Source organism: Kribbella sp. NPDC048915 (assembly GCF_040649595.1).
In the GTDB taxonomy this organism is placed as follows: domain Bacteria; phylum Actinomycetota; class Actinomycetes; order Propionibacteriales; family Kribbellaceae; genus Kribbella.
This window is the reverse complement of the sequence record NZ_JBEZFT010000022.1, coordinates 1-56,049: the sequence shown is the minus strand read 5'-3', so window position 1 is coordinate 56,049 and position 56,049 is coordinate 1. Positions and strand designations below refer to the sequence as shown.

Genomic DNA, 56,049 nt, shown 5'->3' with positions numbered 1-56,049 from the left:
ACGTTGGCTTGCAGTTGGACAGCAGAGGAGACAGTTGTGCGCGCGTTCGGCGCTTTTCGGCGGGTTGTCGCAGTCATCGGGGCCGTCACCCTGGCCGGTGCGATGGTTGCCTGCGGCAGCGACCAGGAGGATGCGGCCGCCGGCGGCCCGGATCTGGGACTGATCAAGGCGGGCACCCTGCGGATCGGCACCCTGACCGACGCCCCGCCGAACGTGTACGTGAAGGACGGCAAGTTCACCGGCTTCGACAACGACCTGATCACCGCGGTCGCGGCGAAGCTGAACCTGAAGCCCGAGTTCGTCGGCACCGACTTCTCCGCGCTGCTCTCGCAGGTGAACGGCGGCCAGTTCGACCTCGGCAGCTCGTCGATCACGGTCACCGAGGCGCGCAAGAAGACGGTTGCGTTCAGCAACGGCTACGACTTCGGCTACCTCGGGCTGAACACCACCAAGGACTCCGGGATCACGTCGTTCGACCAGCTCTCCGGCAAGCGCGTCGTGGTCGTCCAGGGCACCGTCCAGGACGACTACGCCACCGGCAAGAACCTCGACCCGGTCCGGGTGCCGAACTACAACGCCGCGCTCGGCCAGCTCAAGGCCGGTACGGCGGACGCCTGGGTCTCACCGGCCGAGATCGGCGAGAAGATGGCAAAGGAGCAGGGCGGCGGCACGGTGATCCTGGCCGCGAAGGAGCTCAGTGACGCGCCGATGGCGTTCGCCGTCGCGAAGAGCAACGACAAGCTCCGCGAGGCCGTCAACAAGGCTCTCGACGAGGTGATCGCCGACGGCACCTGGACCAAGCTCGTCGAGCAGTACTACCCGGGCCGCGCCGTACCGGCGAACTTCAAGCCCGGCAGCGGCTCGGTCCAGTTCACGGCTCCCAAGTCCTGATGGGCATCTGGTCCACCCTGAACGACACCTTCCTCGACTGGGAGTCGATGAAGGCGGTCCTGCCGGAGATGCTGAAGGTGGGACTGGTCAACACCCTGATCCTGGCGGCCGCCTCGGTCGTGCTGGGCACCCTGCTCGGCATGGTCGTGGCGGTCCTCGCCCTGTCCACCAAGCGCTGGCTGCGGTGGCCGGCGAAGATCTACACCGACATCTTCCGCGGCCTGCCCGCGATCCTCACCATCCTGCTGATCGGCCAGGGCCTGTCGCCGATCACCCGGCACTGGTGGGGCCCGAACCCGTACCCGCTCGGCATCCTCGCCCTGTCGCTGATCGCCGCCGCCTACATCGGCGAGATCTTCCGCTCCGGCATCCAGAGCGTGGAGAAGGGCCAACTCGAGGCCGCCCGCGCGCTGGGCTTCGGCTACACCAGCGGCATGCGGCTGGTCGTCATCCCGCAGGGCGTCCGACGGGTGCTCCCCGCGCTGGTGAACCAGTTCATCGCGCTGGTGAAGGAATCCAGCCTGGTGTACTTCCTCGGACTGCTCGCCAGCCAGCGCGAGCTGTTCCGGATCGGCCAGGACGCGGCCGCGACCAACGGCAACCTGTCGCCGTTGCTGCTCGCCGGCATCTTCTACCTGGTCATCACGGTTCCGTTGACGCACCTGGTGAACTACTTCGACAAGCGGCTGCGCGAGGGCCGGCCGGCCGAGCCGGAGGACGTCAAGCTGGAGGAGCTCGCCCATGCGAACCATTGAGGGCACCAGCCTGGAGGTGTCCGGCGTCGAGCTGGCGTTCGGCAGCAACAAGGTGCTGCGCGGCGTCGACCTCGCCGTACCCGCGGGACAGACCGCCTGCGTGATCGGGCCGTCCGGCTCCGGCAAGTCGACGTTGCTGCGCGCAATCAACCGGTTACTCGAGCCGGACGCCGGTGACGTGCGGCTCGGCGGCGAGTCGGTACTGCGGGGCAACCCCGACGAACTGCGCCGCCGGATCGGGATGGTGTTCCAGCACTTCAACCTGTTCCCGCACAAGAACGTGATCGACAACATCACGCTGCCGCTGCGCAAGATCAAGAAGCTCGACGCGGATGCCGCGCGCTCCGCCGCGCTGGCGCAACTCGAACTGGTCGGCCTGGCACACAAGGCCGACGCCCGGCCCGGGCACCTGTCCGGCGGGCAGCAGCAGCGGGTGGCGATCGCGCGGGCGCTGGCGATGGAGCCCGAGGTGATGCTGTTCGACGAGGCCACCTCGGCGCTCGACCCGGAGCTCGTCAAGGGAGTGCTGGCGTTGATGGCCGACCTCGCCGGGGCCGGTATGACGATGGTTGTGGTCACCCACGAGATGGGATTCGCCCGCGAGGTCGCGGACCAGGTCGCGTTCATGGACCACGGCGTGGTCGTCGAGTCCGGCGTACCCGGGCAGATCTTCGGCGCGGCCGAGTCGCCGAGGTTGCGCCAATTTCTGTCCCAGGTGCTTTAGCGTGTCCTTCAGCTGACGTGAGGTCCAGCTGAGGTAGTGCACCACCACCCACCGCCCTGGGGGGAACATGAACGTCCGCACGACGCGCACGGGGAACAGGGTCATCGGCTGGTTGATGATGATGCTGGTGAGCGCGGTGATCGGCACGGTGGTTGTCGCCGCGGCGAAGTCACCGGCCGACTCACCCGCGCCCGCTCCGGCCGCAGCCGGACCTGCAGCCCCGGCGGGACCGGCGCCGAGCCCACTGCCGGCGAAGTACGTGGTGCTGACGTTCGACGACGGCCCGGACGCCGCGTACACCCCTCAGGTGCTGGACATCCTGGCGAAGTTCGACGCGAAGGCGACGTTCTTCCAGGTCGGTGAGAGTGTCCGCAAGCACCCCGAGCTGACCAAACGGATCCATCAGGCCGGCCACAGCGTGCAGAACCACACCTGGACCCACGCCGACCTGCGGCACCTCGGCGCAGCCGCGTTCCGGAAGCAGATCACGTCGACGGACGAGGCGATCCGCGCCCAGACCGGTAGTACGCCGGCTTGTGTGCGACCGCCGTACGGCGGGGTCGATGCGGCCGTCCGGCAGCGGGCGAAGGCGATCGGCAAGGAACTGGTGGTGTGGGACGTCGACTCCCGCGACTGGAAGCGGCCGGGGACGACGGCGATCGTGCAGCGGGTGCTGAAGCAGGTACGCAACGGGTCGGTGATCCTGATGCACGACGGCGGCGGCAACCGGACCCAGACCGTGGCCGCGCTGCCGGTGATCCTGAAGGCGCTGAAGGCGCAGGGCTACGGGTTCCGCACCCTGACCTGCTGAGGTCTACGACATCCGGCTGCGACTTATGACAGCCGGCCGACCAGCGGGACCACGTCCGCGATCGACTGCACGACCCGCGTCGGCCGGTACGGGAACCGCTCGACCTCGTGCTCACCGGTCGAACCGGACAGGACCAGTACGCTCCGCAGACCGGCCTCGAGACCGCTGATGATGTCGGTGTCCATCCGGTCGCCGATCATCACCGTGGTCTCGGAGTGCGCTTCGATCCGGTTCAGCGCGCTGCGCATCATCAGCGGATTCGGCTTGCCGACGAAGTACGGCGCGACGCCGGTGGCCCGCGTGATCAGCGCGGCCACCGAGCCGGTCGCGGGCAGCGGGCCCTCCTGCGACGGACCGGTCGGATCCGGATTGGTCGCGATGAACCGCGCGCCGTCCGCGATCAACCGGATCGCCTTCGTGATCGCCTCGAACGAGTACGTCCTGGTCTCGCCGAGCACCACATAGTCCGGGTCGCGGTCGGTCAGCACGTACCCGACCTCGTGCAGCGCCGTGGTCAGACCGGCCTCCCCGATCACGTACGCCGTACCGCCCGGGCGCTGGTCCTCGAGGAACTGGGCGGTGGCGAGCGCGCTGGTCCAGATCGACGTCTCCGGGATGTCGATGCCCGCGGCAAGCAGGCGGGCCCGCAGGTCGCGCGGCGTGAAGATCGAGTTGTTGGTGAGCACCAGGAACTTCTTGCCCGACGCCTGCAGCGCCCCGATGAAGTCGCTCGCTCCAGCGATGGCGCGTTCCTCGTGGACGAGCACGCCGTCCATGTCGGTCAGCCAGGTCTCCACCGCTTTGGCCTCGGTCATGCGGTCATCGTAGAGGCTCCAGCGGCGGCGTTCACCGTCCGGAGGCTTGTTCGGCCAGGTCCCGGAGTTGCTCCACCATCGCGTTCGGGTCGTCGGCCGCGTAGACCGCCGAGCCGGCCACGAACACGTCCGCGCCGGCGTCGGCACAGCGCTCGATCGTATCGGCCGAGACGCCGCCGTCGATCTCGATCCACAGGTCCAGCCCGTGCTTGTCGAGCAGTTGCCGGGTGCGACGGATCTTCGGCAGACACACGTCGAGGAACTTCTGCCCGCCGAACCCGGGCTCGACGGTCATCACCAGGATCATGTCGAGTTCGGGCAGCAGATCCTCGTACGGCTCGATCGGCGTCGCCGGCTTCAGCGCCATCGCGGCCCGCGCACCCTTGGCACGGATCTCCCGGGCGGTACGGATCGGCGCCTTGCACGCCTCGACATGGAACGTCACGCTCGACGCCCCCGCCTCGACGTACCCCGGCGCCCAGCGGTCGGGATCCTCGATCATCAGGTGACAGTCGAGCGGCAGATCCGTCGCCTTCGCGAGCGACTCGACCACCGGGACGCCCAGCGTCAGGTTCGGCACGAAGTGGTTGTCCATCACGTCGACATGCAACCAGTCCGCAGTGGACACCGCCGCCGCCTCATCAGCCAACCGCGCGAAGTCCGCGGACAAGATGCTCGGCGCGATCTGAATCCCCATACCGCCAATCTATCGGCCCGCCTTCCCCCAACCGCCACCCCACCCACCAACTCCAACCAGGCCCCTTGCAGCCCAGCCGACGTCCGTCCGGCCCGCGCTTGTCCAGCCGACCGGGTGGCGTGCACGCTCGATAGGTAGTGCACCGCCGAGACGGTGTACGCACAGCTCAATTCACACTCAGGTGCACTACCTGTTGCCGGAGACGTCCTGTCGAACTGACACACGGGCCGCCGGTGGTGCCGGCAAGTGGTGGGTCAGAGGGTGAGTTCCTGGGTGAGGACGTCGCGGAGGGTCGTGGTGGGGCGGTCGAGGAGGGTGGGCAGGGTCGGGTCCACTACGGCGAACTCACCGCGGCGGGCGGCGGCGAAGATGCCCAGGGTGAGGTCGGCAGCGAACTCCGGCATGCCGTGGGCGATCGCCGTCTGCCTCCACTCCTCGTCGGGCACCGTCACGCGGGTGACCTTCCGCCCGGTGAGGTCCGTGACCAGCGCCGCGACGTCCGCGTAGTCGAACAACTCCTGCCCGGTCAGCGCAGGCGTGACTCCGGCGAGCCGCTCGGGCCCGGTGGGCGTGAGCCCGGCGAGGCGGTTGGGGTCGGTGGGTGTGAGCCCGGCGAGGCGGTTGGGGTCGGTGGGTGTGAGCCCGGCGAGCCGCTCGGGCCCGGTGGGTGTGAGCCCGGCGAGGCGGTTGGGGTCGGTGGGCGTGAGCCCGGCGAGGCGGTTGGGGTCGGTGGGCGTGAGCCCGGCGAGGCGGTTGGGGTCGATCAGGGCGATGGTGGCTGCTTCGGTCAGGTCTTGGTGGGCGGTCCACGAGACTGGGCCGTCCTCGGGGAGGATCAGCTCGCCGGTCTCCAGCGCGGATCGCAGCAGGTACACCGTCGTGCTCGCGTAGAACCCGTTGCGCAGCGATGTGAACGGTACGCCGGACTCCGCCAGGTCCTGCTCCGACGCGGCATGCCCGCGCGTGGCGACGAACAGCGAATCGGGACTCGCCGCCTGGTGACTGGTGTAGACGATCCGCTTCGCACCGGCCGCCTTGGCGACGTCGATCGCGACCCGATGCGGCTCCGGATCAGCCGGACCGGAGACAAGCAGGACTTGTGCGGCACCCTCCAACGCGTGCGCGAGCGCAACCGGATCGCCGAAGTCGCCCCGCCGTACCCGAATCCCACGCGCCGCCAGGTCCGCGGCCTTCTCCGGATCCCGCACGCTGACCCCGAGCTGCTCGGCCGGAGCGCGCTCGGCGAGCCGTTCCACGACCGCACGCCCGAGCCGGCCGGTCGCTCCGGTGACGATGATCATCTCAGTCTCCTTGTTATCAGTGAGTGCATTGAGAAGCTATCACTGTTAACACGATGAGCCAACCGCTATCGTGGGGCGGGTGGAGGACCTGCAGATCGAGGAGACCGCCGGCGACGCGGCGGTGAGCGGACGGGACCGGATGCGCGCGCAGATCGTCGAGGTCGCCGCCGGCCTGCTCGCAACCGGCGGGCGGGACGCGGTGTCGACGCGGGCGGTCGCGGCGGCGGCCGGGACGCAGGCGCCGACCATCTACCGGCTGTTCGGCGACAAGGACGGTCTGCTCGCGGCGGTCCTGGAGTACGGCTTCGCGACGTACCTCGCCGGCAAACCACCCCTCGACCCGACCGCCGACCCGATCGCGGACCTGCGGTCGGGATGGGAACTGCACATCGAGTTCGGCCTCACGAACCCGGCGCTCTTCCTGCTGATGTACGCCGACACGCAACCGGGCAAACGCCCCGCGGCAGCCGAGGCCGGGCTGGACATCCTGCGGACCCGGATCCGCAACATCGCCGCCGCCGGACGATTGCGCGTCGACGTGGACCTGGCCGCAGAGATGGTCCAGGCGGCCGGATCCGGCGCCGTGCTCGCCCTCCTGGCCGTACCCGCGGACCAGCGCGACCCCCGCCTGCCGGATGCGATGTTCGAAGCAGTCATCACCACGATCACCATGGATGCGAACAGCACAGACACGAGCACCACAGGCACGAGCACCACAGGCACGAACACCGCCCGCGCGACGCGCACCGCGGGCGTGATCGCAGCCGCGAACGCGCTACAGGCCCACCTGCCGCAGCTCGACGAACTCACCGATGGCGAGCGTCACCTCCTCGACGAGTGGCTCACCCGCATCACCCACTGAACCGCACCCTCGACGGTCTCAACCACCTCGACACCACCCGGGAGCGGCGGCCGTCGAACGACAATTACCGGGACCCCCAGCCGCCGAGCTGCCGTCAGTTTCGCGGCGGTCGCCGGCCCACCGCTGTCCTTCGTGACCAGCACATCGACGCGGTGCTCGCGCAGCAGAGACTCCTCGTCCGCGAGCGTGAACGGCCCGCGCGCGAGAATCAGCGAACACCAATCAGGCAGCGGTTCAGGCGCATCGACACAGCGGGCCAGCATCCACAGACCGGTGTTCGCGAAGGCATCGAGCCCCTGCCGCCCGATGGTCAGAAACGCGCGCGTTCCGACTCGCGGCAGTAACTCAGCGGCAGCAACTGTCGAGTCGGCCCAATGCCAGTCGTCGCCGCGCACCGGAGTCCACCCCGGCCGCCGCAACACCAGCAGCTCAACCCCGACCTCACGCGCCGCCGCAACCGCATGAGCGGTCATGGTCGACGCGAACGGATGGGTGGCGTCGACCACCGCATCCACCGGATGCTCCTGCAGCCAAGCCGCCAGCCCCGCCGCCCCGCCGAACCCACCGACCCGCACCTCGCCAACGGGCATCCGCGCCGCCGCGGTCCGCCCGGCCAGCGACGACACCACATCCACACCGGCATCACGCAGTACGCTCGCGAGCTCTCGCCCCTCCCCCGTGCCACCGAGCAGCAGCACCTTCATCGGGCACGTGCCGCCGAGTACAGCTGGCTGTCCCGAAAGGCCGTTGCCGACAGCACCTTCCCGACGATGATCACCGCCGTACGGCGAACGCCGGCCGCCTTGACCTGCTCCGCGATGTCAGCCAGCGTGCCGCGCACGACGGCCTCATCCTCCCGGGACGCGCGCGCGACAACAGCGACCGGACAGTCCGCGCCGTAGTTCGGGACGAGCTCCTCGACCACGCGATCGATCTGTTGCACGGCGAGGTGCAGCACGATGGTCGCCCGGGACGCGCCGAGTGTCGCCAGGTCCTCGCCGGTAGGCATCGCGCTCGCGCTGCCGCTGATCCGTGTCAGGACGACGGTCTGGCCAACTTCCGGCACGGTCAGCTCACGGCCCAGGGTGGCGGCCGCCGCGGCGTACGCCGGTACGCCGGGCGTCACGTCGTACGGGATCTCGAGCGCGTCGAGGCGGCGCATCTGTTCGGCCATGGCACTGAAGACGGACGGGTCGCCGGAGTGCAGTCGCGCGACGTCGAGGCCGGCGGTGTGTGCGGTGGCGAGTTCGTCGATGATCTGGTCGAGGGTGAGGTTCGCGGTGTCGACCTTGCGGGCGCCGGGTGGGCAGTGGTCCAGCAGCTCGGTCGGTACCAGCGCGCCGGCGTACAGGCACACCGGTGATGCGGCGATCAGGTCGCGGCCGCGCACCGTGACGAGGTCGGCGGCTCCCGGCCCGGCGCCGATGAAGTGCACCGTCATTTGGTCACGCTCCAGATGGTCACCGGCATCGCGGGGCGCCAGCCGGTCATGCCGCCGACGGCGGAGGCGCGCTGCACGTCGAGGCGGACCAGATCTCCGCCCACCGCCTTGTACCATTGGGCGATCAGCACCTCGGTCTCCAGCGTGACGCCGTTCGCCACCAGACGTCCGCCGGGCTTCAGCGCATTCCAGCAGGCGTCGAACATCCCCTCGGCCGTGGCGCCGCCGCCGATGAAGACGGCGTCAGGCGGTTCGAGTTCGGCGAGGGCCGCGGGCGCCGTACCTTCGACCACCCGTACTGCGGCGCCGAGTGCGCTCGCGTTGCGCTCCAGGCGCTTCGCCCGTACGTCGTCACGCTCGACGGCGATCGCTCGACAGGTGGGGTGATGGCGCGACCACTCGATCGCGATGCTGCCCGCGCCGCCGCCGACGTCCCACAGCAGCTGCCCTGGCACGGGAGCCAGGCGGGACAAAGTGACAGCGCGGACTTCGCGCTTGGTCAATTGGCCGTCGCTCTCGTACACGTCGTCAGGCAGACCGGGCGACGTCGAGACAACCGGCGCGTCGGCTGGGCAGCGTACGGCGATCACGTTGAGCGGGTCGACGTCGCCGCACCAGTCGGCGGCGGTCGCCGTACGGACGCGTTCGGCGGGACCGGTGAGCTGTTCGAGGACGGTGAACTGGCTGGAGCCGTACCCGCGAGCAACCAATAGCTGGGCGACCTCCAACGGGGTCTGCGCACCACGGCTGAGGACCAGCAGGCGCCGCCCGGGCTGGAGATGCGGATGCAGGCGCTCGGCCGGAGTGCTCACCAGGCTGACCACCTGTACCTGGTCCTGAGGCCAACCCAGTCGTGCACACGCCAGCGACGCACTGGAGGGCTGTGGGATCACGTGTACGGCGTCGACGCCGAGCAACCGCACCAACGTCGTACCGATGCCGTGGAACGTCGGGTCACCGCTGGCCAGCACGCACAACCGCTTGCCTTGATGCTCGGCCAGCAGGCGTGGCAGCGCCTCCGACAATGGCGACGGCCAGGGTACGCGCACAGCCTGCTGCTGCGGGATGAGTTCCAGCTGACGCACGCTGCCCATCAGGACCTCGGCGGACTCGACAGCCTGGCGAGCTGCCGCCGACAGGCCGTGCCAGCCGTCCGGGTTGACGCCGACGACGGTGATGCGGTCAGCCGGCATTGCCGAGCACCTTGGTCACGGTGATTTCGATGACCACCCGCTGCGGGTTGACCCGCGGCTCCTTGTACCGCTTGGCGTACCGGCGCTCAGCCTCCCGCACCCGCTCCGGGTCGTCGCTCACCACCGCCCGCCCCTCGATCGTGCTCCAGCGCCGCCCGTCCACCTGCGTCACCGCCACCGCAGCTTCCCCGAGCCGCCGGATCGCCCGCGCCTTGTACGACGTACCGGAGCAGATCACCCGCACCAACCCCGCCGCCACGTCCAGCGTCGCCCCGACCGGCGTCGCATGCACGGTCCCGTCCGCGCGCACCGTACTCAACACGCACAGATGCCGCTCACCCCAAAACTCAACCAGCCGCTCACTGAACACCCAGCGATCGTAGAGCCCCACCAACCCCCCAACCGCCCGCAGGCCACGAATCGGGGGTCCGCCACCCGACCGCGCCCAACCACGAACCCGACAGCCACCGCCAACCCCGCCCAACCACGAACCCGACAGCCACCACCCACCCCGCCCAACCACGAACCCAACAGACACCACCCACCCCGCCCAAGCACGAACCGGGGGCTTGAACAGGAAGTGGTGGGTCCGGGGTGGTTATTTCCTGTCTCCAGCCCCGGGTTGGGGTGCAAGCCCCCGGCTTCTGGTTGTCCACAGCCGCAAATCGTCGGTTCGGGACGGTCGCGAGAACGGCATCTTCCCTGGCATGAACCCGAAACTGAGAGTGCTCGCCGCCGCCCGGCACGGCTGGTTCACCCGCGCGGATGCGGCAACGGCCGGCTACAGCGACAGCGAGCTCCGCCGCCGGCTGCGGTCGGGGCAGTGGTCGCGCCTGTCCAGGGATGCGTACGTCGAGCCGGCCGAGTGGCCTGCGACAGAAGAACCGTGGGAGAAGGCGCGACGACTGCACCTGCTGAAGATCCGGGCTGCGGTGGAGCGGATGGGCGACGGCGCGGTGATCAGCCATCAGTCGGCAGCCGTGCTGCACGGTCTGCCGACCTGGGGTCTCGATCTCACCAAGGTTCAGCTGACCAAGCCCGCCGGGCGCGCCCGCTCGGACCTCTTGGCGAACGTGCATCGATCGCGGTTCGCACCCGGCGAGATCACGGTCGTCGACGGTCTGCGGGTGGTCACGCCGGCGCGCGCGATCGTCGAGGCGGCGTGCACGTCGTCGTACGAGGCGGGCGTCGTGCTGGCCGACGCAGCACTTCACGCGAACCTCGTCACCACCGATGCGCTGATCACGACGGCGGACCGCTATCGCTTCTGGCACGGTTCCCCGGCGGCGCGGGCAGCGGTACGTTTCGCCGACGGGCTGAGCGAGTCGGTCGGCGAGTCACGGTTGCGGGTGCTGATGGCGAACCAGGGCCTGCCGAAGCCGAGGTTGCAGGTCGAGATCCGCGATGAGAACGGCCGCCTGATCGCGCGGGTCGACTTCCTGCTGGGGACCAGGTTGATCGTCGAGTTCGACGGCGCGATCAAGTACGGCGCGCTCAAGTACGGCGCGGCCACGGACGCCGTACTCGCGGAGAAGTGGCGGGAGGACCGTCTGCGCGCCCGCGGATATCACGTCGTCCGGACCGGCTGGGCAGACTTCAAACAGCCGGAGGCCACCGCGCACCGGATCAGGTACGCCCTGTAAACCGCTCGCCACGACCGCCCGCGGCCCGGCCGCGGCCTGCGAGCTTGGTGTGGCGTCTACCGCCAGAAAATCGTGGGTGTGAACAGGTTATTTCGGGTGCACGCCCACCACCTCCTGTCCACACCAACCACAACTGCACCGGGCACGGCCGCAGCGACGGATCACGCGCGGCGGCAACACGTGACCTAGGCGGCGCGGCGAGTCGTGAGCCGGGTGGACCAGCCGCTGCGCGGGCAGGGCGTGAGGCGGCCACCGGTGCGCCAGAAGCGGGGGCAGCCGCCAGGAACTGGTGGGCTTGAACAGGTTATTTCGAGTGCACGCCCACCATTTCCTGTCCACACCAACCACAACTGCGTCGGGCGCGGCCGCGGCCGACGGGCCAGACGCGGCGGCAACCGGTGCGCCAGAAGCGGGGGCAGCCGCCAGGAACTGGTGGGCTTGAACAGGTTATTTCGGGTGCACGCCCACCACTTCCTGTCCACACCAACCACAACTGCGCCCGGCGCGGTCGCGGCCGACGGCGGGTGTGGGACGGGTCAGGGGTCGTAGGTGGTGAAGATGGTGCAGTAGAGGGGTGGGGATTCGAGGCCGGGGTAGTAGAGGCGGCCGGCTTCGTCGGTGAGTTTGAAGTAGGCGGTGGAGGCGCCGACCTGGTGCGGTGCTTGCAGTGTCATCGTGACGGTGACGATGTCGCCTGGTTCGGCGTCGGGGACGGCGGCGCGGGTCGGGGAGCGGAGCCAGCCGGGGGTGCCGGCGGCGCCTTGGCGGGTGAGCCAGCGATTGCGCCACGGGCGTTCGCCGCTGTTGCGGATCATCCAGGTCTTTTCGAACACCTGCTCGCGGCACACCTGGGTTCCGTCCGGCACGGTCTCGCCGACCAGTTCGGCGCGGTCGTCGGGGTGGTGGTCGATCGGTACGGATCCGCCGAGCAGCACCGGTTGTACGTGCCGGCGCATGTCCCGTTGTGACATGTCGCGGCCGGCGCGGACCGCGGCATCGAGCTCCATCAGCTGATTGACGAGCGCCTGGTTCGCGCCGAACGAGGCGTCGTACCACTCGATCAGCTCGCGGCTCGGCTTGGTGTGACCGCGCTCCACCCGGGACAGATGCCCCTTGTCCCAGCCGGACTCGGCCGCGGCCCGGCTCAAGGGCACCCCGGCGGCCTCGCGCAGCTCGCGCATACGCGCTCCGATCACAAACCGAGCCTGCGCTGGTCGCACGGCGCACTCTCCGCTCTCGCCGTTACTTTTCTACTTCTGATGACAACTCATCGTGATTATTCTCCGTTGCCCACTGCGACAACGCAATCACGCTCTGATTGTCTGCAGACGGGAGCGATTCTCCAAGCCAACAGGCCCCGTTCGTCGGAGCTCAGAGCGAAAGGCAATCCATGAGCACGCTGCTGTCCCGAACCTTCACCCGGCTGACCACGGTCGCCGTCCTCACCGGATCAGTCCTGGCCGGCGCCGCCGCCCTGCCCGCCACAGCCACCACAGCCACCACAGCCACCACCGCAACCGCCACCGCAACCACCACCGCAAGCACCACGCCGGCCCAAGCCAGGACCCAAGCCCCAGCCGTGTCGGAGTCGAGCGAGCTCGCACCTCAGTCGCGGGCAGACGACGCGATCGCGTGGTTCGCCGCCCGGAACGGGTCGACCGCATACCAGGGGTACTGCGAGAAGGCAGTCGAGAACGCGTACGGCCGGACCGGCGTCTACGCGTCGGCGATCGCCAACTGGAACGACGCCGTACGGCGCGGCGCCGCACACCGCGGCGATCTGAACCCGCCCAAGGGCGCCCTGGTGTTCTGGAACATCAGCTCCTGGGGCCATGTCGGCCTCGCGACCGGCGACGGCAAGTTCTGGGCGACCAGTGTCAACGGCAAGATCGGCAAGGCGACGCTGCCGTACTTCTCGAACTACCTCGGCTGGGCCCACCCCAACTTCTGACCGGTCGCCGGGGCGCGTTGCCCACTGCGACAACACCATCACTTTCTGGTTGTCTGCGGGGGACAACTCGAGAAGGGAACACCACAATGCGTACCGCCCTCTTGCGCATCACAGCCCGTCTCTCCGCAATCACCCTGCTCGCCGGTGCCGCCGCTCTCGGCACCGGCGCGCTCCCGGCGCACGCCGCGACCGGAACGGTCGACACCGACACCAACGTCGGCGTCACGATCCGGTCCGGCAACGCCACCAGTTTCGGCGCGGTCGGCACGCAACCGGACGGCCCCGTCGAGATCGACTGCCAGCTGTACGGCGAGCCCGTCACCGGCAAGTTCGGCCGCAGCCTGATCTGGGACCACGTCCCCGGCAAGGGCTTCATCAGCGACGCGTACGTCAACACCGGCAGCAACGGACTCGTCGCGCCGCTGTGCTCGACCAACCCGCGCGCCGACAAGGCGATCGCATGGTACGTCGCCCGCAACGGATCCACCGCGTACCAGGGGTACTGCGAGATGGCCGCCGAGAACTCGTACGGGAAGACCGGCATTTGGCCATCGGCGAAGGCCGACTGGAACGACGCGGTCGCCCGTGGTGTCGCGCACCGCGGGGACCTGAACCCGCCGAAGGGCGCCCTGGTGTTCTGGGACCTCGCCGCACCGTACGGCCACGTCGGCGTCGCCCGCGGTGACGGCTACTTCTGGGCAACCAGCGTCAACGGCAAAATCGGCCTCGCGAAACTCCCGTACTTCTCCAACTACCTCGGCTGGGCCTGGCCGAACTTCTGATCCACACCCCTACCTGAGCCGACTGCCGTGTAGGCCAAGAACCGTCTGATCCACTCCCCCAGCACCCGGACGCGTGTCCCGCCCCTCACGCGTCCGGGTGCTCGCTCTCCATCCGGTCCAGCCAATCGGCGACCAGTGCGTGGTACACCGCGAGCCCGGGCCCGGGCAGGAAGTGATCCTCCTGATCCAGTACGGCGAACGTCGCGCGCGGGTAGTCGCCGAGGATCGACCACGCATCGGCGTACCCCGCGATGGTGTCCTGCCGACCGGTGACGACCAGCGTGGGGCGGTCGAAGCGAACCGACGGGTCCTCGCGCAGCCCGTACGTCGACACGTCCCGCTGGATCCGGCCGAGGAACGCGAGGTCCGCCCGGGACTCGGCCGCATCGTAGTACGCGTGCTGCCGGTCGTGCGCTGCCGACTGGACGAGCGCCTCACCGGACGGAAGGGTGCGCCGCGCACGATCGATGACGACACCCGGTGCCCGAAGCAACAACCCGAGGACGCGCGACGGATCGCGCCTGACGATGCCGCGCGCGTGCAGCCCACCGGCCGACGTACCGGCCAGGGCAAATCGTTCACCACCGGCCAACGAGTCGATCAGCGCGGCGATCGCGGCGAGCATCCCGTCCTGGTCGGTGATCGACGCGACCGCGGGTGAGCGCCCGGTCCCGGGCGGATCGACGTACACCCGCCGCCAGCCCGGCCGCTGCGCGAAGAGCGGCTCGTGGGTGTCACGCCCCTCGCCTGCGTCACCGCCCCAGCTCGGCAGGAAGAAGACCGGCCGCCCGGAACCGAAGCTCTCGTAGTACACGCCGCCGACCTTAGTCAGCCCGGAACGGCGCTAGCGACCTTTTCTGTTACCGGCAGAAGGCGGCCGCTCCCCCGAGCCGCGCTCGATCAACGCACATGGCAGCACGATCCGCTGCGGCGGGCGGGTGTCGGCACCGGATGCACGATCCAGCAGCAGCCGTGCCGCGCTGCGGCCCAACTCGGCGATGTCGGAGGCCACGACCGAGACCGGCGTCGGCAGCATGTCGGCCAGGCGGAAGTCGTCGAACCCCACCACCGCCGGCTGCTGGTCGAGCTCGCCGAGCGCCCGCAACACACCTTCGGCGAGGAAGTTGGTCGACGCGAAGATCGCCGTCGGCGGATCCGGCCGCAGCATCACCTCGCGGGTCGCCTTCTCGGCGGCCTCCGCGTTGCCTTCCGGCAGTTGGATCACCAACGATTCGTCCACCTCGACACCCGCGGCGCGATGCGCGCGGCGGAATCCGCGCAGCCGGCGCCCGATCGTGTAGTACGACGGCGCGAGCAGGATCGCGATCCGCTCGTGGCCCTGCTGCAGCAGATGCTCCGCCGCCAGCCGGCCGCCGCCTTCGTTGTCGACCATCACGATGTCCGCGTCGATCCCGGTCGCCGGGCGGTCCACGAACACCACTGGCACGCCGGCACCTTCCAGGAACGCGTGATCACCCTGGTCCGGCACGATCATCAGACCGGCCACCTGGCGGCTCACCAGCTCCTGGATCGCCCGCTTCTCCCCCTCCGGGTCCTCGTCGACGCTGCCGAGCACGACGGCGTACCCGGACTGGCCGGCCACCTCGAGCGACGCTTTCGCGATGGTCGCGTAGAACGGGTTGGTGAGGTCACCGAGCACCAGCGCGAGACTCGTCGACTTCTTGCCCGGCCGCAGTGCCCGGGCGACCTCGTTGCGCTGGAACCCGAGCTCGTCGATCGCCGCCCGAACCCGCTGCGCGGTCTCCGCACGCACGCCGTGCCCGCCGTTGACGACCCGCGACACCGTGCCCAGGCCGACCCCGGCGCGTCGAGCGACGTCGATCATCGTCGGCCGCGACACCTCAGCAGACATCCCAGCAACCCCCGTCCAGTATCCGATCCCCGCCTGCGGCGCCGCCGCGTCGCGGGGTGCGGCCCTCGGCGGCCCACCCCAAGTCTGACGCAGCAGGACTCCAGACCCCCTCCCGGGAGGGCACCGGACAGCTTGGAAACGTTTCGGACACGGGGTTGACTTCCTTTTCGGGACACGGCATCGTCACCCCACAGTAAAACGTTGGAAACGTTACCGTCCAGGAGGCCGGATGAATTCTGTCTCTGCCGGCGGATCGGCCACCACACGGCGCGGTGGCCGTGGTGGCATGAGCCGGAACGCCGGCTCCGACGTCACGGCGGCGTACCTGTTCATCGCACCGGCGGTGATCGGGTTCACGGTCTTCGTGGCGTATCCGCTGATCCGTTCGCTCTATCTCGCGTTGACGAAGTACAACGGGCTGACCGATCCGGTCTTCGTTGGCCTCGGCAACTTTCGCCGATTGTTCAGCACCGACCCGGTCTTCTGGCCGGCGTTGCGGGCGACCGGCTATCTGGTGCTGCTGTACGTCCCGTTGTCGCTGATCCTCGGGCTCGCGCTGGCGATGTTCTGCAACCAGCGCTTCGCCGGGGTGCGCCTGGTCCGGACGCTGGCGTACCTGCCGGTCGTGCTGCCCGCAGTCGCGACGATCACGCTCTGGAAGTTCATCCTCGACCCCCAGGTCGGACTGCTGAACACGATCCTCGACCGGCTCGGCCTGCCGACCAGTCTGTGGCTGCAGAGCTCGACGATGTCGATGCCGTCGGTCGTGCTGGTGATGCTGTGGGGCGTCGGCGGGACGATGATCATCTTCCTCGCCGCGCTGCAGGCGGTGCCGACCGAGCTGTACGAGGCCGCGCGGGTCGACGGTGCCGGCCCGTGGGCGACGTTCTTCCGGATCACGCTGCCGACGATCAGCCCGATCATGCTGCTGCAGGTCATCCTGCAGACCACCGCCGCGCTGCAGACGTTCAACCAGCCGAAGATCCTGACCAACGGCGGACCGGGGTTCAGCACCAAGGTGCTGATGCTGTCCATCTACGAGAACGGCTTCCCCACCCTCGGCCGGATCCCGCAGCTCGGCTACGCGTCCGCGCAGGTGTGGGTGCTGTTCATCGTCATCATCGCCGTGATCGCGCTGGCCGCGAAGTTCACCTCTCTCTGGACCTACAGTGACAACACTCCCGACTGACGTTCCGACGGTGACGGCGCCGGATCAGGCCGCTCGTCCCGCGAAGAAGAAGCCGCACCTGATCGGTACGACGTCCTGGTACGTCGTCGCGCTGTTCATCTGCGCGGTGATGATCGTGCCGCTGCTGTGGATGATCACGATCGGCCTGAAGAGCCGTACCGCGGTCTTCGACATCCCGCCGAAGCTGCTGCCGCACGAGTGGACCTGGAGCAACTTCATCGAGGGGCCGAAGGCGATCCACTTCCCGCGGCTGCTGCTGAACTCGCTGGTGATCACCGGTCTCAGCGTGCTCGGCGGGGTGATGACCGCGATGATGGCCGGCTACGCGCTCGCCCGGTTGCGGTTCCCCGGCCGCAAGCTCTGGTTCTACCTGTTCGTCGGCAGCATGCTGCTGCCCGGCGTGGTCGGGTTGATCCCGTTGTTCCAGCTCTACAAGAGCATCGGCTGGTACGACACCTGGCTGCCGTTGATCGTGCCCGCCTTCCTTGGCGGCAACCCGCTGTTCATCTTCCTGGCCAGGCAGTACTTCCTGGCGATCCCGTACTCGATCGACGAGGCGGCCAAGATCGACGGGGCCGGTCACCTGCGGATCTTCGTCAGCGTGATGCTGCCGTTGACCCGCCCGGCCTGGATCACGATGGCGATCCTCGCGTTCCAGGCGTCCTGGAACGACTACCTGAATCCGCTGGTCTACCTGTACTCGTCCGGCAAGTGGCCGTTGTCGGTCGGGATGGCGGCGTTCATCTCCCCGTTCGCGGGGAAGACGCCGGACTGGAGTTACTACATGGCCACGAACCTGCTGTACATGCTGCCGCCGCTGATCATCTTCTTCGCCGCGCAGCGCTACTTCATCCAGGGTCTCGGCGCTCTCGGCAGCACGAACCAGAAATAACCCGGAAAGAGGTCAGGTGTGAGAAGGACATTGGGTGTGACCGCGCTCGCGTGCGCGGGGTTGCTGGCGGCAACGGCCTGCAGCGGTTCGGACTCCGGTGGCTCGAGTGACGGTCCGGTGACCGTGACCGTGATGACCTGGGAGTCGGCGGAGACGAATGCCGCGATCAAGAAGGCCCTGGAGGGCTTCAAGGACGACAACATCACCGTCCAACTGCTCGACACCCCGAGCGGTCAGTACGGCGACAAGCTCGCGTCGCTGACCCAGGCGAAGCAGCTGCCCGACCTGTTCTGGTGCGGTAACGACACCGAGCAGCAGTACACGTCCCAGGGTCTGCTCGTCGACTGGTCCGAGCGGATCAAGAACGGCGAGGGCGACTTCACGGCGGACAAGTTCGTCCCGTCCGCGATGGACAACTGGAAGACCGCCGACGGCCAGATGGGCGGGCTGCCGTCGCTGATGAACACGTACGGCGTCTGGTACAACGCCGACGCGTTCACCGCCGCCGGACTGCCGCTGCCGAAGGCCGGCTGGACCTGGGACGACATGTACGCCGCGGCCGCGAAGCTGGCGAACAAGAACGGGGCGAAGTACGGTCTCGTCGCCGACCAGCTGACCGGCGGGGACGGCCCGTTCACGATGAGCATGTACTCCGTCTCGGCCGGCGGTGCGCCGTTCACCGACGACGTGAACCACCCGACAAAGGCCGAGGCCGACGACAAGTACAAGGAAGGCGTCGAGAAGCTGGTCGCCGCGATCAAGAACGGCTCGGTCGCACCGCCCGGGTACGACGCCGCCAACGTGCAGTCGCTGTTCGCGGCCGGCAAGGTGCCGATGACGTTCGGCGGTCAGTGGCTGGCGGCCGGGTTCCAGACCGACAAACCGAAGATCAAGTACGGGTTCGCGCCGTTCCCGCAGGTCCAGACACCGACCACGCTGTACGACTCGGTCGGCATCTGCACGCCGCAGTACACCAAAAACGAGGACGCGACGTTCAAGGTGCTCGAGTACATCAACACCAAGGTCTGGGACGCCGTACTCCCGGCCTCGCCGGTCGCGCCACCGGCGTACACGCCCGCCCAGGCGAGCTACTTCGACGCACTCACCAAGGCGCAGCAGAGCACCGTCGTCGACACGGTCAAGGCCGACCTGGCTGCCGAGAAGACGGTCGGCGTCCGCTTCACCACCCAGTGGGCGCAACAGGTCGGCGACCTCACCACCGCCAACTACCAGCCCATCCTGAGCGGCAAGAAGCCGGTCAGCGAGCTGCAGACCTACATCGACAAGATCAACGACCTGATCAAACAAGGCAGCTGACCCAGCTACCCCTTGCCCCCTGAGGTGGGGGGTTGCCCATTCAAAATTTGAATGGGCAACCCCCCCCCACTTCGACAGGCAACCCTCTAACTCGATGGGCAACCCTCCAGCTCAACGGGCAACCCTCGCCTCGATGGGCAACGGGCGCCCTCGGCGGGGTCGGATGCGGCCTCGACGGTAGACCCGGGCCGAGACCGCGTGGGTGGGGCCTGGGTCAGGCGGCTTTCCAGAGGGAGAGGGCGAAGCGGGACTCGGTGTCGGTCCACCAGGCGGCCGGGGTGAAGCCCGCTTCGGCGAGTTCGGACTCGACGCCGGCGCGGCGGAACTTGGCGGAGATCTCGGTGCTGATCTCCTCGCCTGCCGCGAAGGACGCCTCCAGGTGGATCTCCGGGATCAGGACGCGCATCGCGCGGGTGGCGCGCAGGTGCATCTCGATCCACTCGTTCTCGGGATCCCAGATCGCCACGTGATCGAAGGCGTCGACGTCGAAGTCGGCGCCGAGTTGCCGGTTGATGACCCGCAGCACGTTCTTGTTGAACTCGGCGGTGACGCCGGCGGCATCGTCGTACGCCGCGATCAGGGTGGCGGGATCCTTGACCAGGTCGGTGCCGAGCAGCAGCCACTCGCCGGGGTCGAGGACGTCGCGGATCGAGGTGTAGAAGGTGGCGCGTTCGGCCGGGATCAGGTTGCCGATCGTGCCGCCGAGGAACGCGACCATCCGCGGCGGGTCGCCGGGCAGTTTGTCGAGGTGGGCGGTGAAGTCGCCGACCACACCGTGGACGTCGAGCTGTGGATAATCGGCGTTGATCGCGTCGGCCGCCTCCCGCAGCGCGGACTCGGACACGTCGAGCGGGACGAAGGACGTGAGTGTCCCGTGGTCGCGCAGACCGTCGAGCAGCAGCCGCGTCTTTTCCGACGATCCCGATCCGAGCTCGACCAGTGTGTGCGCCCCGGTGATCGCCGCGATCTCACCGGCGCGCGTCTGCAGGATCTCTCGCTCGGCACGGGTCGGGTAGTACTCCGGCAGTCGCGTGATCTCTTCGAACAGCTCGCTCCCCCGCGCGTCGTAGAACCACTTCGGCGGCAGCCATTTCGGTGTCGCCGAGAGCCCTGCCCGTACGTCGTCCCGCAGGGCGCGGGCCGCGTAGTCCGGGGTCAGATGTACGTCGATGAGGGTCACGCTCTGCCTTCCATCCGGGTGATCTGCAGGTTGGTGGCGGTGGCCACGAGGAGCGAGCGGTCGGGGACGGCGGTCCAGCGGTCGGGGCCGAACGGCTCGGAGGCGACGGTCACGGAGTTGTCGGTACGGCGGACGTGCAGCGAGTGAACCCATGCGGTGGCGACGAGTTGCTCGCCGTCGGTCAGCAGGATGTTCAGGCGTGATCCGGGCGCCAGCGCCTCGACTTCCTGTACCACCGCCGCGACCGCGTCGGCCGGCGGCACACCCTCACCGAGCCGATGCGCGACCAAGGCCCAGAGAAAGGCCGAGTCGATCGGCGGCACGCGCAGCAGGTCCGCGACCGGTAGCTGCTCGGCCAGTTTGACGGTCGCGTCCGGCCAGCCGGGGATGCGCCCGTTGTGGCTGAACAGCCAGTGGTCGGACCCGAACGGCGCGACCGCCGACTGGCCGTACGGCAGCCCGACGGTGCCGTTGCGGAGCGCGGCGAGTACGGCGCCGGAGCGGATGGTGCCGGCCAGACCGGGCAGGTTCTCGTCGGTCCAGATCGGGACGTCGCGCCGGTAGCGCACCGGGCCGCCGGACACGGCCGCATCCCCTTCGGGATACCAGCCGAGTCCGAAGCCGTCGGCGTTGACCGACCCGCCGCCGCGCATGTCGGTCGGCGCCCAGCTCTGCTCGTAGAGCGAGTGGGACGGCTCGAGCACCAGCGACGACAACGTGACCGGTGGGCCCAGGTAGGCCAGGTGGCGGCACATCAGGCGGGCAACTCGTCGGGGCGCGGGTCGCGCGCGCAACGGAAGCCGGCGAAGATCTGCCGGCGGATCGGGTAGTCCCAGTTCCGGAAGGTGCCGCGGGCAACGACCTCGTCGGTCCCGAACGAGCCGCCGCGGAGCACCTTGTACTCCGGGCCGAAGAAGACCAGCGAGTACTCGTCGTACGGCCACGCGCGGAACCCGGGGTACCCGCGGAAGTCGCTCGACGTCCACTCCCAGACGTCGCCGATCAACTGCTCCACACCGAGCGGTGAGGCGCCCGCCGGATACGCACCGGCCGGTGCGGGGCGGAGGTGACGCTGGCCGAGGTTCGCGTGCTGCGGACCCGGCGACTCGTCGCCCCACGGGAACCGCCTGGTCCGCCCGCTCGCCGGGTCGAACCGCGCGGCGAACTCCCACTCCTCCTCGGTCGGCAGTCGCTTGCCCGCCCACTTCGCATAGGCCTCGGCCTCGTAGAAGCAGACATGCATGACCGGCTCGTCCAGCGGCAACCGCTCCTGGTGCCCGAACCGCAGCCGCCACCACTCGCCGTCGACCTGCGACCAGAACCGCGGCGCGACCAGCGACGCCTTCTGCACATGCGCCCACCCGGGCTCGGTCCACCACTGCGGATCCTGGTACCCGCCGCCGAGCACGAACCGCAGGTACTCCCCGTTCGTCACCGGGGCGGTGTCGATCACGTACGGCTGCACGTGGACGGCGTGCGCGGGCCGCTCGTTGTCCAGCGCCCACGGCTCGATCGACGTACCCATCTCGAAGACACCGCCGGGGACGAACACCTCCGCCGACGGCAGCGAACGCCCGGGCGGCGGCGGTGGTGCGTCGAGAACAGGCGCGCCGTCGCGCAGCTGGTGGGTGGCCAGCATCGTCTCGTCGTGCTGCTGCTCGTGCTGCGCGATCATGCCGAACGCGAACGCGTTGTCCACCAGCTCGCGCCCGGCGTCGAACTTCACCTGGTCGAGGACGTCGAGGACCTTGTCCCGCACCTCGGTGACATAGCTACGCGTTTCCTCCGGGCCGAGCAGCGGCAGCGTCGGCCGCTCCGCACGCGGGTGCTGGAAGGCGTCGTACAGCTCGTCGATGTCCTGGCGCAGCGGCTCCCGCCCGCCGACGTCGCGGACCAGCCAGAGCTCCTCCTGGTTGCCGATGTGGGCGTAGTCCCAGACCAGCGGCGACATCAGCTTGGAGTGCTGCTTGACCAGGTCGTCGGTGTCGACGGCATCGGTCAGCTGCACCGTCCGCGTCCGCGACCGCTCGAGCTGCTCGGCGACATACGTCCGCAGTTGCTCCGGCGACAGATCGGACAGTTGGTGGTTCATGAAGCTCGCCTTCCGTGGGTGGTGTCGACGATGCGCCGCAGCCGGGTTGCGGTGGCAGCGATGAGTTCGGGGGCCGCGCCGGTCCGGTCCAGGACCTCGATGCCGAGCGCGACGACGTCGCGGGCGGCGCGCAGTACCAAGGTGTCCTGCAGCCCTTCGCGCGCGGCCGGGAACCACCGGCCGGCGGCCGGCTCGGCCGCGGCCAGCACCTGGTCGATCGACGCGGACATGAGGGCGGTCAGCAGCAGGGTCGGGGCGATCCAGCCGGCACCCGGCTGTGCGTCGAGATAGCGGACCTCGAGGTACCCACGCGGCCGGACCGGCGGGAACAGCGTGGACAGGTGGTAGTCGAGGTCGTCGTACGTCGGTCTGTCGCCGGGCAACTGTCCGTCCGCCCAGGCGCCGAACGTGAGGCCGGTCGGCGCGTCCCAGCTGTCCCCGCGCCGGAAGCAGAGCACCGGCGCCTCCATCGCCGTCCGGGCCCAGGCAGCGGCCGGGTCCTCCCCCAGTGCAGGCGGTTCGGTGAAGGGTGCACAGGTGCCGAAGGTGGCCTCGGTCCGGGCCGACGCCCAGCCGGTGTCGGCTCCGGCGCGGCGGCGCGAGTTCGCGAACAGGGCGACCAGCGCGGGACCCAGATCGTGCAGGGCCCGCCAGCGGAGGGCGGTCTGCTCGGCTTCGCCGGCGTCGAGGCAGATCTGCAGGCCTGCGGTGCTGCACATCATCCGTGGGCCGTGCGGTCCGACGCGGCGGAAGGCCTGCTCCATCGCGGCGTACCGCGGGACGGTGAGGATGCGGCGGGGTGTGCGGAAGGGGTCGAGGCCGTAGCGGCCCGGGACCAGGTCCGCGTCCTGCAGCAGAGCCGTCAGCTGTGCGGCGTCGGCGGCGGTGTCCTCGATCAGCCGCGGGACCGAGTCCGCCGCGGGGCCGGAGATCTCCACCTGGCCACCCGGCTCCACGGTGACCAGCGCGCCCCGGCCCAGCGGCAGTTGCGGACTGCCCGGGACCAGGGTGGCGGGCGCATGCGCGCCCAGGGCTTTGCTCAGCCGACCGGCGTCGAGAGGCCGGCGCGGATCCTCCGCGTGATGCACCGTCCACTCGAGCTCGACGCCGAACAACCGGGGTGGACCGTGCTTGAAACAGACCATCGCGACGTAACCCTCCGCATCGGCACGCGAGCCGATCGGAGTCGTCGCCGGGGAACCACCGGACGAGGCCACGTCAGCGAACCTAGCTCCGGGTCCAGAGCTGGACAACCGACCAAGGATTACCCGCCGGTGACGTCTGGAAGGCCTGTCGATTCATGCCAGGCATGTTTCCCGAAGCCACCGACAGTTTTCGGCGCGCGGCCCGCGATCAGCGGAAGCGCGGACACCCACTACAGGCCGTGACCCCCGGCAGTACGTAGAAGTAGCAGCACGAGGTGCGCAGTTTGTCCTCCAGCGACACTCCGAACGCGCTCGCCACGGCATCGGTGTACGGCGCATCCTCCGGCAACCGCAGCGCCGCGCGGACCTCGTCGTCCACCGCACCGAACCGCTGCAGCGACCCCAGCTTCACACCGGGTCGGTACGAGTCCAGAAACGCGCTCACGTGCTCCTTGTGCTGTGCAGCCGCGACATCGACCGGTACGACGTCCTCGGACAGCAGAGCGATCTCAGCCGGGTAGTGCGCGACCGGGTGCCGCTTGAACGCCAGAGCGGCCGCTGACACGCTCGGCGAGACACCTGTGACGGCTGCGGTCACGGCGGCCACCAAGGACGGCACCTGGACGTACCACATGAGCGTGAACATGGCTGCGACCTGCCGCGGCGGATCGATCGCGTAGTCGCGCGCGTAGTCGGCTGCGGCGGCCGCGCGCCACGAGTACGTAGGGTCGCCACCGGCTTGCTGTTCTGCGATCAGGTCCGCGCACGAGACCCAGTCCGGTCCCGGCACCGCGGTCGCGGTCCGTACGGACAGCCAGCTGACCGCATCGGCCAGCACATCCGCCAGACGGCCCACGGTGTAGGTCACCTGGTCAGCCTACGATCCGGCCTGTGATCCGGCCTGTGATCCGGCCTGTGATCCGGCCTGTGATCCGGCCTGTGATCCGGGCTGTGATCCGGGCTGTGATCCAGACGGCCCAGCTCCACCGGTTACTGTCAACGCATGACAGCTCTGGCGCGGTGGCACGTCGGTCCATGGACCACTCGGGGCACTCGTCCCGGTGAAACCCCCGTGCCGGGGCGGCGGCGGACGACCGACGAGCTGAACTTCGACGTGGTCGGGCTGGCGCGCATCCTCGGACGCCGGCTGTCCGGGCAGGACGAGCTGCAGGTCCGCTTGTGGCAGAACGAGCTCCGCCCGACGCACACACGGCTCTGCGGCGTCCACACGCTTGCTGACGCGGACAACGCTGATCAGCTACACCAGACTGCCCAAGAGGCGCTGGCCTGGCTGCGCGAGCAGGCGCCCGCCGGCTACGAGTTCGTCGTCACCGATGCGGTCGAGCTACGCCCATTGCTCGACCTGTCCGCGGATGTGGTGGCGGTGGATGCCGTCGTTCAGCTGGCCGACCTGCCACTCCCTGCTGCCCGCCTGGCCACAGCGCATGTACGCCGCAACGCCGCAGGCGACTGGTATGCGGGAGACGCGGTCTGCAACTGGTCCGGGCCCCACGCCACATCTGACGAGGCAGTGGCCGCCGTACAGGCCGCCCGCTCCGAGCTGGCCGACCAACTGCGTGCAGCGGGCCGGGCCGACCTCGCTGACACAGCAGCCCGGTGGCCGGAAGTACCCGTCGAGCAGGATTTACTGGATCGCGCCGCGTCAGCTGCCAGGTGCTTGCGCAGGAACGCGAGCTCGGCCTCCACCACCTCTTCATGAGCGTCGAGGAACGGCGCGTAGTGGCCCCCGGGCACCTGCAGGACCTCTGCGTTCGGCGTCCGAGCTGCTGCCTTCAGTGTGGGTGCTGCCAGCGCGGACTGGTCGCCCTCGCACACGACGTACAGCAGTGGACACCGGACCGCCGCGGCGTACTTCACAGGTCGGTAGAACGCAGCAGGTAGGACAGAACGCGCCGCGATCGCCCGCTGCCACCGTGGGTACCGGTTGCCCGCGTTCAGCGCTTTGCTGCTCAGCTGCGCACCTTGTCGCGCATACCGAGAACTGAACCACGTGGTTCGCAAACTGTCTACGCCCGTTCCTCCCGCTCCAGCGCCCGGGCCAGCGCCGCGAATCCGGCCTCGATCCCGTCCGCGTCGCCGCTGGTCCGCCACTCGATCAGGAACCCGCGCAGGCTCGCCAGGATCAGCTCCGCCACCTCGGTCTTGCGCTGCTCCGTCCAGTCGTCCGGACAGAGGGACAGCAACGTCGGCAGGTACTGCCGGGAGGCCGATCGCGCCAGGTCCGCGTACCGCGCGGCGTCGTACATCGCCAGCCCGATCGCCTGGTCCAGCACCCACGACTCCGCGCCGACCAACGTCGGCCACACCGACCGCACCCGCTCCGCCAGCGACAGGTCGCTGCGCTCGGTCGCGGCCGCGAGGGCCCGGCTGATCCGGCGTTCGCGCAACTGCAGCACGGCCTGCGTCAGCAGATCCTCGGGTCCGTCGAAGTGGTACAGCAGCACCTTGTGCGTCGTACCGGCCGCCCGTGCCGCACGCCGCAGTGAAAAGTCCACGAGCCCGTTGGCGCCGAGCTCGTCGGTCACCTTGTCGAGCAGTTCGCGTCGGCGCGCCTCACCGCGCGCCGATTTCGCCGACCGCCGGTACCCCGTCCGTTCGTCAGTCACCCGGCCAGTATCAGCGACTTCGGCCGCCCGTGCAGGGACCGCGCCGCGAGCTACGCGAAGGTCGCGACCAGGTAGCCGACGCCGTACGGAGCCGCTTCGTAGAGCAGGTCGCCGGACAGCGACGTACCCTCCAAGGCTCCGGCCAGCACCTGCCAGGGCGCGCGGCCGGCGGCTTGCAGCTCACGCGCCAGGTCGGGATCGAGCGCCTCGAGTACGTCGAGATCCTTGGCCCGCAAGGCTTGCGCGACGGTGGTGTCGAAGATCTCCGCGCGCGGATGCAGATGCACCGGCGAATGCTCGCTACGCCGCGCCGAGCCGTCGCCCAGCACCAGCAGACCGAGCCGCTCGTTGCTCTCGGCAAGCTCTCGCCCGAGCCGTACGCAATCACCGGGCGCAGTGTCGCCGGGCACCGCCCGATAGCCGCGTGGCAGCTGAGCGGACTTGGATCGGTCGAGCAGCCAGCCGCCCATCGCGAGCGACAACGGCAGAACCGCCGGTCCCGTTCCGATCCGCACACCCGGTGCGCCGTACGCGCCGAACGAACCACCCGCGGACGCGTCGTACGCACCCGCAGTCCCCGATCCGACGACCAGGATCGACGACGCCGCCGACAGCGCGTCGATCGCGGTCAGACAGGCAGCGCGGAGATCGTCCAGCTCCGGCGCCGCGCCGGTCGCGACCTCCGGGACCAGCAGCGGCGGGTGCGGACAGACCGCGGCAGCGACGACAGACACCGGCTCAGGCCTCCCGGAGGTAGCGGAAGAAGAGGTAATCGTCGGCGGCGGCCAGCCGCGTCTGCAGGCGCATCCGCCGAGCAGGCACCGGTTCGCCGTCGATGATGCGGCCTGCTCCCGGGCCGGCCAGCACCGGGGCCAGCGTGAGGCACAGCTCGTCCAGCAGGCCGGCCGCGGTCAGCGCGCCGAGCAGCAGCGGACCACCCTCGGTCAGGATCTGCCCCATCCCACGCCCGTGGAACTCGTCCAGCACCGCCGGCAGATCGACAGCCTTGGCCCCTAGGACGAGCAGCTCGGCCACCTCGCCGAGTTGCTCCCGGCGCTCGGGCGGTGAGGCGGCGTGCGTGACCACGATCGGCCGGACAGCGGACCGAAAGACCGGGTCCGACGGGCTCAGCTCGAGCCGGGACGACACGATCGCGAGCGTCGGGTTCTCCGCGAGCCCCGCGTCCGTCCGCCACGCGCGAGAGGCACCGGACAGCCGCAGCGGCGTGTACCCCTCGTCGCGGATCGTCCCGGCACCGACCAGCACGACGTCCGCGAGCCGCCTGATGATGCTGAACACGCGACTGTCGGAGTCGCTCGACAGTGCCTTCGACCGGCCGTCGATCGCCACCGCGCCGTCCAGGCTGGTCACGAAGTTCGCCCTTACGTGCCGGACACCGCGGTCCGCCACCTGGTACAGCTCGACCAGTTCATCGTCGGACAGGTCCTCGAGGCGGCGCATCAGGCCAGGCTCCTTCGGGTGCCGGCGGGCTGCTTGGTGCCCCGCAGTACGGCGACGAGGTCGAGCGCCTGCCGCGCCGCCGGTACGTCGTGCACGCGGAAGACGCGGGCGCCCAGCCAGGCGGAGACTGTGAGCGCCGCCAGGGTTCCGTTGCCGCGCTGCCCCGGCGGCAACTCGAGGGTCTCGCCGATGAAGTCCTTGTTCGAGACCGCGACCAGCACCGGCAGGCCGGTGGCCACGAGCTCGTCCAGCCGGCGGGTCAGTTCGAGCGACTGGAGTGTGTTCTTGCCGAAGTCGTGCGTCGGGTCGATCAGGATGCCGTCCCGTCGTACGCCAGCTGCGACCGCCCGCTCGGCGAGCGCGGTCGTCGTACGGATCACGTCCGCAACCACGTCGTCGTACGCCATCCGGTGCGGATCGGTGCGCGGCGAGAGGCCGCCGACGTGACTGCAGACCAGTCCTGTCCCGGCCTCGGCGGCGGCGTACACGAGGTCCGGATCGGCGCCTGCCCAGGTGTCGTTGATCAGGTCCGCACCGGCCGCCGCAACCTCGCGGGCCACTGCGCTACGGTACGTGTCCACGCTGATCACGAGCTCCGGGTGCCGGGCCCGGATACCGGCCACGAAGTCCACGGTCCGGCGCAGTTCCTCGGCCTCGCTGACCGGCTCGCCGTACCCGGCCTTCACCCCGCCGACATCGACCAGGTCCGCACCCTCGGCGACGGCCTTGTCGATCGCCGCGTACGCCGCGTCGGTCGCGTAGGTCGCACCGCGGTCGAAGAAGGAGTCCGGCGTCCGGTTGACGATCGCCATCAGCGCGAACTCGTCCACGCCGAACGACCGCTTGCCCAGCCGCAGTACGCCGTCGCCCGTCGTCACGGCACCGACTCTACGTGCCGGATCCCCCGGCCATCACAACGCCCGCCGCGGCGCGCGGCCCGCGGGGCCGACCGGGTGGGCCCGATTGCGACGGCCTGGCGATCCGCATCACCTGTCGCAGTCGCCACATATCCTATAGGATCTCGCCTGACCCTCCGCCCTCCGCAGCAGATCGGTTCCTCGATGGCACGATTCACCGAATTCGAGACGTACGACGTCCGTTTCCCCACGTCGCTGGACCTGGACGGCTCCGACGCGATGAACACCGACCCGGACTACTCCGCGGCGTACCTGATCCTGCGGACCGACGCCGACGACGGGCTGGAGGGGCACGGGTTCGCGTTCACGATCGGCCGCGGCAACGACGTCCAGACGGCCGCGATCGAGGCGCTTCGCGAGTACGTGGTCGGGCGGGACCTGGACGCCACGCTCGCTGACCTCGGCGGGTTCTGGAAGGAGCTCGTGCACGACTCGCAACTGCGCTGGCTGGGCCCCGAGAAGGGCGTCATGCACATGGCGATCGGCGCGGTCGTCAACGCGGTGTGGGACCTCGCCGCCAAGCGGGCCGGCGTACCGCTGTGGAAGCTGCTGTCGGACCTGACGCCGGAGCAGATCGTCGACCTGGTCGACTTCCGGTACCTGACCGATGCGCTGACCCCGGACGAGGCGCTGGACATCCTGCGCAAGGCCGAGGCCGGGCGGGCCGAGCGGGAGGCGATCCTGCGCGAGCGCGGGTACCCGGCGTACACCACGACGCCGGGCTGGCTCGGGTACGACGACGCGAAACTGGTCCGACTGTGCCACGAAGCGGTCGCCGAGGGGTTCACGCAGATCAAGCTGAAGGTCGGCGCGAACCTCGACGACGACATCCGCCGGATGCGGCTGGCCCGCGAAGCGGTCGGCCCGGATGTCCGGATCGCGATCGACGCCAACCAGCGCTGGGACGTCGCCGACGCGATCCGCTGGGTCGAGGCGCTGGCGCCGTACGACGTCTGGTGGGTCGAGGAACCGACCAGCCCCGACGACATCCTCGGGCACGCCGCGATCGCGCGGGCGATCGCGCCGATCCGGGTCGCCACCGGTGAGCACGTGCAGAACCGGGTGGTCTTCAAGCAACTGCTGCAGGCCGGGTCGCTGTCGTTCCTGCAGCTGGACTCGGCCCGGGTCGCGGGTGTCAACGAGAACGTCGCGAACCTGCTGCTGGCGGCCAAGTTCGGCGTTCCGGTGTGCCCGCACGCGGGCGGGGTAGGACTGTGTGAGCTGGTCCAGCACCTGTCGATGTTCGACTACGTCGCGGTCAGCGGATCGATGCAAGACCGGGTGATCGAGTTCGTGGACCACCTGCACGAGCACTTCCTCGATCCGGTGACGATCCGGGGCGGGCACTACGTGGCGCCCGTTCGGCCCGGCTTCGGAGCCGAGATGGATCCCGAGACGCTGAGCGGGTTCCGGTTTCCGGGTGGCAAGATCTGGACCGACCTGACGAAGGAGATGAAGTGACTGATTTCACCGGCCTCCGCGCGGTGGTCACCGGAGGCGCCTCGGGCATCGGCCTCGCGGCCGCCCAGCTGCTCGCCGCCCGCGGCGCCCAGGTGGTCGTGTTCGACCTGAAGCCGGACGTCGAGCCGCCGCTGACCGGGATCGCCGCCGACGTCACCGACGACGCCTCGGTCCGGGACGCCGTCGCGGCCGCGGCGCTGCAGCTCGGCGGCATCGACGTCCTCGTGAACAACGCCGGCATCGGAGCGCAGGGTGACGTCGCCGCGAACGACGACGAGGAATGGCATCGCGTGCTGGACGTGAACGTGGTCGGGATCGCCCGCGTGACGCGGGCGGCGCTGCCGTACCTGCGCAAGTCCGGCGCGGCCGCGATCGTCAACACCTGCTCGATCGCCGCGACCGCCGGCCTGCCGAACCGCGCGCTGTACTCGGCGAGCAAGGGCGCCGTCCTCGCGCTGACGATGGCGATGGCCGCGGACCACGTGCGCGAAGGGATCCGGGTGAACTGCGTCAACCCCGGTACGGCGGACACGCCGTGGGTCGGCCGGCTGCTCGACGTCGCCGCGGACCCGGTCGCCGAGCGTGCCGCGCTCGAAGCCCGGCAGCCGATGGGCCGGCTGGTGACGGCCGACGAGGTCGCGAACGCGATCGCCTACCTGGCCAGTCCGCTGTCCGGATCGACCACCGCTACGGCGCTGGCAGTCGACGGCGGCATGCAGAACCTGCGGCTACCGGCGGTCCGCAGATGAAGCTCTTCCCGGACGATCAGCGGATCGGGCTGGGCGGCGCTCCGCTCGGCAACCTGCTCGGCGAGGTGCATGAAGCCGACGCCGTCGCTGCTGTGAACGCAGCCTGGGACGAGGGCTGGCGCTACTTCGACACTGCTCCGCACTACGGCCTCGGGCTGGCCGAGGAGCGGCTCGGGCTCGGGTTGCAGGACAAGCCGCGTGACGAGTACGTGCTGTCGAGCAAGGTCGGCCGGATCATCTACACTGCCGACGCGCCCGCGACCGACGACGAAGGTTTCGCAATCTCCACCACGCGACGCCGGCGCTGGGACTTCTCGCGCGACGGCGTACTGCAGAGCATCGAGGACTCGCTGCGCCGGATCGGCACCGACCGGCTGGACGTCGTGTTCGTGCACGACCCGGACGACCACTACGAGGAAGCGGTCGCGACCGCGTTCCCGACGCTGATCGAACTGCGCGACCAGGGCGTGATCGGCGCGATCGGTTCCGGGATGAACCAGTCGGCGATGCTGACCCGGTTCGTCCGCGAGATCGACATCGACGTGATCATGCTGGCCGGGCGGTACACGCTGATCGACCCCGACGGTCTCGACGACGTACTGCCCGCCTGCCTGCACAACGACGTCCAGGTCGTTGCCGTCGGCATCTTCAACTCCGGGTTGATGTCGCAGCCGCGGCCCGCCGCGGACGCGACGTTCAACTACGAGCCGGCCGCCCAGACGCTGATCGACAAGGCCAACAAGGTCGCGGACGTCTGCGAGGCGCACGGCATCACGCTGCCCGCGGCGGCACTCGCCTTCCCGCTCTTCCACCCTGCCGTCGCCGGGATCGCCGTCGGCTGCCGGACGGCCGACGAGGTCCACACGAACGCCGCGCTGGCCCGCAGCGAGGTTCCGGCCGCGGTGTGGACCGATCTGAAGTCGGCCGGTCTGCTGCGCGAGGACGCCCCTACTCCGTAGGTGCTGTGCGCGAGGCCAGATGCAAGGCGAGCCGCTCGTCCGGATCGGTGAGGTCCACGCCCAGCAGATGCTGGATCTTGGCGATCCGGGCGGCGGCAGTGTTGCGGTGAATCCCTAGTACTGCAGCGGTTTCGGCCACTGACGACTCGGTGTCGAGGTAGACGGCCAGCGTGGTGACCAGGTCACCCGGCTGGTCCTTGATCGGAGCTAGGAGTGCCTGCGCCGCGGGCTGGAACGTGTCGGTGCGCGTCCACGCCAGGAGTAACTGCGCCAAGCCCAGACGGTCCACATGCAGGAAGCGGCCCGTTTCGGCACGTCCACGCGCCAGGCCGGCCGCGTCACCCGCTTCCGCGAGAGTGGTGGCGATTCCACTCGGCCCCGGCTGCACACGCCCCACACCGACGTACGTGTCGACCGTCTTCACCAGGCGGCGCTGCACTCGACGTATGGCGGCCGCCTGCTGCCGTACCTCGGTAGCGGTCGGTTCGCTGACTGCGGTGATCCAGGCCGACCAGCCGTCGCCCTGCTCCACCACGACCGCTCGCAGGCCTTCCGCGTCGAAGGCGTCCACCACATCCGCCCGTCGCCCTGCCGCATCCACTTGGCCTTCGACGCCGATCCGGATGCCGGTGTGCCAGCCGTCGAGTTGCCAGCCGAGGTCAACCGCCCGTCGCCGCGTTGCCTCCGACGGTTCGCCTTGCAGCAGCTCGCCGAGCAGCGACGTCCGTTGCCTCGCGTCTCGCTCCAGCTCGAGTCTCCTGAGCGCAAGCCGCTCCCCCACTGCGGGCGCGACAACCGTGAGCACGTCCGGTACGGCGGCTACCTCGGCCGGCACCACCGCGGGCAACCGTGCGACGAGCCAGCACACCGGTCCGGCGCCGAGGACAGGGATTGCCAGCAGGACCGCGCCGCTCGGCAGATCCACCCGGTACGGCGCCGCCCACGCCACAGGGACACGTGGCAGCTCAGCGACCAACGCGGCCCGTTCGTCCGGCTCCAACGGTTCACCGGCCAGCCGCCCGCCATCGGTACCCGCCAACGTGACCGGGCGGTCCAGTACGTCGGCGGTGATCCGCAGTACGCCGTTGAGGTCCCCGTTGGTACGGCGCAACGCTGAGACGGCCCGCAGTACCAGATCCGACCGCACGACCTCGGGCTCGGACGTCACGCGGCGGAGGTGCTCGTGGGCGGCCAACGGGTCCGGGGCGCCCAGCACGGGTAGCTGCAACCGCTCCGCGAGCAACTGCGCTCCACGCCCGAGCGGCTCGACGCCCGGTAACAGCAGCGCGCCGGCTCCTGCGGCGGAGGCTCTGCTGATGAGCGCGTCAATCCGCCAGTCGGTGTGGTCGTCTGCGAGCAGTACGACGAGCAACTGTCCGTTGAGTTGCTGCGGATGGGCCGCCACGCCCAGCAGCACCTGTGAGCCGGTGAGGTGCGGGTCGAGCTCCGCACCGGCGCTCAGCACGACCACGCCGCGCCAGCCCGGCGACGCGAGCATCGCCTTGAGCGTCGGCGCCGTCATGAGGCTTTCCCGCGATGCAGGCTGTCCACCGTCATGAGGGCATCCTTGTCACGACGCCTCCAGGAGGTGCGGTGGGCAGGCGAGGCCGAACGCTTGCGGTCCGACGTGGCCGATGCGGTCGTCGCGACGCCACCACGCCGGCCCCGGCAGCGCCACGATCGTCACCTCGTCGCCGGTGCGGACGGCGTCCACCGCGATCGGCTGCAGCGTACGGCGATCCAGTACGCAGACCAGGTCCGGTGTGGTGACGACCGGGACGCCGTCGACCAGCGCGAGCAGGTACTCGTTCTCGGTCTCGATCCGGATCACTGCACGGCTGGACGTGTCAGCGACGGTCACGCTGCCGCGGCCGAACGCTGCACCGCCGTCGCCGATCAGACGGCGCGCAACCTCCTCGACCCGGCCCGCACCCAGTAGTCGTCCACCCAGCCGCTCGGCCACGACATCGGGCGTGGCGTCGAAGTCCAGCGCGGCGTGCGCACGGCCGAGGGCGAGTGCCCGGGTCAGACTGCCCTGCACGGCGTCCTCGGCCGCGGCGCGGACCGGCGTCGGCGCCAGCGCGAGGACCGCCCAGCCGCCGGTGTGCGCGACGAAGCTCCGCACCGCCCGTTCCAGACCGGAGGCGTCGACGTTGTCCACCACGATCACCTGGCCGCTCGGCTCACTGAGCGCACAGGGCGTCAACGAACGACCGGCAACCGCCCACGAGAACTGGTCGAGCCGCGGCAGCGCCCGACCCATCAGGTCCGCGTCGACCACCGGGAGATTTAGGTCCAGCGCGGCGATCAGGGGTGTCAGCCCGTTCAGACCGCCGGCCTCGAGCGACATCAGCCCGGTGACCTCGGTCCCCGTCCACCGGCTGACCGCCCGCACCGCCGCCTCGAACTCTCCCCCGCCGGGCAGCTTCTCCATCAGCACGCTGGTCGCCCCGACCACACCGATCGGACTCACCGAGAGATCGGGCAGCTCCACAGCGTCGCGCAGGACGAGTTCCCCCGCACCGAGCTCCCGGTGCAGCATCCGCCCGAACGCGCTCGTGTCGCCGCCACCGCCCGATCCGAGCAGCGTGACGCCGACGACCAGCGCGTCGAGATCCCGATCCCGGATGACCGTACTCATGGATCGATCCTGCCATCGGCGGATCTCCACCACTCACCAAACGCGCCAAACGGCCCGCTCGGGCCGCTCGCTGAGCGTGTCGGGCGTCCGAGACGGGACGTTGGTGAGTGGTGGAGGTCCGGGTGGAACCTCGGCCCGCCGCGGAGGGGTGCACACGGCGGGCCGAGAGTCATGCGCCGGCCGGCTGCGTCAGCGGCTCGACGGCGTGGCGCTCGACCGGGTCGAAGGTGACGTCCAGCCCGAAGCAGGACGGGCCGAACACGGCCAGCGCCTCCGGCGTGCGCATCAGGTCCGGCGTGGAGATCCCGACCACGGTGACGCGCTGCCCGTACCGCAGGCCCTCGGTGGTGATCGGCTCCGCGGTGTCCCCTTCGAGCACGCAGATCAGGTCCGGCACGGTGCAGACCACCTCGCCGTCGACCTCCGCGACCAGGTTCTCGTTCTGGAAGCGCAGTTCGAGCTGTGACGTCCCGTCGTACGACGTGAAGCGGGCCCGGCCGCGGGCGAAGCCCTCGACGGTACGGCGTTCCACGTCGACGACCTTCCCGCGGAACAGCACCCGCAGGTGGCTGTACAGCGTCGGCGCCAGCGCCCCGCGGATCGCCTCGACCGGGTCGGTGTGCGCGGCCCGCGCCTCGCGAACCGCGCGCCCGATCGACAGGCCGAGCGACAGCGTCCGCGGTACGGCGGTCCGCTTCACCTCGGCGCCCGTCATCGAGTACTCGGCGATGTGCGCGACGCCGCCGAGCCGGATCGTGATCCCGCGGGCGAGCCATTCCATCTGCTGGTTGTCGGTGCCGGTGTCGATCACCACGGTCTCGTCGTGTTCTCCGGCGATCGCCATCGGCGACCCGGGGACGCCGTACACCGAGAACGTCTCCATCTGCAGTTCGGGGAACGCGCGGCCCATCCCGTCCGCGTCGACCACCGGTAGTCCGGTGCGGGCCGCGACCAGCAACGGGATCATCGAGTTGATGCCGCCGCACTCGATCGGCATCGTCGCGTCCGCGCGCCGGCCGAGGTGTTTCTCGAGGGCGCGCAGGGCACCGACGGGTTCGCTGCCGCGCGGGATCTTCTCCACGATGACGGTCGGCGCACCCATCTGCGCGGTCGGGATCACGAACGCGTCGTCGTCGAGTTCGTCCGGATCGAGCACGGTGATCGGGCCGTGTTCACGGATCGCCTGCTCGACCAGCAGCCGCCCGATCAGCGGGTCGCCGCCACCGCCCGTCCCGAGGATCGCGGCACCGCGGGCGAGGTCCCGCAGGTGCTCGATGCCGAGTTGCCAGCTCATACCGCAGCCTCCACCGCGCGGATCGGGTCCAGGTCGTAGCCGAAGTACCGCGGGCCGACCAGCCCGATCCCCTCCGGCGAGTGCCACCGTTCGTCGGCCGGCGCGGCGAGCACGCTGACCCGGTGGCCGTACCGCAACGCCTCGGTGGTGATCGGCTCACCGGACTCGGTGTCGAGCACGATGATCAAGTCCGGTGTCGTCGCCACCGCCGTACCGTCGAGCTCCGCGACCAGGTGCTCGTTCTGGAAGCGCAGTACCAGCACCCGGCGGTGCGAGGCGTCCAGTCCGTCGACGGTGGCGTCACCGCGCGCGAAGCCGGTCGTCGTACGGCGCTGCACGTCGACCACCTTGCCCACGTGCAGCAACCGCCCGCCGAGCTCGGCCGCAACCGCCGCCACCGGGTCGGTGTGGGCGCGACGGGCCTGTTCGATCGCGCGGCCGATGTCGACACACTTGCTGAGCGTCCCGGCCACGAGCGACTCACGCGCCTGGGTGCCGGTCATCGGATACAGCGACACGATCGCCGAGCAGCCCATGTCCACGGTCGCCGAGCGGGCGAGCCGTTCGGCCCAGGAGTTGCTGATCGTGTCGAAGACCCCGCGGTTGCCCTTCTCGTCGACGATCGACATCGGCGTCGCCTCGATCCCGGCCAGCGTCGGCAGCACCATCTGCAGTTCGGGGAACGCGCGGCCCATCCCGTCGCCGTCGATCAGCGGCAGCCCGAGTTGGGCGGCCGCGATCACCGGGACGGTCGAGTTCACGCCGCCGGCCTCGATGGAGGCCAGGTGGGTCGGTGTCCGGCCGATGTACTTCGCCAGCGTCTCGACCGCGACCGAGATCTGCTCCGCCGACGGCAGCTTCTCCACCATCACCGTCGGTGCACCCATCATCGCCACCGGCAGCACACAGGCGTCGTCCGGAAGGTCGCCGGGGGCAACGATCTCGATCGGCCCGTGCTCCTTCAGCGCCTGCTCGGCCATCAACCGGCCGATGTGCGGGTCGCCGCCGCCTCCGGTACCCAGCACCGCCGCCCCACGGGCGAGGGCGCCCAGATCCTCCGCACGCAGCTTCATCGCCACCACTCCACTCCGGATCCCAGAGCCATCGCCAGCGCGCGATCCGCCGCGTGGCCCGCGTACCCGCGCGGTGGCCGGGCAATGGTGATGGCCTGCAGATCCGCCCTCATCACGCGTTCCCCAGTCGGAGGTCGCCGACTGCCTTGCAGCGGATCCGGGTCGCGTTGCCGGGCAGGTACGGGATCGGGACCTCGTCGAAGTCGACGATCCGCACGGCGGCCGGGTCCGCGCCGGCCGCGATCGCGCGGTCGACGGCCTCCTGGCGCGCTTCGTCCACCACCGCGTCCCGGCGGCCGGGGTCGATCGCGTACACCCGGTCGACCTCACCGCCGACCTGCGCGATCGCGGCGCCGATCGCGTTCGCGACCGCGAAGTGGTCGGGACGGTGGACGGCGAGACTGCCGGGCAGGTCGTCCGGCAGCAGGATCGAACCACCGCCGACCGCCACCACCGGCAGCGGGTCCGGCGAGGTACGCATCCGCTCCACCGCGTCCGCGATGTCCGCGGCGACCCGGGCGAGTGCGGCCTTCACCAGGGTGGGGTCCAGGTCGGCCACCGCGGAGGTGTCACCGACCTGGGCCTGCCCGGCCGCGACCGCGATGTCCGTCGCAGTCAGGGTCTTGCCGCCGAAAACCAGGGCCTCGTCGGTCAGCCGGTACCCCACCGACCGCGGGCCGACCGTCACCTGATCATTGCCATCGGCCACCAAGCTGCCGCCGCCGATACCGATGCTGAGCACGTCGGGCATCCGGAAATTCGTCCGGACCCCGGCCACGTCGACCTCGGTCGTCGCCTCGCGCGGGAACCCCTGGGTGAGCACGCCGACGTCAGTCGTCGTACCGCCGACGTCGACGACCGCGCAGGTGTCCAGGCCGGACAGCAGCGCTGCGCCGCGCATCGAGTTCGTCGGGCCGGACGCGAACGTGGCGACCGGGTACCGGCGCGCGAAATCGACGTCCATCAGCGTGCCGTCGTTCTGGCTCAGGTACAGCGGCGCGGAGATGCCGTGCCCCGCGACCGCACTGGCCAGCCCGTCGACGATGCCGGCCGCGAGCTCGCGGAGGGCCGCGTTGATGATCGTGGCGTTCTCCCGCTCCAGCAGGCCGATCCGGCCGATCTCGTGCGACAGCGAGATCGCCACGTCGTCGCCGAGCTCGGCGCGCAGGATCTCGGCCGCGCGCAGCTCGAACTCGTTGCTCACCGGCGAGAACACCGACGAGATCGCCACCGACCGGACGCCGTGCACGACCATGTCACCCGCGTGCCGGCGCAGTTCGTCCTCGTCCAGCTCGGCGATGTGCCGGCCGTCGAACTCGTGCCCGCCGTGCGCCAGGTAGCTGCGACCGCTGATCGCCTCGACCAACCGGTCCGGCCAGTCCACCAGCGGCGGCAGCGACGCCGTCGCGGGCAGGCCGAGCCGCAACGCGGCCGTCGGCGCCAGCCGGCGGGCCTCGACCAGGGCGTTGATGAAGTGTGTGGTGCCGATCATCACGGCCTGCACCTGCGCCGGGTCGAAGGATCGCTCCGCCTGCAGCCGGTCCAGGGTGTCGATGATGCCGGCGGTCACGTCCGCGCTCGTCGCCGACTTGTTCGCCGCCAGGACGGTGGTCCCGTCCAGCAGCACGGCGTCGGTGTTGGTGCCGCCGACATCGATCCCGATACGCATTCAGTTCCTCCCGTAGATTCTGGTACCGCTGCCAGGCTGCGTCAGTGAGTCGCCGGTACGGCGGCGGCCGGGGCGGACTCGGTGTCCATCGTGCGGCTGGTCCCGACACCGCGGATCAGGCCGAGCTTGCCCGCGACGACGTACGCGAGGAAGCCGACCAGCAGCGAGTTGATGCTCGGCAGGCCCCAGGCGACGTACTTGCCGATCAGCGCGGCGCCGATCCAGATCACGATCGTGGCCGGTACCCAGGTCGGCGCGGTCGCCGGCAGGACGCCGCCCGCGCGCGACGCGTCCAGCTCGGGGCGCCAGCGTTTCACCACGAAGTACTCCGCGACCATGATCCCGGCGATCGGCGGGAACGCTACGCCGAGCAGCACGAGGAAGTCGGTGAACTTGTCCAGGATGCCGCCGGCCGCGAGCACACTGCCCAGCACGCCGACGACGAGCGTGACCGCGGCCCGGTTCACGCGCCGGCCGAAGACGGTACCGATGAAGTTCACCACGCCGAGGCCGGAGCTGTAGAGGTTCCAGTCGTTGATCTTCAGCGTGCCGAGGATGATCACCAGCGTGCCGACCCAGCCGACCGACGACGTGACGATCGTGATCACGTTGGCGGAACCAACGGCATGCGCGAGCAGCACGCCGACCAGTCCGATCACGTACTCACCGAGCGTGATGCCCAGTACGGTCTGCTTCACCACGTCGCCGACGCCGCGGTTGAAGCGGGTCATGTCCGGCGTGATCACCGCACCGACGATGAATCCACCGGCGACCAGCGTCGTACCCTCCAGCAGACTGAGCTGCGGACCGGGCGGCGCCGCGTTGACCAGCGAACCGAGGCTGTGGTCGGACAGTTCGCTGATGATCGACCAGCCGACCAGGATCAGGAACGCCGGAACCGTCACGTAGGCGACCCAGGCCATCGAGTGGAAGCCACGCAGTACGACGAGCGTCACCGCGAGACCGAACACCAGCGACCAGCCCCAGGTCGGGAGGACGCCGATCAGTTGGCTCAGCCCGGCCGCCGACACCGCCGACTGGATGCCGAACCATCCGATCAGGCTGATCCCGATCGCCAGCCCGATCAGCGAGGAACCCGCCTGACCGAACCCGGTCCAGCGCGCGATCACCGACGTCTGCAGGCCCTCGCGGGCGCCGATGACACCGATCAGGATCGCCACCAGTTCGAGGATCACGGCACCGAGCGTGAGCGCCCAGAACGCGTCCCAGAAACTCATCCCGAACCCGAGCGTCGCACCGAGCAGGAACTGACTCAGCGCGGAGATCTGCCCGAACCGCTGGGTCGCCACCGACCACCAGGAGTACCGCGCGTGCTCGGGGACGCGGGCGAGCGCATAGTCGTCCGTGCCGACAGATGTACCGGCCATGAAAACCTCCAGCCCTGGGATTTCACCGAACGTACGACGGCGCGGGCCGGCACTCGCCGTGGTGTGTGCACAGTGACGCGGCGATGACTGTGCAACTGGCCCATCGCCGCGCGTGTGGTGGTCAGGCTGGTCGCCAACTGACGGCGTGTGTGGTGGTCAGGCTGGCTTCCAGCTGACGGCGTGTGTGGTGGTCAGGCTGGTTGCCAGGTGACCGCGAGGCCGTCGCGTCGGGCGATCTGCTCGACACGGTGGGCCACGCGTTGGCTCTGCTGCTCGAGCACCTGCGGATCGTCGGCGTCGAGCCGCAGTACCAGGGCCTCCGGGGTGGCGCGGATCGTCCAGGTCGCCGGGCCAAGGTCGACGACGAGTGTGTCCGCGTCCTCCGCCAGCACCTGGAGGCCGCCTGGCCTGTGGGACAGGTGGCTGGTCAGCTGTGCGAGATACCGATCCGCACGCGGCGTACCCAGAACTGCTTCAACAGCAGGCACAGTCTTCTCCTTCGGTGGTGTCACGCGGCGCGGGACAGGCGGTCGGGTGCGAGGTCGAGGCTGCGGAGCAGCTGGGCGTTGAGCGCCACGACGATGGTGGAGACCGACATCAGCAGCGCACCGACGGCCGGTGAGACGAGGATGCCCGCGAAGGCCAGCACGCCTGCGGCGAGGGGGACGGTGAAGAGGTTGTAGCCGGTCGCCCAGATGAGGTTCTGCCACATCTTGCGGTAACTCGCACGGGACAGCTCGATCACCGACAGGACGGCCCGCGGGTCGTCGGCGGCAAGGACGACGCCGGCGGACTCGATCGCCACGTCGGTGCCGGCGCCGATCGCGATACCGACCTCGGCGCGGGCCAGCGCGGGCGCGTCGTTCACGCCGTCGCCGACCATCGCGACCTTCAGCCCGCGGCTCTGCAACTCCGCGACCTTGGCGTCCTTGTCCTGCGGCAGGACTTCGGCGAAGACCTCGTCGATGCCCAGTTCCATGGCCACCGCCTCGGCGACCTGATGTGCGTCGCCGGTGATCATCGCGACCTTCACGCCGCGCCGGTGCAACGCGTCGACCGCCTGCCGCGACTCCTCGCGGACCGCGTCCTCGAGCGCGATCGCTCCCAGCACCTCGCCGTCCCGGACCACGTGCAGCACGGCCGCGCCGCGACCCTTCCACGCTTGTACTTCGGCGGCTTGCGGCTCGGACAGGTCGTGCTCCCGCAGGTACGCCGGTCCGCCGACGGCGACCTCGGATCCGTCCACCGTCGCGCGTACACCTCGACCGGTGAGCGAACGGAAGTCCGTTGCCGTTGCGCGCGCAGCCCCGACCGGTACGCGATCGGCGTACGCCCGCACGATCGCCTTCGCCAACGGGTGCTCGCTGTCGGACTCCACCGCGGCCGCGAGGCGCAGCAGCTCGTCGTCGGCGACCGCGCCGGTCGTGTACACATCGGTGACGGCCGGCTCGCCCTTGGTCAACGTACCGGTCTTGTCGAACAGCACCGCGTCGATCGTGCGCATGCGTTCGAGGGCGAGGCGGTTCTTCACCAGTACGCCGGCCTTGGCCGCGCGCTCCGTGGAGATGGCGATCACCAGCGGGATGGCGAGTCCGAGGGCGTGCGGGCAGGCGATCACGAGGACGGTGACCGTTCGAGTCACGGCCTCGTCGAGCTTGCCCAACAGAGCCCAGACGATGAACGTGATCACGCCGGCAACGGTCGCGAAGTAGAACAAGTTCGCCGCGGCCCGATCCGCCAGCGCCTGAGCTCGCGAGGACGACGCCTGCGCTTCCGCGACCAGACGCCGAATCCCGGCGAGGGCGGTGTCGTCTCCTACCGCGGTGATCTCGACCCGTACGGCGTTGTCGGTGGCAACCGTTCCCGCGACGACCGGGTCACCGACCGCGCGCGACACCGGCTGCGATTCACCGGTGATCATCGACTCGTCGACCTCGGCCCGTCCCTCCACCACGGTCCCGTCGGCCGGCACGCGTCCACCCGAGCGAACCAGTACGACGTCACCGGCCTGCAGCTCATGCACCGGTACCTCGACGACGCCGTCCGCGGTCACCTTCTCCGCCGAGTCCGGGAGCAGGGCGGCCAACGCATCCAACGCACCGGAGGCGTTGCCGAGCGCACGCATCTCCAGCCAGTGCCCGAGCAGCATGACCACGATCAGCAGCGCGAGCTCCCACCAGAAGTCCAGATCGAACCCGCCGATCTCCAGCGTCGTCACCCAGGACGCCACGAACGCCACCGAGATCGCCATCGAAATCAGCAACATCATCCCCGGCTGCCGCGCCCGCAACTCACTCCACCCACCGGCAAGGAACGGGCGCCCGCCGTACAGGAAGATCACCGTCCCGAGCACCGGCGCCACCCACGCCGCACCGGGAAAGCCCGGCCGCGAATACCCCAGCAGGTCGGCAAACATCTCACTGAACACCACCACCGGCACCGCCAGAACCAAACTCCCCCAGAACCGCCGCCGAAACTCCCCCGCATGATCCCCATGCCCCGCATGCCCCGAATGCGAGGCGGCACCAGCACCCCTGTGCGCCTCGTGCGCCTTGTGCGCCCTGTCCCTGCCGTGCGCCTCGTGCGCCCCGTCCCTGCCGTGCGCGTCGTGCCCGCCGTGCGCCCCGTCCCTGCCGTGCGCCCCGTCCCTGCCGTGCGCCTCGTGCGCCTCGTGCGCCCCGTCCCTGCCGTGCGCGTCGTGCCCGCCGTGCGCCTCGTGCTCAACCTCAGCGGGCCCGCGCTCACCATGCGCTGCATGCTCGTCGTGCCCAGCGTGCGTCTCGCGCCGGCCACTCCCCTGCCACTCTTGCCCGTCCATACCGCCAACATACCCCTAGGGGGTAAATCCACAACCCTCCCCCCGCCCAACTCGCCTCACCCCGGCGCACCGCTCGCCGAGTCGTGAAGATCGGCGATCCCCCACGACCGATTTCCACGACTCGGGGACCCCACCCCCAGCCATTCGCCACGACTCGGCGCCCGCACGGCGAATCCCCGCGACGCACGACCGTGGTGCATCACGCGGCCCGCCACGACGGGTAAACCCCTCGTGTTGGGGGTTGTCGGTTCGTGTACCACCGGACAACCCCCAACACGAACGGATATCCGGCTCTTGTGACCGACCCGTGGGTGGATCTCAGTGACCGAGCTGGCGCCCGCGCTGGACGACCGCCCACATCCCCGCAGCCGAGGCCCCTTGAGCCGACCGGGACCGCGAACACCCATCCGGGACCGTGCCCCCCGTCCTGGGACCCTGCACACCCACCTGGGACCCTGCACACCCACCTGGGACCCTGCACACCCACCTGGGACCCTGCACACCCACCTGGGACCCTGCACACCCACCCGGGACCGTGCCCACCCACCCGGGACCTCGCACACCCGCCCGGGACCTTGAACAAGCAATAACCACTCCACACCCACCACAACCTGTTCAAGCCCCCGCCTTCAGCCCGCACGCCGGCCGGCGCATCCAACCTCATACGAACGGATAACCCCGCCAGTTAGGGGTTCTCTGCTCTCATACCGATGAAGAACCCCCAACACGCGGGGATATCCGGCTCTTGTGACCGGTCCGTGGGTGGCCCGAGTGACCGAGTCGCCGCCCACGCTGCGCCGCGCTGGACCACGCTGTACCGCGCTGAACCGCGCTGAACCGCGCTGAACCGCGCTGGACGCCGCGCGCGTTCCCACACGGTGGGTTCACCCACGGTGTTGTGGGTTCCTGACCGGTGTGAAGGGTACGGAACCCACAACACGATGGGTAAACCCACCTTGCGGCGGAAACCCGGAAGCCCCTACGCCCACACCGCACCCCCGCACCCCCACGCCGCCACGCCCCCACGCCCCCACGACGCCGCCACACCACCACGCCACACCATCCCCCTCGCCGCGCGCGGAAAATGAGCCATCCCGGGCAGCACGGTCGACCGACCCAGATATCGGTCACAACAGCCGGTTGTCCCCGGACATCCCGGCGCCGCACGGCTCGGCGGCACCGGAATGCCAGAACCCGATGGGTTACAGGGGGTCGATGGGCTGGAGGGTTTCGGGGGTCAGTTCCAGCCAGCGGGTGATGCCGATGTCTCTCAGGAACGGGACGTCGTGGCTGGCGATGACCAGGGCTCCGCTGTACGCGGCGAGGGCGTCCTTGAGTTGGGCGACGCTGGACAGGTCGAGGTTGTTGGTGGGTTCGTCGAGCATCAGCAACTGCGGCGGAGGTTCGGCGAGGAGCAAAGCCGCGAGCGTCGCGCGGAAGCGCTCGCCGCCGGACAACGTGCTGACCAGCTGATCCGCCGCCCGACCGCGGAACAGGAACCTGGCCAGCCGGGCGCGTCGATCGTGGTTGTCCGTACTCGGGGCGAGCAGGGCCAGGTTGTCCACGATCGAGAGGTCGTCGCGGAGCAGGTCGAGTCGCTGCGGCAGGTAGCGGTACGGCACGGCCGGCAGATCGCCCGCCACGATCGACTGCAGCAAGGTGGTCTTGCCGGCGCCGTTTCGTCCGGTCAGCGCGATCCGTTCCGGGCCGCGGATCTCGAGGTCCACGTGTGCCCCGGTGCGCAGGACGTGATCCTCCAGCCGCAGGACGACCCGCCCGGACGGTACGGCGGTTTTCGGCAGGTCGACGCGGATCGTGTCGTCGTCGTGGACCTTCTCCTCCGCTTCGGCGAGCGCCTCCTGCGCGGACTCGAGTCGCTCGGTCTGCATGCCGAGGTGCTTGCCCGCCGAGACCTGCGCGGACCGTTTCAGCCCGCCCGCGACGATCTTCGGGATCCCGCCCTGCTCGAAGGCACGCTGCCCCCGCGCACGCCGCTGATCCACTTTCGTCCGGGCCTCGATCAGGTCCTTCTTCTGCTTGCGTACGTCGGCCTCCGCCGCGCGCAGCATCCGCTCCGCGGCCTCCTGCTCGACGGCGATCGCCTCTTCGTATGCGGTCAGATTCCCGCCGTACCAGGTGACGTCGCCCTTGCGCAGTTCGCCGATCTGGTCCACGCGATCCAGCAGCTCACGGTCGTGGCTGACGATCAGCAACGCACCACGGAACTGGTCGACCGCGTCGTACAACTGCCGTCGTGCGCGCAGGTCGAGGTTATTGGTCGGCTCGTCCAGCAGCAGTACGTCGGGACGCCGCAGCAACTCGGCCGCGAGCCCGAGCAGGATCGTCTCGCCGCCGGACAGTTCGCCGACGCTGCGATCGAGGTCGATCGCACCCAGGCCGAGTTTGCCAAGCATCGCCTCGGCGCGTTCGTCGACATCCCAGTCGTCGCCGACGATCGCGAAGTTCTGCTCCGCGGCGTCACCGGATTCGATCGCGGTGATCGCCCGCCGTACGGCGTCGACGCCGAGTGCCTGGTCGACGCGCAGCGAGGTGTCGAGGGTCAGGTCCTGCGGCAGGTACCCGAGTTCGCCGCTGACGCGGATCGTGCCGCGTTGCGGGGTGAGGCGTCCGGCGATCAGCCGGAGCAGCGTCGACTTGCCGGCGCCGTTGCGGCCGACCAGCCCGGAACGGACCGGTCCCGCAACAAACGTCAGCCCGTCGAACACCACCTCGCCGTCAGGCCAGGCGAAGGAGAGATCGGTACAGGACAGGGAAAAGCTCATAAAGGTTGGACTCCCAACGAGGTCTCGGACGAGACCGCGCACCAAGAACAGGTGGCGATCGATCGACTGCGGAGAAAGACCTCGGAGTTACAACCTGGACCCCTGACGCCGGGAATGGGACGCCGCCCATCGTACGGGCGCCCTCGGGCAGCTTCAACTACTTTTCCGAAAGCTTGCGGCGGGCAACGACTATCAGATCCACCAGCGCGACCACGATGAACGCCGCGAAGGTGATCACCCAGCCCGTCGGCAGGTCGTACACCACCGCGAGCACTGTCGCCGCCACGAACAACAGCACCCCGAACACCGACAACACGATCCGCAGAGTCAACGCGCTCCGCGGCGGTGGAGGCTCGTACGCCATAACTCCCTAGTACCCGCTTCGGCATGGGCCCGCACCCGCGGAGGCACCCCGGTCAGGGTGCTTTGCGAAGCCAGGTTTCGACGCCGGCGATGTGGGCGGTCATCCAGGCGCGGGCGGCGTCGGCGTCCTGGGACTCGATCGCGTCGAGGATCGCGGCGTGTTCGGACAGGGTTCGTTCGACCGCGCCGGCCTGGGTGACGCCGCGCCAGATCCGAGCGCGCTGGGTGGCGCCGGAGATGCCGTCGAGGAGTGAGCAGACGACCTGGTTGCCGGTCGCCTCGGCGATGCCCCGGTGGAAGCGCAGGTCGTTCGCGACCAGTTCCTCGACCGACGCGTCGGAGGTCAGATCGCTGGTCAGCAGTCGCAGTTCGGTGAGCTGTTCGGGGGTGATGCGGGTCGCGGCGAGCGCGGCGACACCTGGTTCGAGCAGCCGCCGTACCTCGAAGAACTGCAGCACCGAGTCGTCCCGGTGCAGGTCGACCATGAAGTTGAGCGCGTCCAGCAGGTGCGCCGAGTCGAGACTGGTCACGTACGTACCGTCGCCGTGCCGGACGTCCAGCACGTTGACGAGCGTGAGTGCCTTGACCGCTTCCCGCAGCGAGTTCCGCGACAACCCCAGCCGGGCGGCGAGGTCCGCCTCCTTCGGCAACCGGTCGCCCGGACCGAGTTCCCCCGAGGTGATCATCCCCTTGATCTTGACGATCGCCTCATCCGTCAACGCCATCTCGTCAGTATGCCCTCACTCAGCGTGCACCGCGCCTCCCCCGGACCATCCAAGTGGGTCATCTCAACAGGACGTGTCCGGTCGGTGCGGGCATCCTTACGCTCAACCGTCGCGCTGACCGGCACCAGCGGGCGGATACGTCCTGTCGAACTGACACATACCCCGACGACGGGACCTGGTCCGGTCTGACGCCGGCCCGGAGGCGCAGCGAGCGCTGAAGGCCAATCATGCCCAGGTGGACTGATTTCGAGCGTGACATTGGACACACTTCCGCAGGGTCCTACCCATAACGAACAGCAAGCAATCCACTGCATACAGTGGCCAGCCACGCTCACGGCCGCGGCCGCATCACCCCCGGAAGACGGCCGGAACCCCACATCTGCAAGGCGTCCCGCAGCGACGCCGACGGCGATCGGCGGCGAGTGGACGCATGCCGACGGCAAGTGAGCTGAAACACCTTCGTGGGCAGTGTTTCAGGGCACGGAACGGCGGGCCCCGAGAGCCCGACCACTCGACACACTGGTCCGATGGTCCCCGGCTGTGGAAGTGGTCCGGGTGCTATTAGCCTTTGCTTGGGGCACCACCCATAACATCAGCATTAACCAACCCGTGGTACCGGACCCGAAATCGGAAGAGGCGAACTGCCAAGTGGCCACCGAGCCATCAGACACCAATCCCCTAGCAGCCTTCGGTGCGAACGAATGGCTGGTCGACGAACAGTACGAGAAGTACCTGCAGGACCCGAAGTCGGTGGATCCGGCGTGGTTGGACTTCTTCAAGACGTACAAGCCAGGTGACGCGGCGCCGGTGACGACCACCCCGGCCGACGCTCCCCGGCCGGACGAGGTGTCCGACAACAAGACTCCCGAGGCGCCGAGCCGCGGTACGGCGCCGGCTGCCCCGGCCTCGAGCGCGCCCGCGGCCACCACCGCCGCGCAGCAGCCGACCCCGGCCCAGGCCGCCGCCCAGCCGGCCGCTCCGGCCCAGCCGAAGACCACGGCCGACACCAAGGCGACCCCGGCCGCTGCGCAGCCGGCCGCGAAGCAGACCCCGGCGCAGTCCGGCGCCCCGACCGGAGGCACGGTGAACCAGCCGCCCAGCGCGCAGCCCAAGCCCGCTCCCGCGACCGCCTCGGACAGCGAGCGGCTGATCCTCCGCGGCGCCCCGGCCCGGACCGCGCAGAACATGGAGACCAGCCTGACGGTCCCCACCGCGACGAGCGTCCGCCAGGTGCCGGTCAAGTTGCTGATCGACAACCGGATCGTCATCAACAACCACCTCAAGCGCGCCCGCGGCGGCAAGGTGTCGTTCACGCACCTGATCGGCTGGGCGCTGGTCCGGGCGCTGAAGACGCTGCCGGACATGAACGCGTCGTACGACGAGACCGACGGCAAGCCGACCCTGGTCAAGCCGGCGCACATCAACCTCGGTCTGGCCATCGACATGAAGAAGCCGGACGGCACCCGGCAGCTGCTGGTGCCGTCGATCAAGGCCGCCGAGACGATGAACTTCGCCGATTTCTGGATGGCCTACGAGGAGATCGTCCGCCGGGCCCGCGACAACAAGCTGGCGCTGCCGGACTTCCAGGGCACCACGATCAGCCTGACCAACCCCGGCACGATCGGCACCCAGCACTCGGTGCCGCGGCTGATGACCGGCCAGGGCTGCATCATCGGCGTCGGCGCGATGGAGTACCCGCCGGAGTACCAGGGCGCAGCCGAGGAGACGATGGCCAAGCTCGCGGTCAGCAAGGTGATGACGCTGACCTCGACGTACGACCACCGGATCATCCAGGGCGCTCAGTCGGGTGAGTTCCTGCGCCGGATCCACCAGCTGCTGCTCGGCGAGGACGGTTTCTACGACGAGATCTTCCAGAGCCTGCGGATCCCGTACGAGCCGATCCGCTGGGCCGCCGACCTCCCGCACAGCCACGAGGAGGACATCAGCAAGCAGGCCCGCGTCCTCGAGCTGATCCACGCGTACCGGGTGCGCGGCCACATCATGGCCGACACCGACCCGCTGGAGTACAAGCAGCGCAGCCACCCGGACCTGGACGTCGCCACCCACGGCCTGACGCTGTGGGACCTCGACCGCGAGTTCGCCACCGGCTCGTTCGGCGGCGGCGACCGGCGGTTCATGAAGCTCCGCGAGATCCTCGGCATCCTCCGCGACTCGTACTGCCGGACCACCGGTATCGAGTACATGCACATCCAGGACCCCGAGCAGCGCAAGTGGATCCAGGAGCGGGTCGAGCGGCCGCACACCAAGCCGCCGCGCGAGGAGCAGCTGCGGATCCTGGCCAAGCTGAACGAGGCCGAGGCGTTCGAGACCTTCCTGCAGACCAAGTACGTCGGTCAGCGCCGGTTCTCGCTCGAGGGCGCGGAGACCACGATCCCGCTGCTCGACGAGCTCTGCGAGGAGGCGGCCGGCGCCGGTTTGGACGAGGTCGCGATCGGGATGGCGCACCGCGGCCGGCTGAACGTGCTGGCGAACATCGTCGGCAAGTCGTACGGCCAGATCTTCCGCGAGTTCGAGGGCAACATCGACCCGCGGACCGTGCAGGGCTCCGGCGACGTCAAGTACCACCTGGGCGCGGAGGGCGAGTTCGTCTCCGAGTTCGGCGACAAGATCAAGGTGTCGGTGGCGGCCAACCCGTCGCACCTGGAGACCGTCGACCCGGTCCTCGAGGGCATCGTCCGGGCCAAGCAGGACATCCTCGACCGCGGCGCCGCGTTCCCGGTGCTGCCGGTGCTCGTCCACGGTGACGCGGCGTTCGCCGGCCAGGGCGTGGTCGCGGAGACGCTGAACCTGTCCCAGCTGCGCGGGTACCGCACCGGCGGCACGATCCACGTGATCGTGAACAACCAGGTCGGCTTCACCACCTCGCCGGCCTCGTCGCGCTCGTCGATGTACTCCACCGACGTCGCGCGGATGGTGCAGGCGCCGATCTTCCACGTGAACGGCGACGACCCCGAGGCCTGCATCCGGGTCGCGGACCTCGCCTTCGAGTACCGCCAGGCGTTCAACAAGGACGTCGTCATCGACCTGGTCTGCTACCGCCGCCGCGGTCACAACGAGGGTGACGACCCGAGCTTCACCCAGCCGCTGATGTACGACCTGATCGAGCAGAAGCGCTCGGTCCGCAAGCTGTACACCGAGGCCCTGATCGGTCGTGGCGACATCACGATCGAAGAGGCCGAGCAGGCCATGCAGGACTTCCAGCAGCGGCTCGAGCGAGTGTTCGCCGAGGTCCGGGACGCGAAGAACGAGCCCGACACGCCGGCGCCGTACGTGACCGTGCCGGTGTACCCGGACAAGCCGGAGGGCCCGGACGCGACCGCGATCAGCCGCGAGGTGCTGAAGAAGGTCGCCGACGCGTACACCACGCTGCCCGAGGGCTTCACGGTGCACCCGAAGGTGCAGCCGCAGCTGCAGCGCCGGGCGCACGCGATCACCGAGGGCCCACTGGACTGGGCGAGCGCCGAGATCACCGCATTCGGTTCCCTGCTGCTCGACGGGCGTCCGGTCCGGCTCGCCGGTCAGGACAGCCGCCGCGGCACGTTCGTGCAGCGGTTCGCCGCGATCATCGACCGGGTCAACGGGCAGGACTACGTCCCGCTGCAGCACCTGGACGAGGGCAACCAGGGCAACTTCTACGTCTACGACTCGCTGCTCAGCGAGTACGCCGCGCTCGGGTTCGAGTACGGGTACTCGGTCGCGCGGCCGGAGGCGCTGACCCTGTGGGAGGCGCAGTTCGGCGACTTCGTGAACGGCGCCCAGTCGGTCATCGACGAGTACATCTCGTCCGGTGAGGCGAAGTGGGGGCAGAAGTCCGGCGTCGTGCTGCTGCTGCCGCACGGCTACGAGGGCCAGGGCCCGGACCACACGTCGGCCCGGATCGAGCGGTTCCTGCAGCTGTGCGCCGAGAACGCGATGACCGTCGCGCAGCCGTCGACGCCGGCGTCGTACTTCCACCTGCTGCGCCGGCACACGCTCGGCGAGGAGCACGTCCCGATGATCGTCTTCACGCCGAAGCAGCTGCTCCGGCGCAAGGAGGCGGTGTCGATGCCGGAGGAGCTGACCCACGGCACCTTCCGGCCGGTGCTCGGCGACGCCGCGGCCGAGGAGAACGCGGCCGCCGTCGAGCGGGTCATCCTCTGCTCGGGCCGGATCGCGTACGACCTGTTCGCGGAGCGCAAGAAGGTCGAGCCGGACAAGATCAGCACCGCGATCCTCCGCGTCGAGCAGCTGTACCCGCTGGCGCACGAGGAGATCGTGGCCGAGCTGGCGAAGTACCCGAACGCCGGCGAGATCCGCTGGGTCCAGGACGAGCCGGCCAACCAGGGTCCGTGGCCGTTCATGGCGCTGAACCTGACCGAGCACCTGGGCGGCAAGCCGTTCTACCGGGTGTCCCGGCCGGCCATGTCCGCCCCGGCGGTCGGGTCGCACGGCGTGCACGTGGCCGAGCAGGCGACGCTGCTGAAGCAGGCGTTCAGCTGACATGTACTTCACCGACCGCGGCATCGAGGAGCTCGAGAAGCGACGAGGCGAGGAAGAAGTCTCCCTCGCCTTCGTCGCCGAGCGCCTGCGCGAGTTCGTCGACCTGAACCCGGAGTTCGAGACGCCGATCGAGCGCTTCGCCACCTGGCTCGCCCGCTTGGACGACGAGGACGACTAGGTCCTAGCCTGAGTGAATGCCCTTCGCCACGCATCCCGTACGCCGGGTCGCCGCGGCGGAGGGCATTCGCTTGTCCGGGCAGTGGCCGCACACGATCCCCGCCGTCCGTCAGTTGCTGACGGACGGGCTCGATCTCGACCCCGGTGTCACGTTCCTGGTCGGCGAGAACGGCACCGGCAAGTCCACGCTGGTCGAGGCGATCGCCGTTGCTTTCGGGATGTCTCCTGAAGGCGGCTCCACCGGCGCCCGACTGACCACCCGCGTCACCGAGTCGTCCCTCGCCGACGAGCTGCTCCTCACCCGCGGCATCGGCGGCAAACGTGCGGGCTTCTTCCTCCGCGCGGAGACGATGCACGGCTTCTACAGCTACCTCGAGCGCAACCCGAAGACCTCCGGCCCGCCCGAGCCCGTCTTCCACGAGATGAGCCACGGCGAGAGCTTCCTGAGCCTGATCAACAACCGCTTCGTCCGCGAGGGCTTCTACTGCCTCGACGAGCCCGAGTCCGCCCTGTCGTTCGCCAGCACGTGTTGTGAACCTCCGGGTATGCACAAGTGCCCGAAACGGGGCTCGGCGGCCCTGATTCAGGGGGTTCTGCATACCTGGAGGTACGCGCGGCCTCAGTCCGTATGCGGTGGGCGGGTCCGGCGGGGCGGATCCGGGGCCAGGGAGCCGTCGGGGGCGATGTGTTCGAAGATCTGGTCGACGAGGTTGAGGACGTGCGGGTCGTCGACGGTGTAGATGTGGCGGCGGCCTTCGCGGCGGGCGGTGATGATGCCGGCCAGGCGGAGTTTGCCGAGGTGCTGGCTCGCGGTGGCGATACTCACGCCGACCCGTTCCGCCAGGGTGCCGACGTCGTACTCGCCCTGGGCGGCCAGCGACACGAGGTGTAACCGGACCGGAGCGGAGAGCATGGCGAAGGTGCCCGCGGCGGATTCGAGCTGCGCCTTCGTCGGTTCAGGGTTGGTCATCGCGCTGACATTGTGACCGCTGGAGGAGTCTTCCGGCAGTCCGGCGTGCCGTGGTGACGACGGTCTCATACTTTCGCAATTGCGAAAGTATCAAAACGCTGGCAGGCTGGAACCATGTTCCGAGCCGTCCGCCCTGTGCTGATGCTGCTCGCGGCGGCGATCCCCGCGGTCGTCCTGCGCGTCACCGGCACCCATCCACCGGCCCTCCCCTCGATCCTGATCTTCGGCCTCGCGGTCGTCGCCGCGTCGTTCGTGCTGGCGTGGGCGGCCGAGGCGGCGGAGGTGGACATCGCGGGCGGTCTGGCGATCGCGGTGCTCGCGGTCATCGCGGTTCTGCCGGAGTACGCGGTGGACCTCTACTTCGCGCACACCGCCGGCTCGAACCCGGAGTACGTCCAGTTCGCCGCCGCCAACATGACCGGCTCGAACCGGCTGCTGCTCGGCCTCGGCTGGTCCAGCGTCGTCCTGATCGGCCTGTACGTCGCCGCGCGCCGCAGCGGGCGCACCGTGAAGACACTCGTGCTCGAGAGCGACTACCGCCGTGAACTGGGGTTCCTCGCGGTCGCCGGTGTGGTCGCGTTCGTGATCCCGGTGACCGGCGAGATCCATCTGCTGCTGGGCATCCTGCTGCTCGCGTTCTTCGCCTTCTACCTGTACCGCGCCGCGACGTCGGAGCACGACGAGGAGCCGGACCTGATCGGGCCGGCCGCGACTATCGGCGCGCTCCCGAAGCACCAGCGCCGGTCGGTCGTGGTGGCGATGTTCCTGCTCTCCGCCGGGGTGATCCTGGCGTCGGCCGAGCCGTTCGCGGACTCGCTCGTGGCGGGCGGTCACGCGCTCGGGGTCGACCAGTTCCTGCTGGTGCAGTGGCTGGCGCCGCTGGCGTCCGAGGCACCGGAGTTCATCGTCGCGCTGCTGTTCGCCTGGCGGGGCAAAGGCGCCGCAGCCCTCGGTCTGCTGATCTCGGCGAAGGTGAACCAGTGGACGCTGCTGATCGGCAGCCTGCCGATCGCGTACGGCATCGGTGGCGGCGGGGCCGCTCTGCATCTGGACGGACGGCAGATCGAGGAGTTCCTGCTGACCGCGACGCAGACGGTGCTCGGCATCGCGATCCTGCTCAACCTGCGCTTCCCGCGCTGGGCGGCCTGGACGCTGCTGGGTCTGTTCGCGGTGCAGTTCGCCGTGCCGGGTCAAACCGGTCGCTACGTGATCAGCGCGATCTACCTGGCGCTCGCGATCGCCGCAGCGATCCACAACCGCCACCAGCTGATCCCGACGATCACGGCCCCGTTCCGCCGTACCGTTCCGGAGCCGGCCACCGACCGCGAACTGGTCGAGGTCTGACCGCCTGCTAGCGTGCCCAGGTGGACGACCTGGGATCCGTCACGTGGCCGCCTGAACCGATCCGGACCGAGCGCCTGGTCCTGCGCGGACCCGAGGCGCGGGACCGGCCGACCGTCATCGAACTGCTCGCCTCGGCGGAGGTTCACACCTACCTCGGCGGGCCGCACGACCGGGCCGAGTTGGAGGAGAAGCTGCCGGAGGTTCCTGGCCAGTCACCGGGAAGTTTCGTGGTCGAGCTCGACGGGTCGATGATCGGCCAGGTACTGCTCCGGCGCGCGCCGGCGGATCGTCGCTCGGCCGCGGCCGGGAAGGTCGATCTCGGATATCTGTTCCTGCCGCACAGCTGGGGACAAGGGTACGCCGCCGAGGCATGCTCGGCCGCGCTCAACTGGTTGGACGAGGTGCTCCCCGGCGAGCCGGTCGTCCTGGCGACCCAGACCGCCAACACCGCGTCGCTGCGCCTGGCGGCCAAGCTCGGCTTCACCGAGGTGGAGCGGTTCGTCGCCTGGGACGCCGAGCAGTGGCTGGGTGAACGACCCGCGCCAACCCGCTGACGACCGTCAGCTGGCCTGCTGGTCCGGGAGGTTGGCGGCCGGGCGGTTGCGGCGTTCCTGCGGACCGGGACGGCCGCGACGCCGGCCGGACAGGAACTTCTCCCCCGCGGCGGTGCCGGTGAACTTGGTGCGGCGGGCCCATTCCCGGCATTCGTCGATGACCGGGCAGGCCGTCAGGCAGACCGCCTGCGCCTTGCGCTGTTCCCAGTGGCTGGCGTTCTCGTCGTACGACGGCGCCTGCCCGATACATGCAGCCTTCGTCATCCAGCGGTCGGCCGGGTCAACGATCACTGTCAATGTAGGCCTCATGGGCTCCTGCTCCTCAGACGATCGGGCGGATCGGTAGGAACAGAGTGACGTGGTCGCGTTGCCCCGGTGCGACGCGAATGTTTCAGCCGTGCAACGTCGGCCTGTTGACCTGTCACAACGGTGCCGCTGGCACTAACCGCGTACCAGGCGGATCTCCCAGAGGTCGAAGTACGGGTCGTGCTTGCCGGTGCCGTCGGGTTCGAAACCGTGCCGGCGGTAGAAGGCGAGGGCCCGCTCGTTGGCCTCGAAGACCCAGAGGAACGCCGGCTGCTTGCCAACGGCAACGTCCAGCAGGCGGCTGCCGAGACCGGTCTGCCAGAACGCCCGCCGGGTGTAGATCGCCTCCAGCTCGAACGGCACCGGCGCGTCCTCGTCCCGCCCCGGCCCGACGCCGATGAACCCGGCGACCCGATCCTGCACCGGCGCGTCCGGATCCGGGTTCAGCGCGATCCACCGCTGCCGCCCCGGCCCGAGCGGGGTCGTCCAGCGCGAGATCCGGCGATCGATGTCCGACGTACGCTCAAGCAGCAGGTCGTCCGGGACGAGACCGGCGTACGCCTCCCGCCAGCAGAGCAGGTGACACCAGGCCGCGGCCACCGCCTCGTCAGCGGTGACCGGGCGAATCTCAGGCGGTTGCACTCAGACAGTAAAGACGATCTTGCCGAACACGTCGCCCGCGTTCATCTTCTCGAACCCGGTCCGCGCTTCGGTCAGCGGCAGCACCGTGTCGATGTGCGGCGAGATCCCGGCGTTCGCCATGAACTGGACCAGCTCGGCCAGCTCGGTCCGGGTCCCCATCGTCGAACCCTGCACCCGCAGCTGCAGGAAGAAGATCCGGTTCAGCTCGGCCGACTTCGGCGCCTGCCCGCTGGTCGCGCCGGAGATCACCAGCGTGCCGCCCTGCTTCAGCGACTTCAGCGAATGCGACCAGGTCGCCTGCCCGACCGTCTCCATCACGGCGTCGACGCGCTGCGGCAGCCGAGCGCCGGATTCGAACACATCGTGCGCGCCGATCTCCAGCGCCTTCGCGCGCTTACCCTCGTCCCGGCTGGTCGCCCACACCCGGATGCCCGCGGCCCGCGCCAGCGTGATCAGTGCGGTCGCGACACCACCGCCGGCGCCCTGTACCAGCACGGTGTCCCCCGGCTTGAGCCCCGACTGCGTGAACAGCATCCGGTACGCCGTCAACCATGCCGTCGGCAGGCACGCCGCCTCCTCGAAGCTCATCCCGGCCGGCTTCGGTACGACGTTGTGCGCCGGTACGGCGACCCGCTGCGCGAGCGTGCCCGGGTACCGCTCGCTCAACAGCGACCGCTTCGGGTCGAGGGTCTCGTCGCCGCGCCATGACGGGTCCGAGATCACCGCGTGCACGACGACCTCGTTGCCGTCCGGGTCGACGCCCGCCGCGTCGCAGCCGAGGATCATCGGCAGGCTTTGCTCGGCCAGCCCGACGCCCTTCAGCGACCACAGGTCGTGGTGGTTGAGCGCGGTGGCCCGGACGTCGATCGTCACCCAGCCCTCGGGCGCGTCGGGTTCGGGCCGCTCCCCCACCTCCAGCGCGGCAACCGGGTTCTCGGCATCGAACTTCGCGGCGTAGGCAGCAAGCATGCAGCCCACACTAGATGATTGATGCACGGGGATTGGTGTCCGGCGTGGATGCGTGACGGCACGGGCGAGGGTGTCCAGAATCGGCGCTGCTTACCCAAGTCTCGA

At 69.6% G+C, this 56,049-nt stretch carries 53 protein-coding genes and 1 pseudogene; 20 read left to right on the top strand and 34 right to left on the bottom strand.

What is annotated here, in order from left to right; all coding sequences use genetic code 11:
• Nucleotides 1-36 precede the first annotated feature (36 nt).
• The 4 genes from AB0B82_RS14545 (at nt 37) to AB0B82_RS14530 (ending at nt 3,181) form a co-directional block, all read left to right on the top strand.
• Nucleotides 37-891, top strand: coding sequence for an ABC transporter substrate-binding protein (locus tag AB0B82_RS14545; RefSeq protein WP_360167033.1), 855 nt, complete (start codon nt 37-39; stop codon nt 889-891).
• Nucleotides 891-1,646, top strand: coding sequence for an amino acid ABC transporter permease (locus tag AB0B82_RS14540; RefSeq protein WP_360167030.1), 756 nt, complete (start codon nt 891-893; stop codon nt 1,644-1,646). Before AB0B82_RS14545 ends, AB0B82_RS14540 begins: the two co-directional genes overlap by 1 nt.
• Nucleotides 1,633-2,370 carry an amino acid ABC transporter ATP-binding protein gene (locus AB0B82_RS14535; protein WP_360167027.1) on the top strand — a complete coding sequence of 246 codons (738 nt, stop codon included), beginning with the start codon at nt 1,633-1,635 and terminating at the stop codon, nt 2,368-2,370. Before AB0B82_RS14540 ends, AB0B82_RS14535 begins: the two co-directional genes overlap by 14 nt.
• A gap of 127 nt (nt 2,371-2,497) precedes the next feature.
• On the top strand, nt 2,498-3,181 hold the full coding sequence (locus AB0B82_RS14530) for a polysaccharide deacetylase family protein (RefSeq protein ID WP_360167024.1): 684 nt from the start codon (nt 2,498-2,500) through the stop codon (nt 3,179-3,181).
• 23 nt (nt 3,182-3,204) lie between these two features.
• Here the strand turns inward: AB0B82_RS14530 and AB0B82_RS14525 are convergent, their stop codons facing one another.
• The 3 genes from AB0B82_RS14525 to AB0B82_RS14515 all read right to left on the bottom strand — a co-directional run bounded on the left by AB0B82_RS14525 (nt 3,205) and on the right by AB0B82_RS14515 (nt 5,994).
• Nucleotides 3,205-3,996 carry an HAD-IIA family hydrolase gene (locus AB0B82_RS14525; RefSeq protein WP_360167021.1) on the bottom strand — a complete coding sequence of 264 codons (792 nt, stop codon included), beginning with the start codon at nt 3,994-3,996 and terminating at the stop codon, nt 3,205-3,207.
• Between the two features lie 31 nt (nt 3,997-4,027).
• On the bottom strand, nt 4,028-4,693 hold the full coding sequence (gene rpe, locus AB0B82_RS14520) for a ribulose-phosphate 3-epimerase (protein ID WP_360167018.1): 666 nt from the start codon (nt 4,691-4,693) through the stop codon (nt 4,028-4,030).
• A 254-nt stretch (nt 4,694-4,947) separates the two neighbouring features.
• Entirely contained in the window at nt 4,948-5,994 is a 1,047-nt protein-coding gene (locus AB0B82_RS14515) for an NAD(P)H-binding protein (protein WP_360167015.1), read from the bottom strand.
• A gap of 79 nt (nt 5,995-6,073) precedes the next feature.
• Here AB0B82_RS14515 and AB0B82_RS14510 point away from each other — a divergent pair, with 79 nt between their 5' ends.
• On the top strand, nt 6,074-6,856 hold the full coding sequence (locus AB0B82_RS14510; RefSeq protein WP_360167012.1) for a TetR/AcrR family transcriptional regulator: 783 nt from the start codon (nt 6,074-6,076) through the stop codon (nt 6,854-6,856).
• On the opposite strand, the gene AB0B82_RS14505 is transcribed toward AB0B82_RS14510, so the two are convergent.
• Genes AB0B82_RS14505 through AB0B82_RS14490 form a run of 4 tightly spaced genes read right to left on the bottom strand, consistent with a single transcriptional unit; the run spans nt 6,817 to nt 9,860 of the window.
• Nucleotides 6,817-7,560 carry a cobalt-precorrin-6A reductase gene (locus tag AB0B82_RS14505; protein ID WP_360167010.1) on the bottom strand — a complete coding sequence of 248 codons (744 nt, stop codon included), beginning with the start codon at nt 7,558-7,560 and terminating at the stop codon, nt 6,817-6,819. The two genes, AB0B82_RS14510 and AB0B82_RS14505, sit on opposite strands and share 40 nt — an antisense overlap.
• Complete coding sequence (gene cobM / locus AB0B82_RS14500) at nt 7,557-8,297, bottom strand: precorrin-4 C(11)-methyltransferase (RefSeq protein ID WP_360167008.1); 741 nt, start codon at nt 8,295-8,297, stop codon at nt 7,557-7,559. Before cobM ends, AB0B82_RS14505 begins: the two co-directional genes overlap by 4 nt.
• Entirely contained in the window at nt 8,294-9,490 is a 1,197-nt protein-coding gene (cbiE, locus tag AB0B82_RS14495) for a precorrin-6y C5,15-methyltransferase (decarboxylating) subunit CbiE (RefSeq protein ID WP_360167006.1), read from the bottom strand. The genes cobM and cbiE overlap by 4 nt, the downstream gene beginning before the upstream one ends.
• On the bottom strand, nt 9,480-9,860 hold the full coding sequence (locus tag AB0B82_RS14490) for a TIGR03618 family F420-dependent PPOX class oxidoreductase (protein ID WP_360167004.1): 381 nt from the start codon (nt 9,858-9,860) through the stop codon (nt 9,480-9,482). Before AB0B82_RS14490 ends, cbiE begins: the two co-directional genes overlap by 11 nt.
• Before the next feature lie 337 nt (nt 9,861-10,197).
• Between AB0B82_RS14490 and AB0B82_RS14485 the strand changes: the two genes are divergently transcribed.
• Complete coding sequence (locus AB0B82_RS14485) at nt 10,198-11,133, top strand: type IV toxin-antitoxin system AbiEi family antitoxin domain-containing protein (RefSeq protein ID WP_360167001.1); 936 nt, start codon at nt 10,198-10,200, stop codon at nt 11,131-11,133.
• A 536-nt stretch (nt 11,134-11,669) separates the two neighbouring features.
• Here the strand turns inward: AB0B82_RS14485 and AB0B82_RS14480 are convergent.
• Nucleotides 11,670-12,329, bottom strand: a complete 660-nt coding sequence (locus tag AB0B82_RS14480; RefSeq protein WP_360166998.1) for an NBR1-Ig-like domain-containing protein — start codon at nt 12,327-12,329, stop codon at nt 11,670-11,672.
• Nucleotides 12,330-12,523: 194 nt separating this feature from the next.
• Here AB0B82_RS14480 and AB0B82_RS14475 point away from each other — a divergent pair, with 194 nt between their 5' ends.
• The gene (locus tag AB0B82_RS14475) at nt 12,524-13,084 is read left to right on the top strand and encodes a CHAP domain-containing protein (protein WP_360166995.1); all 561 of its coding nucleotides are present in this window, start codon (nt 12,524-12,526) and stop codon (nt 13,082-13,084) included.
• Between the two features lie 86 nt (nt 13,085-13,170).
• Nucleotides 13,171-13,866 carry a CHAP domain-containing protein gene (locus tag AB0B82_RS14470; RefSeq protein WP_360166992.1) on the top strand — a complete coding sequence of 232 codons (696 nt, stop codon included), beginning with the start codon at nt 13,171-13,173 and terminating at the stop codon, nt 13,864-13,866.
• An 85-nt stretch (nt 13,867-13,951) separates the two neighbouring features.
• Here AB0B82_RS14470 and AB0B82_RS14465 read toward each other — a convergent pair whose 3' ends face one another.
• Both AB0B82_RS14465 and AB0B82_RS14460 read right to left on the bottom strand, forming a co-directional pair.
• Nucleotides 13,952-14,680, bottom strand: coding sequence for an alpha/beta hydrolase (locus AB0B82_RS14465; RefSeq protein WP_360166989.1), 729 nt, complete (start codon nt 14,678-14,680; stop codon nt 13,952-13,954).
• A 30-nt stretch (nt 14,681-14,710) separates the two neighbouring features.
• Nucleotides 14,711-15,739, bottom strand: a complete 1,029-nt coding sequence (locus AB0B82_RS14460) for a LacI family DNA-binding transcriptional regulator (RefSeq protein ID WP_360166986.1) — start codon at nt 15,737-15,739, stop codon at nt 14,711-14,713.
• A gap of 229 nt (nt 15,740-15,968) precedes the next feature.
• On the opposite strand from AB0B82_RS14460, the gene AB0B82_RS14455 reads away from it, so the two are divergent.
• From AB0B82_RS14455 to AB0B82_RS14445, 3 genes are read left to right on the top strand one after another with little or no spacing between them, the layout of a single operon-like run.
• Nucleotides 15,969-16,928 carry a sugar ABC transporter permease gene (locus AB0B82_RS14455; RefSeq protein WP_360166983.1) on the top strand — a complete coding sequence of 320 codons (960 nt, stop codon included), beginning with the start codon at nt 15,969-15,971 and terminating at the stop codon, nt 16,926-16,928.
• 10 nt (nt 16,929-16,938) lie between these two features.
• Nucleotides 16,939-17,820 carry a carbohydrate ABC transporter permease gene (locus AB0B82_RS14450; RefSeq protein ID WP_360166980.1) on the top strand — a complete coding sequence of 294 codons (882 nt, stop codon included), beginning with the start codon at nt 16,939-16,941 and terminating at the stop codon, nt 17,818-17,820.
• An 18-nt stretch (nt 17,821-17,838) separates the two neighbouring features.
• Nucleotides 17,839-19,137 (top strand): extracellular solute-binding protein, encoded by a 1,299-nt coding sequence (locus AB0B82_RS14445; RefSeq protein ID WP_360166977.1) that lies wholly within the window; start codon nt 17,839-17,841, stop codon nt 19,135-19,137.
• Between the two features lie 214 nt (nt 19,138-19,351).
• On the opposite strand, the gene egtD is transcribed toward AB0B82_RS14445, so the two are convergent.
• The 5 genes from egtD to AB0B82_RS14420 form a co-directional block, all read right to left on the bottom strand.
• Nucleotides 19,352-20,317 carry an L-histidine N(alpha)-methyltransferase gene (egtD, locus tag AB0B82_RS14440; RefSeq protein ID WP_360166974.1) on the bottom strand — a complete coding sequence of 322 codons (966 nt, stop codon included), beginning with the start codon at nt 20,315-20,317 and terminating at the stop codon, nt 19,352-19,354.
• The gene (gene egtC / locus AB0B82_RS14435) at nt 20,314-21,072 is read right to left on the bottom strand and encodes an ergothioneine biosynthesis protein EgtC (RefSeq protein WP_360166971.1); all 759 of its coding nucleotides are present in this window, start codon (nt 21,070-21,072) and stop codon (nt 20,314-20,316) included. The genes egtD and egtC overlap by 4 nt, the downstream gene beginning before the upstream one ends.
• Nucleotides 21,072-22,409 carry an ergothioneine biosynthesis protein EgtB gene (gene egtB, locus AB0B82_RS14430; protein WP_360166968.1) on the bottom strand — a complete coding sequence of 446 codons (1,338 nt, stop codon included), beginning with the start codon at nt 22,407-22,409 and terminating at the stop codon, nt 21,072-21,074. Before egtB ends, egtC begins: the two co-directional genes overlap by 1 nt.
• Nucleotides 22,406-23,626, bottom strand: coding sequence for a glutamate-cysteine ligase family protein (locus tag AB0B82_RS14425; protein WP_360166965.1), 1,221 nt, complete (start codon nt 23,624-23,626; stop codon nt 22,406-22,408). The genes egtB and AB0B82_RS14425 overlap by 4 nt, the downstream gene beginning before the upstream one ends.
• A 136-nt stretch (nt 23,627-23,762) precedes the next feature.
• Nucleotides 23,763-24,422, bottom strand: a complete 660-nt coding sequence (locus AB0B82_RS14420) for a (2Fe-2S)-binding protein (protein WP_360166962.1) — start codon at nt 24,420-24,422, stop codon at nt 23,763-23,765.
• A gap of 135 nt (nt 24,423-24,557) precedes the next feature.
• Here AB0B82_RS14420 and AB0B82_RS14415 point away from each other — a divergent pair, with 135 nt between their 5' ends.
• Nucleotides 24,558-25,274 carry a hypothetical protein gene (locus AB0B82_RS14415; RefSeq protein ID WP_360166959.1) on the top strand — a complete coding sequence of 239 codons (717 nt, stop codon included), beginning with the start codon at nt 24,558-24,560 and terminating at the stop codon, nt 25,272-25,274.
• 307 nt (nt 25,275-25,581) lie between these two features.
• Here AB0B82_RS14415 and AB0B82_RS14410 read toward each other — a convergent pair whose 3' ends face one another.
• The 4 genes from AB0B82_RS14410 to folP are packed head-to-tail and all read right to left on the bottom strand — an operon-like array spanning nt 25,582 to nt 28,454.
• On the bottom strand, nt 25,582-26,181 hold the full coding sequence (locus AB0B82_RS14410; RefSeq protein WP_360166956.1) for a TetR/AcrR family transcriptional regulator: 600 nt from the start codon (nt 26,179-26,181) through the stop codon (nt 25,582-25,584).
• A 50-nt stretch (nt 26,182-26,231) separates the two neighbouring features.
• Complete coding sequence (locus AB0B82_RS14405) at nt 26,232-26,915, bottom strand: class III extradiol dioxygenase subunit B-like domain-containing protein (protein ID WP_360166953.1); 684 nt, start codon at nt 26,913-26,915, stop codon at nt 26,232-26,234.
• 4 nt (nt 26,916-26,919) lie between these two features.
• Nucleotides 26,920-27,642, bottom strand: coding sequence for a pyrimidine reductase family protein (locus AB0B82_RS14400; RefSeq protein WP_360166950.1), 723 nt, complete (start codon nt 27,640-27,642; stop codon nt 26,920-26,922).
• On the bottom strand, nt 27,642-28,454 hold the full coding sequence (gene folP / locus AB0B82_RS14395; RefSeq protein WP_360167162.1) for a dihydropteroate synthase: 813 nt from the start codon (nt 28,452-28,454) through the stop codon (nt 27,642-27,644). Before folP ends, AB0B82_RS14400 begins: the two co-directional genes overlap by 1 nt.
• A gap of 249 nt (nt 28,455-28,703) precedes the next feature.
• Between folP and AB0B82_RS14390 the strand changes: the two genes are divergently transcribed.
• The 3 genes from AB0B82_RS14390 to AB0B82_RS14380 are packed head-to-tail and all read left to right on the top strand — an operon-like array spanning nt 28,704 to nt 31,728.
• Nucleotides 28,704-30,020 carry an L-fuconate dehydratase gene (locus tag AB0B82_RS14390; RefSeq protein ID WP_360166947.1) on the top strand — a complete coding sequence of 439 codons (1,317 nt, stop codon included), beginning with the start codon at nt 28,704-28,706 and terminating at the stop codon, nt 30,018-30,020.
• Nucleotides 30,017-30,769, top strand: coding sequence for an SDR family oxidoreductase (locus AB0B82_RS14385; protein ID WP_360166944.1), 753 nt, complete (start codon nt 30,017-30,019; stop codon nt 30,767-30,769). The genes AB0B82_RS14390 and AB0B82_RS14385 overlap by 4 nt, the downstream gene beginning before the upstream one ends.
• Nucleotides 30,766-31,728, top strand: coding sequence for an aldo/keto reductase (locus AB0B82_RS14380; protein WP_360166941.1), 963 nt, complete (start codon nt 30,766-30,768; stop codon nt 31,726-31,728). The genes AB0B82_RS14385 and AB0B82_RS14380 overlap by 4 nt, the downstream gene beginning before the upstream one ends.
• On the opposite strand, the gene AB0B82_RS14375 is transcribed toward AB0B82_RS14380, so the two are convergent.
• The 11 genes from AB0B82_RS14375 to AB0B82_RS14325 form a co-directional block, all read right to left on the bottom strand.
• On the bottom strand, nt 31,718-33,250 hold the full coding sequence (locus AB0B82_RS14375) for a helix-turn-helix domain-containing protein (protein ID WP_360166938.1): 1,533 nt from the start codon (nt 33,248-33,250) through the stop codon (nt 31,718-31,720). The two genes, AB0B82_RS14380 and AB0B82_RS14375, sit on opposite strands and share 11 nt — an antisense overlap.
• Nucleotides 33,251-33,298: 48 nt before the next feature.
• Nucleotides 33,299-34,369 (bottom strand): DUF917 domain-containing protein, encoded by a 1,071-nt coding sequence (locus AB0B82_RS14370; RefSeq protein ID WP_360166935.1) that lies wholly within the window; start codon nt 34,367-34,369, stop codon nt 33,299-33,301.
• Nucleotides 34,370-34,538: 169 nt separating this feature from the next.
• Entirely contained in the window at nt 34,539-35,663 is a 1,125-nt protein-coding gene (locus AB0B82_RS14365; protein WP_360166932.1) for a DUF917 domain-containing protein, read from the bottom strand.
• On the bottom strand, nt 35,660-36,736 hold the full coding sequence (locus AB0B82_RS14360) for a DUF917 domain-containing protein (protein WP_360166929.1): 1,077 nt from the start codon (nt 36,734-36,736) through the stop codon (nt 35,660-35,662). The genes AB0B82_RS14365 and AB0B82_RS14360 overlap by 4 nt, the downstream gene beginning before the upstream one ends.
• A gap of 112 nt (nt 36,737-36,848) precedes the next feature.
• Nucleotides 36,849-38,405 (bottom strand): hydantoinase/oxoprolinase family protein, encoded by a 1,557-nt coding sequence (locus tag AB0B82_RS14355; RefSeq protein WP_360166926.1) that lies wholly within the window; start codon nt 38,403-38,405, stop codon nt 36,849-36,851.
• Between the two features lie 41 nt (nt 38,406-38,446).
• Nucleotides 38,447-39,793 (bottom strand): cytosine permease, encoded by a 1,347-nt coding sequence (locus AB0B82_RS14350; protein ID WP_360166923.1) that lies wholly within the window; start codon nt 39,791-39,793, stop codon nt 38,447-38,449.
• Between the two features lie 191 nt (nt 39,794-39,984).
• Complete coding sequence (locus tag AB0B82_RS14345) at nt 39,985-40,281, bottom strand: DUF2218 domain-containing protein (protein ID WP_360166920.1); 297 nt, start codon at nt 40,279-40,281, stop codon at nt 39,985-39,987.
• Between the two features lie 20 nt (nt 40,282-40,301).
• Entirely contained in the window at nt 40,302-42,209 is a 1,908-nt protein-coding gene (locus AB0B82_RS14340) for a copper-translocating P-type ATPase (RefSeq protein ID WP_360167159.1), read from the bottom strand.
• A 1,604-nt stretch (nt 42,210-43,813) separates the two neighbouring features.
• Nucleotides 43,814-45,394, bottom strand: a complete 1,581-nt coding sequence (locus AB0B82_RS14335) for an ATP-binding cassette domain-containing protein (RefSeq protein ID WP_360166917.1) — start codon at nt 45,392-45,394, stop codon at nt 43,814-43,816.
• Between the two features lie 157 nt (nt 45,395-45,551).
• Nucleotides 45,552-45,758, bottom strand: coding sequence for a DUF6343 family protein (locus AB0B82_RS14330; protein ID WP_360166914.1), 207 nt, complete (start codon nt 45,756-45,758; stop codon nt 45,552-45,554).
• Nucleotides 45,759-45,810: 52 nt separating this feature from the next.
• Nucleotides 45,811-46,482, bottom strand: a complete 672-nt coding sequence (locus AB0B82_RS14325; protein WP_360166911.1) for a FadR/GntR family transcriptional regulator — start codon at nt 46,480-46,482, stop codon at nt 45,811-45,813.
• A 648-nt stretch (nt 46,483-47,130) separates the two neighbouring features.
• Here AB0B82_RS14325 and AB0B82_RS14320 point away from each other — a divergent pair.
• From AB0B82_RS14320 to AB0B82_RS14310, 3 genes are read left to right on the top strand one after another with little or no spacing between them, the layout of a single operon-like run.
• A complete protein-coding gene (locus AB0B82_RS14320; RefSeq protein WP_360166908.1) occupies nt 47,131-50,982 on the top strand; it encodes a multifunctional oxoglutarate decarboxylase/oxoglutarate dehydrogenase thiamine pyrophosphate-binding subunit/dihydrolipoyllysine-residue succinyltransferase subunit in 3,852 nt (1,283 codons plus the stop codon).
• Nucleotide 50,983: 1 nt separating this feature from the next.
• Nucleotides 50,984-51,160, top strand: coding sequence for a DUF6104 family protein (locus tag AB0B82_RS14315; RefSeq protein ID WP_355476126.1), 177 nt, complete (start codon nt 50,984-50,986; stop codon nt 51,158-51,160).
• A gap of 16 nt (nt 51,161-51,176) precedes the next feature.
• On the top strand, nt 51,177-51,899 hold the full coding sequence (locus AB0B82_RS14310) for an AAA family ATPase (protein WP_360166905.1): 723 nt from the start codon (nt 51,177-51,179) through the stop codon (nt 51,897-51,899).
• Between the two features lie 26 nt (nt 51,900-51,925).
• Here AB0B82_RS14310 and AB0B82_RS14305 read toward each other — a convergent pair.
• Nucleotides 51,926-52,072, bottom strand: a pseudogene (locus AB0B82_RS14305) (ArsR family transcriptional regulator); the annotation flags it as partial.
• Nucleotides 52,073-52,243: 171 nt separating this feature from the next.
• Between AB0B82_RS14305 and AB0B82_RS14300 the strand changes: the two are divergent.
• The gene (locus tag AB0B82_RS14300; RefSeq protein WP_360166902.1) at nt 52,244-53,473 is read left to right on the top strand and encodes a sodium:proton exchanger; all 1,230 of its coding nucleotides are present in this window, start codon (nt 52,244-52,246) and stop codon (nt 53,471-53,473) included.
• Between the two features lie 20 nt (nt 53,474-53,493).
• The gene (locus tag AB0B82_RS14295) at nt 53,494-54,027 is read left to right on the top strand and encodes a GNAT family N-acetyltransferase (protein WP_360166899.1); all 534 of its coding nucleotides are present in this window, start codon (nt 53,494-53,496) and stop codon (nt 54,025-54,027) included.
• 6 nt (nt 54,028-54,033) lie between these two features.
• Here AB0B82_RS14295 and AB0B82_RS14290 read toward each other — a convergent pair whose 3' ends face one another.
• From AB0B82_RS14290 to AB0B82_RS14280, 3 genes are all read right to left on the bottom strand, one after another.
• Nucleotides 54,034-54,336, bottom strand: a complete 303-nt coding sequence (locus AB0B82_RS14290; RefSeq protein WP_360166896.1) for a WhiB family transcriptional regulator — start codon at nt 54,334-54,336, stop codon at nt 54,034-54,036.
• Between the two features lie 132 nt (nt 54,337-54,468).
• Nucleotides 54,469-54,975: a GNAT family N-acetyltransferase gene (locus AB0B82_RS14285; protein ID WP_360166893.1), complete on the bottom strand. Its 507-nt coding sequence runs from the start codon at nt 54,973-54,975 to the stop codon at nt 54,469-54,471.
• A complete protein-coding gene (locus tag AB0B82_RS14280) occupies nt 54,976-55,944 on the bottom strand; it encodes a zinc-binding dehydrogenase (protein WP_360166890.1) in 969 nt (322 codons plus the stop codon). It lies immediately after the preceding gene.
• Nucleotides 55,945-56,049 lie beyond the last annotated feature (105 nt).

What these genes read in the sequence shown, in the direction of transcription:
- AB0B82_RS14540 (WP_360167030.1), top strand. Translation starts at nt 891, where the DNA reads ATGGGCATCTGGTCCACCCTGAACGACACCTTCCTCGACTGGGAGTCG.
- AB0B82_RS14535 (WP_360167027.1), top strand. Translation starts at nt 1,633, where the DNA reads ATGCGAACCATTGAGGGCACCAGCCTGGAGGTGTCCGGCGTCGAGCTG.
- AB0B82_RS14525 (WP_360167021.1), bottom strand. Translation starts at nt 3,996, where the DNA reads ATGACCGAGGCCAAAGCGGTGGAGACCTGGCTGACCGACATGGACGGC.
- rpe (WP_360167018.1), bottom strand. Translation starts at nt 4,693, where the DNA reads ATGGGGATTCAGATCGCGCCGAGCATCTTGTCCGCGGACTTCGCGCGG.
- AB0B82_RS14515 (WP_360167015.1), bottom strand. Translation starts at nt 5,994, where the DNA reads ATGATCATCGTCACCGGAGCGACCGGCCGGCTCGGGCGTGCGGTCGTG.
- AB0B82_RS14505 (WP_360167010.1), bottom strand. Translation starts at nt 7,560, where the DNA reads ATGAAGGTGCTGCTGCTCGGTGGCACGGGGGAGGGGCGAGAGCTCGCG.
- cobM (WP_360167008.1), bottom strand. Translation starts at nt 8,297, where the DNA reads ATGACGGTGCACTTCATCGGCGCCGGGCCGGGAGCCGCCGACCTCGTC.
- cbiE (WP_360167006.1), bottom strand. Translation starts at nt 9,490, where the DNA reads ATGCCGGCTGACCGCATCACCGTCGTCGGCGTCAACCCGGACGGCTGG.
- AB0B82_RS14485 (WP_360167001.1), top strand. Translation starts at nt 10,198, where the DNA reads ATGAACCCGAAACTGAGAGTGCTCGCCGCCGCCCGGCACGGCTGGTTC.
- AB0B82_RS14475 (WP_360166995.1), top strand. Translation starts at nt 12,524, where the DNA reads ATGAGCACGCTGCTGTCCCGAACCTTCACCCGGCTGACCACGGTCGCC.
- AB0B82_RS14470 (WP_360166992.1), top strand. Translation starts at nt 13,171, where the DNA reads ATGCGTACCGCCCTCTTGCGCATCACAGCCCGTCTCTCCGCAATCACC.
- AB0B82_RS14460 (WP_360166986.1), bottom strand. Translation starts at nt 15,739, where the DNA reads ATGTCTGCTGAGGTGTCGCGGCCGACGATGATCGACGTCGCTCGACGC.
- AB0B82_RS14455 (WP_360166983.1), top strand. Translation starts at nt 15,969, where the DNA reads ATGAATTCTGTCTCTGCCGGCGGATCGGCCACCACACGGCGCGGTGGC.
- egtC (WP_360166971.1), bottom strand. Translation starts at nt 21,072, where the DNA reads ATGTGCCGCCACCTGGCCTACCTGGGCCCACCGGTCACGTTGTCGTCG.
- egtB (WP_360166968.1), bottom strand. Translation starts at nt 22,409, where the DNA reads ATGAACCACCAACTGTCCGATCTGTCGCCGGAGCAACTGCGGACGTAT.
- AB0B82_RS14415 (WP_360166959.1), top strand. Translation starts at nt 24,558, where the DNA reads ATGACAGCTCTGGCGCGGTGGCACGTCGGTCCATGGACCACTCGGGGC.
- AB0B82_RS14400 (WP_360166950.1), bottom strand. Translation starts at nt 27,642, where the DNA reads ATGCGCCGCCTCGAGGACCTGTCCGACGATGAACTGGTCGAGCTGTAC.
- folP (WP_360167162.1), bottom strand. Translation starts at nt 28,454, where the DNA reads ATGGCGATCGTCAACCGGACGCCGGACTCCTTCTTCGACCGCGGTGCG.
- AB0B82_RS14390 (WP_360166947.1), top strand. Translation starts at nt 28,704, where the DNA reads ATGGCACGATTCACCGAATTCGAGACGTACGACGTCCGTTTCCCCACG.
- AB0B82_RS14380 (WP_360166941.1), top strand. Translation starts at nt 30,766, where the DNA reads ATGAAGCTCTTCCCGGACGATCAGCGGATCGGGCTGGGCGGCGCTCCG.
- AB0B82_RS14375 (WP_360166938.1), bottom strand. Translation starts at nt 33,250, where the DNA reads ATGACGGCGCCGACGCTCAAGGCGATGCTCGCGTCGCCGGGCTGGCGC.
- AB0B82_RS14370 (WP_360166935.1), bottom strand. Translation starts at nt 34,369, where the DNA reads ATGAGTACGGTCATCCGGGATCGGGATCTCGACGCGCTGGTCGTCGGC.
- AB0B82_RS14365 (WP_360166932.1), bottom strand. Translation starts at nt 35,663, where the DNA reads ATGAGCTGGCAACTCGGCATCGAGCACCTGCGGGACCTCGCCCGCGGT.
- AB0B82_RS14360 (WP_360166929.1), bottom strand. Translation starts at nt 36,736, where the DNA reads ATGAAGCTGCGTGCGGAGGATCTGGGCGCCCTCGCCCGTGGGGCGGCG.
- AB0B82_RS14355 (WP_360166926.1), bottom strand. Translation starts at nt 38,405, where the DNA reads ATGCGTATCGGGATCGATGTCGGCGGCACCAACACCGACGCCGTGCTG.
- AB0B82_RS14350 (WP_360166923.1), bottom strand. Translation starts at nt 39,793, where the DNA reads ATGGCCGGTACATCTGTCGGCACGGACGACTATGCGCTCGCCCGCGTC.
- AB0B82_RS14340 (WP_360167159.1), bottom strand. Translation starts at nt 42,209, where the DNA reads ATGTTTGCCGACCTGCTGGGGTATTCGCGGCCGGGCTTTCCCGGTGCG.
- AB0B82_RS14335 (WP_360166917.1), bottom strand. Translation starts at nt 45,394, where the DNA reads ATGAGCTTTTCCCTGTCCTGTACCGATCTCTCCTTCGCCTGGCCTGAC.
- AB0B82_RS14330 (WP_360166914.1), bottom strand. Translation starts at nt 45,758, where the DNA reads ATGGCGTACGAGCCTCCACCGCCGCGGAGCGCGTTGACTCTGCGGATC.
- AB0B82_RS14325 (WP_360166911.1), bottom strand. Translation starts at nt 46,482, where the DNA reads ATGGCGTTGACGGATGAGGCGATCGTCAAGATCAAGGGGATGATCACC.
- AB0B82_RS14315 (WP_355476126.1), top strand. Translation starts at nt 50,984, where the DNA reads ATGTACTTCACCGACCGCGGCATCGAGGAGCTCGAGAAGCGACGAGGC.
- AB0B82_RS14310 (WP_360166905.1), top strand. Translation starts at nt 51,177, where the DNA reads ATGCCCTTCGCCACGCATCCCGTACGCCGGGTCGCCGCGGCGGAGGGC.
- AB0B82_RS14300 (WP_360166902.1), top strand. Translation starts at nt 52,244, where the DNA reads ATGTTCCGAGCCGTCCGCCCTGTGCTGATGCTGCTCGCGGCGGCGATC.
- AB0B82_RS14290 (WP_360166896.1), bottom strand. Translation starts at nt 54,336, where the DNA reads ATGAGGCCTACATTGACAGTGATCGTTGACCCGGCCGACCGCTGGATG.
- AB0B82_RS14280 (WP_360166890.1), bottom strand. Translation starts at nt 55,944, where the DNA reads ATGCTTGCTGCCTACGCCGCGAAGTTCGATGCCGAGAACCCGGTTGCC.